Source organism: Micromonospora sp. NPDC047134 (genome assembly GCF_040643455.1).
Lineage (GTDB): Bacteria > Actinomycetota > Actinomycetes > Mycobacteriales > Micromonosporaceae > Micromonospora.
On the sequence record NZ_JBEYUI010000031.1, the window covers coordinates 1 to 57,671 of the forward strand.

Consider the following 57,671-nt stretch of genomic DNA (forward strand, 5'->3'; position numbering starts at 1 on the left):
AACGGCTCGGTCGCGGTCAACGCCGGAACGAACTGGTACCGCCACGCCGCCTTGAGATAGGTCGTATTGGTGAGAATCAACTTGGTGCCGGGGCTCACGGCACCGAACGGCAACAGTTCCGGGATCTTCGCGTTGGTCCGGTCGGAGACCCAGGTGTTGATCTCCTGGCGGGCCGCTTCCGGCGCGCCACCGAAGTCGACCGGGTGCGGCGCGGCACCGTAATAGCCGGCCAGGGTGTCCTGAAACCCGGGCCGCAGGCCCAGACCGAGCCGGGTCCACAGGGCGTTGGCCGTGGTCAGCAGCGGCCGGGCGACTCCGTCGCCGTCCTGGTAGCGGGTGGCCAGGGTCTGTTCGACCGTGTTGAGGCCGCTGTCGAGGGCCTGCGGTCGGGGATGCGGTGCGTGCAGCACGGCATCCATCTCCGCCGCCGTGGTGGACCCGGCACCCGCCCTGGCCATCGCCAGCGCGAGCCCGACCGAGTACGGCGAACACACCACGTTGCCGCCGGGACGGGTCGAGGCGAGCTCGCGGTAGAGGTCAGCGGAGAAGCCACGTACGGCGGTCGCGGCGGCGGCCATCGTGGCCGGATCGGGGGGTACGCGGATCGGATCGGTCGAGGTGGAGGAACGGGCGTGGGCTGGGGTGGCGGTGAGTGCGGCGGCCGCGAGCGGCACGGTCCGCAGTATCGATCGACGCGAGACCATATCCTGACGGTAGTTCAGCCCTTACGGAACAGGCCAGACCAAGACCCAAATTCATCGAAGTTTGGCAATGTTTACCGACCGTCATCCGCGGCGGCGAGACCTGGGGAACGGCTCACTCCGGCTGCATGCGAGTGCTCGATGTCGCGCTCTGGATGCACTCCATCAGCCTCGGTGAACAAGAGCGGTCGTTACCGGACGGTCGAGACAGATGACAGGAACGGGCTGGGTTGTCCGCTCCACGAGACGTGCAGGGCTTCGCGGGCTCGGGTGCTGGCCACGAAGAGGAGGCAGCGCTCGCGTAGCAGATCGTTGTCGTGCTGCACCGGGTCCACCTCGGGTGGCGTGACCTCCTTGGCGAAGGGGACCGCCTTCGCCGTGACACCGACGATCGCGACGCAGCGGAACTCCAGGCCCTTCATCGCGTGCATGGTGGCCAGCCGTACGCCGTCGACTTCCGCGCCGGGCTGGTCGCGTACCCGGATCGACGGAATTCCGGCAGCGTCCAGTTCGCTTTGCACGCTGCTCAGGGTGGTGTTGAACCGGGCGCACACGGCGATCTCGCTCGGCCCGATGCCCTGGTCGAGCCACTCCCCCACCCGCTTGATCAGCGCGGCGATCTCGGCCTGCGACGAGGGGTGACCCTGCGCGGTGGGTCGCTTGCCGTGCAGCAGCGACCGGTAGCCGGTAAGGCTGTCCTCGCCCTCGCCACCGAGGTCCTCGACCCGCGACCCGACGAGCACCGTTGTGGACCAGGAGAGGATCTCTTCGGTGCTGCGGTAGTTGATCCGCAGTCGGCTGCTGCGGCCGGTGACCGAGATGCCGAGGGCGGCGAGTGAGACCCGGGAGTCGTAGATCCGCTGATGTGGATCGCCGGTGATGAACAGGTCGTCCGGGCCGGGTGACACGACGGCACGCAGCACCCGCCACTGCGCCGGGTGCAGGTCCTGCGCCTCGTCGACCACCACATGCCGGTAGCCGTACTCGGTCAGGTCGGCCTCGCCGAGCAGATCCGCCGCCCGCGCGCAGACCTGCAGGTGGGTGGCGCTGCCGGCGGCCGACAGTTCCTTCTGGAACAGCTCCACCGCGTCCCACACCCGGTCGCGCTGCCGGGTGCCCAGCGCGGTCCCCCGGCCGCGCCGGCTGGCCGCCCGGTACGCCTCCCGGTCGCGTACGTCCTGGGCGAGGATGACGTGCCGGAACTCCTGGGCCAGGAACTGCTCGGTGAAGGGCAGCGTCAGCTTGCGGCACACCCGCCGCCAGACCTGCCGCTCGTCGAGATCGCCGATCGGCGTCGGCACCCGGCCGGCGAGGGCGCGTACGGTCCGGTTGGCGACGGCGTTGACCGTGGTCACCTCCACCCGCGACAGCTGCTGCTCGTCGCCGAGCAGCAACGCCAGGTTCTCCCGCAGGTTCGCCGCCAGAGCATTGGTATAGGTGGTGAGCAGCACCCGCCCTTCGGGCGTACGGGAGAGCAGATGCTTGACCCGGTGCAGCGCCGCCACCGTCTTCCCGGTGCCCGGCCCCCCGGTCACCTGCGCCGGCCCGGTGTACGAGACCCGGTAGGCGACCCGCCGCTGCGAGGGGTGCAGGAACACCCGCCAGGCGGCGAACGGCTTGTCGAGGATCTCGGCGAGTTCGTCCGGGCTGGTGACCAGGGTGATCCGGCTGGCGGTGTTCGCGATCGCGAGTTCCAGGCTCTCGCTCGGCTCCGGCGTTGCGTCGGCCGGCCGGCGCGCGGTCACCAGGTCGCGGTAGACCTCGTCCGGGCTGAACCCCTCGGCGAGGTACTGCAACACCTCGAACTGGTCCTCCGGCAGCAGCGTGCCGAACGCCTCCAGTTGCGACTTGTCGACGATCGTGCGTACCGCCCGCAGCACCTGATCGTCGATGCCGAGATCACGCAACACCGTGTCGGAGTGCTTGGCGAACAACAGGCGCGGCGCCTGCGCGGCGGCCTGCTCCAACGCCGGGGTGAGCTGCTCGATGGCCACGACGTTGCGGACCTCCAACGCCCGCGTAGCGCTGTTGACCGTGTAGAGCCGCTTCGCGGCCCAGGTGTACGCGTCGTCGTGCGGCACCACCTTGATCAGCAGGAAGGTGTCGCTGCCGTCATCGGGCGCGAGCACCACCCCGCGCCAGAAGTCGGTGATCCGGATGGTCCGCATCCGTGGGTCGCGGGCATTGTTCACCGACTCCAGGTGCAGTCCCTTGTCGGCGTGCAACCCGGCGACGGTGAGCTGCTGGAACTTCTCCATCGCCTTGCGTACGCCGGCCTTGACCGGCTTCTCCAGCACGTCATAGCTCTGCCAGAAACTGTTGGCGAAGGCGAGCTGCGGCACGAACGAGACCTCCGGGGCAGTTGATCGAGAAAGGCGGATCGGCTAAACCAGGGCTGCATCGTCGGAGGTGCTGATCTGCGCCTGGTCGTAGAACCAGCGCAGGTGATCGAGCAGTGCGTACCGGGCCTCGGCGTCGGCGAGGACCGTCATCGGGAAACTTGGCCGCAAGGCAAGCCTGGCAGCGGCGATCTGGACATCCGGCAACTGGTTCAACCGCTGCCGCAATTCCTCCCGCAGGGCCAGGTCGTCGAACGGCGTACGGATACTGAGGTGCTGGAAAACGACCTCGCACTTCCCACTGGGGTAGAACGTCACCGGCCAGATGTTGCCGTACTCGTGATCCTTGCTTCGGGCCATGAGGAAGCAGGAGGTCTCGTTGCCGATCCCGTAGGAAAGGGTGCCGCCCATCGTGGTCCACGCGTCGAGCACGACGGCGGTGGCCGTGGCGACCGCCGCCCCCTGGGACGCGGTGAGCTGCTCGATGAACCGCGAGGCGTAGTCGACGTCGCCGTGAGAGCGGGCTCGCGGCTCGGGCAGATCGGGTGGCGTCACCCCGGCGAGCTGCGCCAACTCCTCGACTGTGATGCGCTGGGCCGGGTCGGCGCGGCCGTGCTGGTCGAACGTCACGCCCTCGACGCGCAACACGTCACGAGGGTCGTCGTTACGGCCGGGTTCGAGCCACCGGAAGTTACCCGCGACGATTCCGCCGGCCTGGAGCACCCGATGGGCGTTGAGGGTCGGATGGTTTGCCAGCCGGTTCCCCACCGGTTGCGGCGCCGTACCAATCAGGGCCGCCAGATCGCCGTAGGTGGTCCACGATCCGGCCGGCAGCTCGGCGAGTGCCTTCGCCAGAACATCCCAGGGCACGTCGGACTGGTTGCCAGTCTCGCCGGAGGGACCCGGCCAGATGGCAATGATCCGTTCGGCGAGGGCGTCGGCCCGTGCCAGGATTTCCGAACGGCCCCACCGCTGCCGGTCGGCGACGTCCCGGCTCAGCTGAACACCGCTCTTGGCCAGAGCGATCCGCTTGGCGGCGAACGGCTTGTTGCTCAGCTCCGAGTTGTAGCCGGTGAGGGTCAGGTTCCCCAGGGTGTGCACGAGCGCCTCGTGCGCCTCGTCGGTGGTCTCGTCGGTGTCGAGGTCAGCGCCGAGCATCTGCGCCCACTCCTCGCTGAGGGTCTGCGGCAGCACGTGTTCGATGGTCAGCTTCTCCAGCGCCACCGGTTCCTTGCTGCCGTAGGATTCCTCCAGCCAGCGCAGCACCAAGCTGCGCTGGCTGGCCCGACCGTTGAGGTAGAACGGGATGGTCCGCACCATGGCTCGCAGGCTCGCGTCGGCAGCCCAGTGTTTGCGGCCCGTCGAGAGGTACCTGCGCACTGCCTCGTCGACCGGCAGTTCCCGGTCCATCTCGGTGACCACGGCGAGCAGAATGCGATTGATGTTCATAGTGCTGCGGCCGATCAGCAGCCGCCGGACGAAGAAGCTCTCCAGGTACAACATCGCGGAGGCGATCTGCTCGGAGGTCGCCGTGCCCCGGTCCCGACGGTCGAGCAGGTGCAGCAGCACCGGGTAGACGGTGGTGGTGCCCCACGCGCTGAGACGCCCCAGCCGCTGCCGTACGCCCGAGTCCTGTTCCTCAGCCGGGTGCAGGATCACCCGCAGCAGCGCACCGAGCCGGCTGAACCGCTTCACCTCCGCTTCGACGTCCGCTTCGGTGCGCAGCTTGTCGAGGCGGGCCTGCTGGATCGCGTACGTGTCGGTCTGCTTGACCTTCGGGTCGCGGTGGACCAAGTCGAGCCAGAAGAGCAGGACCAGCTCGGTCGGGGTGAACCGCTGCTGCAGTGGCCGCCAGAGTGAGTCGTAGACGGCCTGCCCCCGGTTGGGCAGCCGCATGAAGATGTAGTTGCGCAGCAGGTCGGCCTGGGTGAGCGCCAGCCCGGTGTTGTTCAGCGACTCGAAGATCCGGTAGACGTTGTCACCGGGCTTGGCGGTGATCGCGACCAACGCCAGTCCGGTGATCACGGCACTCTCGACCTGCTCGACGGTGATCGGCTCCTCGCCGTCACCGAGGGTCTTCAAGGCGTTGGCAAAGAACCGGTACGCCCGGCCCACCGCGTTGTCCGGGCCGTTAGACGGCGTCGACCTCACGCAGGCCACGTACGCGTCCCGGTCGGCCTGGGTGGGGACCAGCTTCAACCAGCGCTGCTCCTCGAACGGGTTGGTCAGATACTGCTGATCGAGCCGGAGCCGGTGTTTCGGGCTCTCGTGCTCGGCCCGGTGGTCGCGGATGGCGCAGAGCAGGATGGTCAGCGTGGTGAGCCGCTGCTGACCGTCCACGACCAGGTACTCGGCGACGCCGACCGCGCCTGTGGCCGGGCTGGGCGCGAGCACCAGCGAGCCGATGAAGTGGGTGGCGGCTGGATGGTCGGCCCGGTCCCGGGCGAGTTGGCAGACGTCGTCCCAGATCCGCTTCAGTTGAAGCTCGGTCCACGAATAGGTCCGTTGATAGAGCGGCACCAGGTACTGCCTGGTGCCTTCCAGCAGACCCTGCAGCGTGGTCTCCGCAGCCGCGACCATCCCCGCCTCCGTCCTTTATGGTCCTGCCCGTTGAGTCCGACAAGCCAAACAAATCTTGGTACGCCGGGCAACACACGAACAGTGAGCATCAGTCCGCAAACCGGTTGAAAGTGTCGATCCCAGCGGATCGAACTCGCGTCGGCTTCCCGACATCGCTCCTGCGGTTCGGCGCCGACTCTTCGCATCGTCCGGCGTGACTTGTTCGAGGGGACGTCCTACCATCCTGGTCGTCTGGGCCGATCTCGATGCCTTCGAGCCACACCCACTGCCCGTCGTACCACTGGCTGATGTCCAACCGGACCCGGACCACCCGCAACCGCAACGGACCAACCCCGTACCGATAATCGGATTCGGCGAGCCGGACCACGTCGGCGACGCGGATGGCAGGCCGGCGGCCCGCGCGGCCTGCCGCACCCGCTACGCCAGCCGGTTACGGATCTGCGCGGGCGACAGGTCAAAGACGTTCCTCGCCGGTACGCCCGCAGACACCGCGCAATGATCGAATCGGCCCAGGTCGCCCGCGGACAGGTGCCGTCACCCCGACAGTCCGGGCACTTCCTGGTACGCGGATCCGCACATCCAGGGAGCAGGTACGAAGATCTCCGCCCCGATCAGCGCACAGCCGAACACGACTGCCACTGCCCAGGTGGAGGCGCTTACGGTTCCGGAAAGCGGCGAGGCAGCGCGCAGACCCGGGCCAGCACCGGCCGCCACGCGCCGTCCTGGCCATCCGGCGTGATCTCGACGCCTTCGAGCCACACCCACTGCCCCTCGTACCACTGGCTGATGTCCAGCCGGACCCGGACGATCCGCAACCGCAACGGTCCCGTGGGGTACCGGTAGTCGGAGCTGCGCAGCCGGACCACGTCGCCGGGCGCGACGCAGACCTGCGGCACCACCGGTACGCGGACCGCCGCCACCCCGACCGGGCACCCCTCGGCGCACGGCAGCCCGCTGCGGGCGGCCAGCGCCGCCTGCCGGGCCCGCAGGATCAGCCGGTTGCGGATCTGCGCGGGCGACAGGTCAAAGGCGTTCACGGCAGGTATGTCCGCAGAATGCGGGTGACGGTCGCCTCGGCCCAGGCCGCCCGGGGACACGTACCGTCCGCGCGACAGTCCGCGCACTTTCGGGTACGCGGATCCTCGCCCGGCCGCCGCCAGTGCTGATTCACCACCCGGTTCGCCCGCGCCAACTGACCCGAGGTGACCTCGTCGCCCGACTGCACCCGATCGGGCTCGGTCGAGGGTCGTCCCGCGCATTTCAGCGTCGGGAAGCTCCCCCGGTTGCGCCGCCCGGCCTCGGGGTGGCCTACCCGCCGGTTTCGCGACCCCGCCGGACGCTCCTCGGGCCGCTCGTAGACCTCCGCGCCGTCGCAGCGCGAGGTCACCCGCAGCTCCGGTACGACATGCTCCACCGATAGTCGCCGGAACCGCCCCGGCACATCCCCGTCCGGCACAGCCTGCCCGGTCAGGTCCAAGGCGACCGGCCCCGCCCGCAAAAACCACTTCCACCGCCTACCCATGTTCCCTCCCCTTGGAGCTATAGCTGCTGCTCCGAGCCACTTTACAACTAAAGAAGTCAAAGACGCTATAGGTTGTAACGATGGCATAGGTTGCAAGATCAAACGCTGGTCGTGATGGACTCCGCCCATGGCAACCTACGAGCCGCTGTGGCGAAGGATCCGGCGGGAGATCCAAGCCAAGATCGCCGCCGGGATCCTCAAGCCTGGCGACAAGTTGCCTACGACCAAAGAACTTGCCGAAGAGTACGAGACGTCCGGCGTGACAGTTCGTAAGGCTGTTGAACTGCTGATCGAGGCAGGCGTCCTGGAAGGCCGACAGGGCGTAGGCGTCTTCGTCGCCGACACCTCCGAGCAGGATTCCTGACCGCCGATGACCGCGTACCTGGTGATCCTGGGCGACCGTGACGCCATCTCGTGGGTACTGCACGAAGAGCGCATGGCGTTCCCGGCGACACCGCGCGCGGAGGTGGCGACACTCGCCGCCGACGACCGCCTGTTCCTCTACGCCACCCGAGGTGCGTGGCGAAACCCCACCCGCGACCGTGGCCGGATCATCGGTACGGCAGTGGCCCGCTCCTCCGTCCGGAAGCTGGACGAGCCGGTCGAGATCGCCGGCCGCACCTTCGTCTCCGGCTGCGACCTGCGGATCGACGGCCTGGTGCCGCACCCGGGCGGGCTGGAGTTGCAGCCGCTCGTGAAGCAGTTGGCCGCCTTCCCCAAGCCGCAGACGTGGAGCATCTACCTGCGCCGGGCGTTGCTGACCCTGCCAGCCCAGGACGCACAGCTTCTTGACTCGCTCCTGACGCCCATGACCATGGCCAGGACCCAGGCGCTGGGAACCTACAAGCCACCGGCGACGGCGAGTAAGTAGCAACAAGCACGCGGAGCGGCCGATCGTCATGTCGCTGCCCTTCGATGCTGGACGCAGAGATTCGATCGGAACGCGGCGGCCGTCCGGGGGGAATCGGCCAGCCGCCGCGCTGTGAGCATCCTGGAACACTCCGCAGTGGAGTTGCAACGTTCCAGGCCCGAATTTCGCGGATATGCATTGACTTTCTTTCCTGTAACGGCTAGGTGTTACAACGACAGGTCACGCAGCGTTGCGTGTTGGAACCAGGGAGTGTGCCAATGGCCGAGGACATCGGATCGACAGTGCCCCGCCGACAGCTCGGTCGGCTGCTACGCCAGTTCCGCAACGAGGCCGGGGTGACGCTCGATGCCGCCGCCGAAGCCTTGGAATACAGCCGCCAGAAGATCTGGCGCCTCGAATGCGGCATGGGCTCCGTCCGGGTGCTCGACGTCAAGGCCATGTGCGAGTTGTACGGCGTGTCGCCTGAGATGACCGAGGCGATGCGCGGCCTGGCCGCCGCGACCAAGTCCAAAGGCTGGTGGCACGCCTACGGCGACGCCGTACCAAGCTGGTTCGAGCTGTACGTAGGCCTAGAATCCGCCGCCGCACACCTGCGCCGCTACGACGAATCGTTGATACCCGGCATCCTGCAAACCAAGGAGTACGCGCACGCCCTCTACCGTCTCGGCGGACGACTGAACGACGAGGAACGCGAGCGAGCCGTCCAAGTTCGACTCCAACGGCAAGCCCTACTGGTCCGACGACTGCCAACCGCTCCCAAGCTCGATGCCGTGCTGTCCGAAGCGGTGCTCCGGCGTGGGGTCGGCGGCCCAGCGGTCATGGGCGATCAGCTCAACCAGCTTCTCAAGCTCTCCGACCTGCCGAACGTGTCAGTCCGGGTGCTGCCACTGGCCGCCGGACCGCAGCCCGGCGCGGTCGCCGGATCATTCGTCATCCTTGACTTCCCGCCGACCAAAGGCGGCCGGGCCGCACCGGAGCCCTCGGTCGTCTACAGCGAGTCACTCACCGGAGCGCTCTACCTGGACAAGCCCGATGAACTTGCCGCCTACGAACGGGTCTGGCGGGGACTGGATGCGCTCGCCCTCGGCGAGGCAGAATCAAATGACATGATCAAAAGGCTCATCGGGGAGATGCGGCATGACTGACCTGACCGGTGCTATCTGGCGCAAGAGCACCCGCAGCGGCGACAACGGCGGCGACTGCGTCGAAGTTGCCGCGAACATCCCCGGCCTCGTCGCCGTACGCGACTCCAAAGACCCGACCGGACCGGCTCTCACCTTCTCGCCTACGGCTTGGACCGGCTTCGTCAGGGCAGTCCAACCGGCTGATTGAGTGCCGAACGGCGGCGCGACGGCTATTTGATCTGCCACTGTCCCACAGCCGCTCCTCTACACCTCCGCGCCTACGGCTGGGTGGCGCGGACCGCGCCCCGGCGCTGGACTGAGGGTCGAGGTGTAGTTTTCGCCATCAACCAGCGGAGTGGTCAGGCTGACGCCAGCAGCTCTCATTCGGTCATACTCGGCGAGGATTAAGTCCTTGGTTCGGTACGTACCGCACTTCGCCTCATCCTTGCGCTTGATGATTGGGAACGTCTCCATGATGTAGCCGACATCGTCACGCGAAATACCATAGAGAAGAAAGAAGAGCGCATCCAGTTCGGCCCGCATAATCTCACGGCGTTCCTCGTTCCAACGAAATGGAGCGCCCGTGTCACCAAGGTCACGAGCAAAGGGAGCCATGCCGTGGGCAGTATAGATAAGTTCTAGGACTCTCGGTTTAATGAATGATGCAAAGGGGGCAAGTTGACCAGGCGTCAGGACGGGCAATTGATAAACAGTGAAATACTTTAGATGCGTTCCTGCAATCTTCTGACGCGTCACAAAGTCGAGAATGAATGATGAAATGCAAGCTATAAGACTGCCGAAGTTCGGACCCGCAGGAAGCATTAGCAGGGTTCCGTCTGGCGCGGCAAAGCAAGGAAACGCCGCCCCAATCATGGTGCGCTCATTAGCGCTATTGGTAATATCGCGCCATCCAAAAAGCCAGTCACGGCTCCACGCCTTGCTCGACAGCTTTGCCTGCACTTGTTCCTCTGCAACCCAGTAGCGAGGCATCGACCCAAGCGAAGGGTCTTCCTGCTGCTCCAGCGTCAGCCGAGGCAACGTTCCCATGTTTAATTGCTCTGGCGTAGCTCCTTCATACGTCGAGAACCGGTGATTGTAATGGTGGAGCAACTTGGCCTCTTGTAGCGGCAGCATGCGGGCGTGCCCATGTTCGAAAATGTTGCCGCGAAGGATCCACCCCTCCCGTTCGAGGCTCTCACGATTACGAAATATGCGCGAATCGTTTGACATATGAAACATGGCCATGAATGACAGCTCCCACGGATTTCCTCTCGGGTCACCCTCCTTTACAAGGACAGGAACGCGGTTGTAGATCCCGAGCGTGATTCGAGCATCTCGAGGGGATCGAAAAAGCGGACACGTCCCCGTGTTTGGGTTGACCCTTAAAAGATCCGACGCACTGAGGCGAATCCTGGAGGAATCAAGTTCGTCCATGCGCCTCACGTAGAAGCAAAAGTCCGCCTCAGGCACCCTTACCTCGCACCCAGCTATCGTTAACAGACTAAAGTCGGTATCATGGTGAACCTCTCTGCTGAGAAGATACGCCTCGTTCTCGAAGTTCAAGAAGGATACCAGTGATCCATTACTAACAATGTCCGAGAAGTACTTGGCCGTAGTTGCAGAGGTGCCTATTTGTGTAGGCAGGACGAATCCGTTTCGACCAGTGGACGAAATTACGCTCCGCCCCATCTCCGAGAAGACGGAAAAGGTGTTGATGTCACCTCGCCCAGTAAGCGGATACCGCTGCGAGGAGCGCAGGAACTGACTCTCCGCCTCGGCGCTTCGCTTGGCCGACATGAACTTCGAATGAAGATCGGGTTGGTCATTTGCTAGCTTAGCGATCAGCTTCTTGCGGGCGTCCGCGTTCGCAGCCTTGGCGATGCTCTCGTCGCGCTGCGCGAAGAACTCTTGCTCCTGAAGTTTGATCCGTTCCCAGGGGGGGTTCCCCAGGGCGCAGTCAAAGCCACCCGCCCAGCCTGTCGCTGGGTCGATACCCGTGCCGATTGCAGGCACCTTGAAAACCTCAGGGAACTCAAGGTGCCAGTGGAAGTACCGGTATTGCTGACGCAGCCTGATGATCTCGTCATGGGTAGCCTGCGGCGCTGCCAAGGCGTCGGGATCACCGAGTGCACGGAAGACCTCGTGGGTGACAGCGGGCGGTGCGTCCGTCGTCTTCACCCACTGGAACGCGGCGCACCAAGCGTCCGCGATGTGCAGCGCGCGGGCGTAATCTGTGGATGTCTGCCAGCTCTGATAGGCGGAAGCCTGCTTGCGCACGTCGCGGACGTCGTTGGCGGGGGCCGCCGTGATCAGGTGCAGGCCATGGGCGAAGACGGTGTTGGCGACCTTCACCCCCTCGTCCAAGTCGAATAGGCTGCCCTGTCCCGTTCGTTCCTTGGCGTTTTGCTTTTCCAGGGACTTGGCGTACTTCTTGTCGTCGCCCTCGATGGGTTTGAATGCCTCATCGGGGATGCCCTTCTTGAGTAGGGCGGGGGTGGCGCCGATCAGGGCGTTGCCGCATTTGATGTGGGCGTCGAGGAAGCTGAGGGGCTTGCCGGGTTCCAGGGCTTCCAGCCAGAGGGAGACCTTGGCGAGTTCGACGGCCATCGGGTTGATGTCTACGCCGTAGATGCAGCGGGCGACGACCTCGTGTAGGGCGGTGCGTACGGCGTCGCTGGTGGGCTCGGGGTTGCGTTCGCGGACGGCGGCTACCCGCTTGGCGATGCGGCGGGCGGCGGCGACCAGGAAGTGGCCGGAGCCGCAGGCCGGGTCGCAGACGGTAAGCGACAGCAGCTCGTTGACGATGTGGTCGCTCGGGTCGGGTTGGCCGGCGGCGGTGGCGGCCTGCTCGGCGCGCTTGACCGCGTCGTCGATGACCGGGTCGAGGGCCGAGTCGAGCAGGCAGTCGATCAGGGAGGATGGGGTGTAGTAGGAGCCGGTGGTTTTGCGGGTGTTGCCCTTCATCTCGACAAGCTCGAAGGTGCGTTCTGCCAAGCAGGGGTTCGGCACTAGTTCCAGCAATGACTCGTAGATCGAGCCCAGCTCCTCGGCATCCAGGTTCCGATAGTCGACTGACCGCCACCGCCGCGAGCCGGGGTCCCGCACCTGCGACAAGTGCCGAACAGCGGTCAGCAGGTACTCGTTAGACAGCGACAAGTCGTCCAACGGCTTGTCCGCAACCGGGTCTCGGTCGAAGAGGCCACCGAGACCGGGCAGGCCCAGTTCGGGGCGGCCGTTCTCGTCACCTAGGGCGTTTAGGACGAGGCGTAGCGCCTGGTAGAGGTCGCTGTGGGTAGTGCCTCGGCGGCGGCGTGCCTGGGCGCGCAGCCGGGCCGAGGAGAAGTAGGTGGCGTAGCGTTCGCGGGCCTGGTCGTCGGCGTCGGGGTGGTGCAAGACGTCGCGGTCCTCGGCAACGAAGAGAAATAGCAGTCGGTATACAAGGCGCAGCAGCGCGTTATGGAACGCATCGCGGTCGAAGGCTTCTCGCAGCACGACGTTGTCGGGATGACGGAGGAATCCGGTGCCGAGGGCATGAATGGCTGCTTGAACATTCTTGCGCAATTCCTTGACGGCACGAACGCCAGACTCGATCGCCTCGGTGCGCCACTTCTCCAGCCAGCAGGTCGACGGGGCGCTGCCTTCCGCGATCTCGAAGCGGGAGACGTGCAGGAGGCGGTAGAGCAGGACGAATTCGCTGAACAGTTCGCCGTCGAAGATGGCTTCCAGGTCGAATTCGACGTAGGCGGCGGTGGCCAGGGCGCTGGAGTCGCGCAGCAGGCGCAGTTGTCGGCCGTTGGTGAGCACCCCCCACAGGTGGGCCTCGGAGCGGTTCAGCAGCTCCTGCACCAGCGACTGCGGGGGCACGCTGCCCGCACCGGCGGGGCGCTTGTCGAGGGCGGCGTTCCACGGCACCAGGTGGATCGGGACGTGGTTCCAGCGGTGGCTGATCGGGAAGGTCTTGTTGCCGTCGTCGGAGCTGATGCCGGTGTCGCCGAGCGCGGTCAGCGGGCCGAAGCCGAGTCCTTCGCCGAAGAGCGGTAGCAGCCACTCGGCGACGGCCAGGCCGGTCGGGTCCGCCGGGGCCTCGGCGGCCGGGGCGACGGGCAGCCGGTTGCGTAGTTCCTTCCACACCGACTTGAGGTAGTCCCAGTGGCGTTCGGCGTCGTCGCGTACCGAGCGGGAGCCGATCACCTTGTAGTCGGCGGGTTTGGCGCCGCTGACGTCGCGGCCCTCGGAGATGCGGACCAGCATGTCGGCGGGGATCAGGCCGCCGATGGTGTGTACGGCGGAGAAGACCTGGTTGCGGGCGGTCGCGGACATCAGGCGTTGCCTCCGGCGGCGGGGGTGGACGCGGGCAGGTAGACGTAGGCGCCGAGGACGTCGGGACGGTCCTGCGCGGTGACGGTGAGGCCGCGGACGATCTCACCGGCGACGCTGCGTACCCGGCGGTGCGAGGCGAGCAGTTCGGCGGCCAACTCCTCGCCGTAGGCGGTCAGGCGGTCGGTGACCTCGGGCAGGCCGTCGAGGATGCGGCGCATGGTGCGTTCGGCGAAGTCCCGGTCGGTGTTCTCGTCGGCGCCTGCGTCGAGCAGCCGCAGTGCCTCGGCGGTGGGCAGCCAGGTGGCGTTGGCGGGTGCGCCGGAGAAGGCCAGCAGTCGGGCGTCCTCGGCGACGAGATGCCGGGTGCCGGAGCGCGACGGCAGGGTGAGGTGGAAGCGGTAGCGGACCAGCAGCAGGGTGGTGCGGGTGGTCACCGCGCGGGTGCGGATGACGCCGCAGCGGCGGGCCGGGCGGGCGCCGGTGACCTGGGTGTCCAGGGCGGCGTTGAGGACGTACCCGGCCAGGGCCACCACCGCCGGGTCGGTGCGGACCAGGGCCGCCTCGCCGCGCGCCACGGCGGCGGTGCTCCGGAACAGCACCGGTTTGCCCGTCTCGACGGCGTCGCCGCCGAGCACCGGGGCGAGGGTGTCGCGTAGGCCGGCGGGGGTGCCGCTGACGTCGGCGGTGAAGTCACCGGAGCCGTCCGGCGCGTTCCGCAGCACCCCGTCGAGGGCGCGCAGCGACTGGCGTACGAAGTCGCGGATCTCGGCGGCCCGGCCGAGGGTGTCGCGGATCGCGGCGACCTCGCGGGCCACCTCGTCGGGGCGGATGGTCTGCTGGGCGAAGCGGGACCGGGACGCCTTCTCCTTCTCGGCGGCGGACTGCCACTCGCTTTCCAGGGTGGCGGCCTTCTTGTCGATGGCGCGGTACTCCTCGGCGTCGAAGAGGCTGCCCTGCTCGCCGTCGCGGTCGCGCAGCAGCAGCCACTCCACGATGGCGTCGGTGACGCCCTGGGAGGCGGCGTCCGGGACGGAGACGGAGATGCCGAGGTCCTTGCGGATCTGCCGGTGCTTGCGGATCAGCACGTCGAGGACCTTGCCGTCGATGCCGTTGTCGCTGCCCCACAGGGTGATCACGCGTACCTTGTCGCGTTGCTGGCCGTACCGGTCGACGCGGCCCTCCCGCTGGTCGTGCCTCGTGGGGTTCCAGGCCAGGTCGTAGTGGACGACGGCGTCGAAGTGGTGTTGCAGGTTCACACCCTCGGAGAGGCAGTCCGTGGCGACCAGCACCCGGCGGGCGGCCGGGTCGTCACCGGCCTCCCGGGCCAGGTCCTCGATGCGTTGGAGGCGCTGCTGCGGCGACAGGGTGCCGGTGACCGCGCGGACCACGGTCTTCCTGCCGAGCGCGTCGGCCAGGTGCTCGGCGACGTATTCGGCGGTGGGGATGTAGCGGCAGAAGACGATCGGGTGGTAGCCCTCCTTGAGCAGGGCCTTGAGGTGTCTGGTCAGGGCGGCGAGCTTGGTGTCGCCGGTCGGGCCTTCCAGCTCGGCGGCGCGGTCGGCCAGCTCGGCGAGGCGACGACCGGCGTCGGTCTCCACGCCGCCGGTTTCCGCGCCGGGGGCCACGTCCAGCCCTTCCAGCACGTCGGAGTCGACGGAGTCGCTGGTCAGCGGGGCACCGAGCCGGTCGGCTTCCTCCGGGGTGTCGGCGCTCGCAGTGGCCGAGCGGGTCCGCAGGGTCTGCGCGGCAGCGCGGGGTGAGGAGACCAGGGAACGCAGCAGGGCGATCGCGGACCACCAGGCGATCCGGGCCTCCCGTCGGCCCCGGCTGTCCGCGGCGGTCACCCGCTCACTGGCGTACGCGATGGCGTCGTCCAGCAGCGCCCGGTAGCCCGCCGACAGCTTGTAGGTCTCGTCCTTGAACTCCCGGTCGGTGGGGAAGCTGGTCTTCTCGGCGAGGCTGTCGTCGGCCAGGCCGTCGCTGCGGGTGAGGTACTGCCGCACGTCGGCGCGCTTGCGGTGCACGAAATGCTGGGCGAGCAGCCGACGGCCCGCCTCCGAACCCAGGTCGACCGTGGCCAGTTCGGGCCGCACCAGGCCGAGCAGGTTACGGAAGGCGCTCTCCTTGCCGCTGTGCGGGGTAGCGGTCACCAGCAGCAGATGCCGCTCGGGATCGGCGGCTACCCGGTGCAGCAGCTCGTAGCGGAGCTGGTTCTGGGTGTTGCTGCCCTCGTCGGCGGCCACACAGGTATGTGCCTCGTCGACGATCACCAGGTCCGGGCAGTGTCGGACGAAGTCGTCGCGGTGCCGGGTGGACTTGATGAAGTCGGTGGAGACGATGACGTGCGGGTGCCGGTCGAACAGCGACTGCCCCAGGTCCAGGCCGCGCTCCAGCCTCGACACCGTGGAGGCCAACACCAGCTCGGCGTCCAGGCCGAACTTGGTCCGCAGCTCGGCCTGCCACTGCTCGGCCAGGGCCGGTGAGCAGAGCACCGCCAGCCGGGTGGCGCTGCCCTGCGCCAGCAGCTCGGTGGCGATCAGGCCCGCCTCGACGGTCTTCCCGATACCCACATCGTCGGAGATCAACATCCGTACGGTCTTCTGCCGCAACGCCATCAGCAGCGGCACCAACTGGTAGGCGCGGGGTTCGACGGCGATGCCGGCCAGCGAGCGGAACGGGCCCGCGCCGGAACGGAACCCGATCCGCAGCGCCGAGCGCAGCAGGCCCGCCGCCTGGGCGTCCCCCAGATCGGTGGGGGACGGCGGGGCGAACTGGGCGTCGGTGACCGCCTCGATGTCCGGGAAGACGGCCGCGACATCGTCGTCGGCCCCGCCGAGCGGGCGCAGGACCAGCATGTCGGGGGCGCTCTCGGGCAGCACCACCCACTCACGGCCGCGCGCGGAGACGAGGGAACCAGGGGTGTACGAGGGGGGCATGGCGTCTTCCGGGTCGAGGGATGGCCGGGTTTCAGGGGTTGGCGCAGGTCAGGCGCCGAAGTAGCGCTTGTGTTCGTCGACGATGGCGGCCCAGTCGGCGTCGTGCGGGAACCGGACCACCTCCCAGGCGCTGTCGTAGAGGCGTTCCTCGGCGTCCCGGTCGCGTTGGGTGACGAACTCGTGTTCGTGCACCGGCCCGTCGATGAAGACGGCCACGTTGACCCCGGGCAGCCGGTAGACGAAGTCGGGACGGGCCAACGCCTCCGGGATGAGGGTCTGCGCCTCGTCGGGCAGCCGCAGCCCGCGCTCCTTCAACCAGGTGACGAACTTGCTCTCCAGGGCGGTGTCGGAGTTGTCGGCCAGCCGCCGCAGCTGCTCCGTGCGGGACTCCCCCTGCCCGGTAGAGGTGGCCGTGGCGGCGGCGAAGCGCAGCAGCAGATCCCGCACGCTGTGCCGGTCGATGAACCGGTGGTTGAGCTGGTTGCCATAGGTGAGCAGGCATTCGTAGCAGCCCAGGGCGCAGGGCCGCTTTTCGTCCGGGCCACCCAGGTCGGTGCCGTCGGGGGCGAAGTGGCAGATGGCCAGGGCTTCGGCGGCGGCCCGGGCCAGGGCCTGCGGGTCGGACTGCATCAGCCGCAGCACCCCGGCCCCGCCCTCGGCGGCCTCGGTGAAGAGAATCCGCTCCCGGGGGCCCTCGTCCGGTGGCAGGAGTTCGGTGGTCAGCTCCGAATCCTCCAGCTCGAAGGCGGCCTCGATGCCACGTTCCAGGGCGTACATCAGGGACAGGGCCACCGGTGGGTCCAGCGGTTCGTCGAGCTTGAGCACCAGGATGTTGCGCCGGTCCTCCACGTACGGGATGACGCGCTTCTTGCGGCGCTGCTCGTTGCCGTCGGCGTCCACCACCGGCATCTCCCGGGAGTCACCGGAGGCCTCCGCGGCGTCGCGTTCGTTCATCCAGCGCCCGTCGGCCGGGTCTAGCCAGAAACCGTCCGGCTCGTCGGGCTTGGCCCGCACCCGGCCCACGTTGGTGATCCGGACCGTCGCCGAATCCCCGTACGACAGGGTCGCCAACCCGCCGACCTGGTCGGCGACGAGAGCGTCGCGGCGGCCCGGCCGGGCCCCGTGGTCGTGGAAGCGGTACGAGGTGACCAGGCGGTACCCGGCGCGGCGACGCTCCTCCTCGTCGGAGGAGATCCGCTCCCGGCGCTTGGTGAAGACGGTGTGCAGGTGCAGCAGGCCGACGGTCTTCTCCCCCAGCGCCACCCCGCACATCTGGCAGCGGTCGGCGTTGGCCTGCACGTCGTGGTGGTAGCCGCACTGCCCGCACCGACGGGCCTCCCCGGTGACCACATCCCCGGCCGCGTCCGGCGGCAACTGGATGCGGGTCACCTGGTAGCGCGCCCCCTCGTGATAGATCAGCGCGCCCGGCCCGAACTCCCGAATGGCCAGGAAACGGGGCCGTTGCAGGTAGTCCCCCTCGCCGGAGCGTCGCCCGGTGGTCGGCACGTACGCGGCCAGGGGCAGCCGGGGGAAGGAGTAGCCGGGCAGGAAACCCTCACTGGCCAGGTAGCGGTACGGGTTGAAGTCCGACAGCACGGATTTGCTGTCCACACTCTCGTTCTTGAGCAGGGTCAGCTGCGTCTCGGCCTCCTTGCGGCGGCCCACCGCGATGCGGCGGTCCCGCTCGGAGAGGGTGTGATCCAACACCCGCCGGTTCTGTTCCGCCTGGTCGACCAGGGCTGCCTTGAACAGGCCACGCCACCGGTCGAAGGCCCGGTCGAAGCGTTCCGGGGTGGTGCGTACCGTGTCCTCGATCCACCGCTCGTCCCACCAGCTCGACTGCGCGTATTCGGGCAGGAGCCCGGCGAAGACGCGCCGGGCGGCGCGGGCCGCCCGCTCCTGGGAGGCGGCGTCGCGCAACGCGGCGGCCAGGTGGTCGTGCAGCGGCAAGGCCGGATTCGGCAGTCGGGAGTCCTCCGGGTAGCTGATGTCGATGCTCTCCGGAATGGTGCGGCCCAGCTTGATGCCCGCCTCTGCCAGCCAGATGGCCTGCACGTGGGAACGCACCAGGTCCTCGTTGGCCAGGTCGAGGCGGGGTGCGGCGACGGCACCGGCGACCATCCGGTCCGAACGGCGGAAGTAGTACTGGTCGTGGCTGTTGCCGGTGGCGCAGTAGGTGGTCACCAGGGCCGGTTGCCCGGAGCGGCCGGCCCGACCGCTGCGCTGGGCGTAGTTGGCCGGGGTGGGCGGGACGTTGCGCATCATGACGGCGTTGAGTTCGGAGATGTCGACACCCAACTCCATGGTCGGCGAGCAGTAGAGCAGCTTCAGCTCGGCCTTACGGAAGGCTTCCTCCCGCTTCTCCCGCTCCACCGGGTCGACCTGGGCGGTGTGTTCCCGGGCGGCCAGGCCGGCCAGGGCCCCGGCCGCGCTGCGGTAGAGGTCCCGGAAGAAGGTGTTCACCCGGGGGCCGTCGCCGCTGGCGTAGGTGCGGGTCAGCGGGTCGTGGCTGCCCGTCTCGCCCCGACCGGCCCGCCACAGCAGCGCGGCTGCGGAGACCCGGTAACCGGACAGTGGCGTCTCGGCGCGGCGGTAGCGGCCGGGGCGCTGGGGTGCCTCGGCAACCTCGGTGACCTGACCGCCGTCGCTGAGCACCTTGAGAAGATCCACGATCATCTGCTGGGCGTCGTCGAAGGACAGGCCGGTGCCGAAGTGCGCCCGGCGCAGATACTTGCCGAACTTGCCCCGCCCGGACAGGAACAGCCCCGAGCGGTCCAGGCCCGGCTTCGATGCCTGCGGGTAGGCGGTGCCGACCTTCGGCTGGTCGGTGGCCGCGAGCACCCACGGGTCGACCAGCAGTTCCTCGCTGGCCCGCTGGAGGGAGTCGAAGTCGCCCCGGAAGTACTGCACATCGATGGCCAGGGCGCGGCGCATCTCGTTGAGCAGCGCCCGGACGATCTCGGCGCGCTGGTCTGCCTCCGCGTCCTGCAGTCGGCGGTCGGTGCCGACCCAGCGTTCCTGCGACGTGGCGATCCATTCGGCGTCCGGATAGTCGATCACCAGCAGCCCGGTCTGTTCCAGGTTGGGCATGGTGATCCGCCAGCCCCGCTCAAGGTCGAGGTAGAGGCGGTAGGCGACCACGTCGCGCAGCGCCTTGGCGGCCCGCTTCATCATCATCGGCGGCAGGTCCTCGCCCCGGGCGTAGTCACCGGGTCGCAGTTGCAGCGCCTCGGTCACCTTGGCGGCGAGATCCTCGTGCACGATGCCGTCGGGTTCGGCGAGCACCGCCTGATAGAGGGCCCCCCGCAGTTGGGTGATCTGCACGAAGTCGTTGAAGTGACCGGCTTGCAGCGAGGCGTCCTGCCGGTTGTCGACGAAGGTCAGCAGCTTGCGGGCCTTGGCGTCCAGTGCTTCGGCGGGCGCGCTGAGCAGCGACCGCACGATCGAGGCCGAGACCAGTGAGGTGGCCGAGGAGCGTCCCTCCTGGTCGAGGGTGGCCAGCTTGGCGAAATCCTTACCCCGGGTCTGCTCGTAGCTGACCCCGCAGTGCAGGCAGAACAGGAACGGCGAGGGTACGAAGGCGGCCCGCAACTCGCCGCGCCCCTCGAAGCCCTGCGGGTCCACGGTCACGGCCTTCGGCACCCGGTCGCGGTAGGTGGCCCGGACGGTCTCCTGGCCGCTGGGGTCGGCCTCCAGCCACGACTCGGGCAGCCGGCGTTCCTCGATCGCCCGCTGCACACTGGTCGGCCAGGGCCGGTCGGAGTCGATGTAGAGGTACCCGTCGTCGGTACGACCCCCGGTGGCGGCGGTGTCCCGGCGCGGCTCGTAGAAGGCGTACCCGTCCCGTTCGACTCGGAAGACCGTCAGGTATTCCTGGCCGCACTCGCGGCAGAAGGCCAGCGGCAGCAGGATCTTGCGGTCCGAGCCGGGCAGGACGAGCTGGTACTCCCGGGTCAGGTGGCGGGTCAGCTCATCCTCGAGGGTCACGTAGACGGTGTCGCCCTTGGCCAGGAACTGATGCAGCCGGAACGCGAACAACGGCCGCTCGGTGACCGGATGTCGCGCTTCCGAACCGGCCTTGAGCACGTCCCGGATGGCCTTGCCGCACTCGGCGGCGGACAGGCCGCTGCGCTGCGCCAACTCCACGGCAGCCTGCTCGATCTTCGCCGGACGCTGCCGGACGAGTCGCCCGGTGGGGTCCTCGACCAGGCCGAACCGGGTCTCGATCCATCTGGCCAGCGGGTCGTTGACCAGATCGCCGTACGCCCGGGGTGCGCCGGGTGCGCGCAGCCGCTCGGCGGAGACGGCGTCCGGCGCGGGGCCGGTGGCGCGGACCAGGGTCTCCCCGATCACGTTGTCCGGGGTGACCTCGGTGCCGAACAGGGTGGTGGCCACCCGGGCCACCGCGGCCCGCTGGTCGTCCAGGCTGCCCTCGCTGGAGATGGTGGCGGAGGTGCCCACGCACTGGAGCTGTTCGGCGCGGCACGCCTCGCGTACCCGGCGGATGAGCAGGGCGACATCGGCGCCCTGCCGACCCCGGTAGGTGTGCAGCTCGTCGAAGACGAGGAACTCCAACCCCTCCGCCATTTTGATCAGCGATCGCCGGTCGTCCGGGCGGGTGAGCATCAACTCCAGCATCACGTAGTTGGTGAGCAGGATGTCCGGCTTGCGCTCCCGGATCTCCCGGCGGCGCTCGTCGCTCTCCTGGCCGGTGTACCGGGCGTAGGTGACCGGCTCACGACCGGGCCCGTACCCGTCCTGGAGATACTTGTCGAGTTCCTTGAGCTGGCTGTTGGCCAGCGCGTTCATCGGATAGACGATGATCGCCCGTACTCGCCTCTGGGGTTTGGGCCCTTCCTGCTGACGTGAGCGCAGCACCCGGTCCACGATCGGCACGATGTACGACAGCGACTTGCCGGAACCGGTGCCGGTGGTCAACACGTACGAGGCACCCGACTGCGCCTTCTCGATGGCCTCCCGCTGGTGCTGGTGCAGCGTCAGCGGACGCCCGTCACACTCCGTACCGCCCTCGGTCTTACGGGCCTGGAAGATCCGGGCGCACTCCTCGTGCAGGATGCCCTGGCTTACCAACTCCAGAATGGAGCCGCCGGAGGCGAAGAACGGGTTGAGCGACACCCACGGGTCGGGCCACTGCGACTTGTTGTTCAGGTCGTCCTCGACGAAGGCCGCGATCCGGTCGTTGCGGATGACGGTGCCGCCCTCGGTGAACGCCCGGTAGTCCTTGATGAGCTGCCGGTGCACACCGAAGACCTCCATCCCCGCCGGGCCGGCGGTGGCCAGCACCCCATCGGTGGAGGCCGCCGGCGGCACCGCAGGGGTGCTCTCCACCGCCTCCGCGGCCAGGGATCGCACGGGATCGAACTCATCCCAGCCCGGCACGGTGTCCGCGCCCTTGGCGTGCGGACGCAACGCCTCGCGCACACTTACCGCGTCGGCCGGGCGGTCGGCGGGGTCCTTGGCCAGCAGTTGCGTGAGCAGCCGGGCCATTCCGGCCGGCACGTCGGAGCGCATCAGGCCGATCGCGGGTACGGGTTCCTCACGGTGCTTCTGACTCAACTCGTACGCGGACTCGCTGAGGAAGGGCGGGACTCCGGTCAGCAGCTCGAACAGCACGCAACCCAGCGCGTACAGGTCGGCGGCCTGGGTGACGGCGGCGGCCTGGAACTGCTCCGGCGCCATGTAGCGGGCAGTGCCGACGGTCACTCCGGTGCTGGTCACCCGGCCGGTGGCCTCGTCGTCGAGGATCCGGCCCATGCCGAAGTCGAGGACCTTGACCACGCCGCCGCGCAGCAGCATGACGTTGGACGGCTTGAGATCCCGGTGCACGACGCCGACCCCGTGTGCGGCGGCCAACCCGTCGGCGATCTGCGCACCGATGCCGGCCACCCAGGAGATCGGCAGCTGCGGGTGCTCGGCGACGAGGTCCCGCAGGGTCTCTCCGTCGAGCAGTTCCATCGCGATGAAGGGCAGCTCGTCGGCCTGGGCCGCACCGGCGATGATCCGGGGCAGGTTGGGGTGGTCGAGCTTGCGCATGATGCGCACCTCACGCTCGAAGCGCTGCCGCGCCTTGCCGTCGCTCGCCGTGTCGATCATCGCGCCGGACCGGCTACGCAGGATCAGCTTCAGCGCCAGGATCCGATCAGGGGATCCCTCCGCAGCCGACATGTCCTCGGCCCGATGGACCTCGCCCATGTTGCCCTTGCCGATCGCGGCCAGGATGCGGAACCTGCCCGCCACCCAGTCGTTCGCCCCAGTCAATGCTCAACGCTCCCAGCTCGTCGTGCATCGCGAGCGTGGGGCGTTTCAGTTCTGCAGAACCAAGCACTCCGTCAGGCCGACGCCCCCTGCCGAAGGCCGTACTCCGACCCTTCAGCAGTTGAAGGCTGCTCGCGATAACGTCCGTGGAGTATGGATGGTTCGGCATGGCGCGCGGTACTCGTCCGGATAACGAAAATGCCCAGCCGAACGTCGATCTCTTGACAGAGTTCGACCCATGCCTTGGCCGATGACGGTCGCCAATGCCCACAGATGCCCTAAGGAGCGCCGCACCGCGCACACCCGCAGACCACGCGGGACCTGCGAGTATTCCTCACATCGAGGTGGGGCCACCCATCCGAGAAGTCGACACATCTCCATACCTCTGCCTAGCTGTCGGCACAGGATGTGGGCCTAGGAAGCGGGATCGCGAAGCCATGGAGCCAGCTGTCGGATTGCCGACTCAGGTGCCGCACCTCGGGCGAAAGCACGCACGGTCAGCGCCGCCGGCTCGCACGGTCAGCGCCGCCGGCTCGGTTGTCGCTCCCGCGCAATGCTGTGGTCGGCGACCTGTCGCCCCGCTCCCCTGTCGCAGGTCGGGCATCCATAGCCAACCGTCGGTAGGCCACACCGTCCCACCTCGAACCGCACCAACGTGCGCTCACACCGCCCACACTCGTCGCCAAGCTGGCCGCTGCCGGGGGCGGTGCCGGGGCGACGGCGTTGTGCCCGCCGCACCGCGTCCGCGAACGCCGGATGGCGAGTCCGCAGCACCACACCCGGGTCGGGACCGAGCAGTGAGCCGGTAGCCGTCCAGACCACATCGCCGATCACGGCGCTGGATTCGAGAATCGGCAGGCAGGGTCGGATGTTCAACCCTCTCCGTTTGGCCTCCAGCGCCTCGGCCGACAGGTAGCCATCCGGATCCGGCTCGACCCAGATGGTCACCGGCTCGGTCTGTACGTCCTGTTCGGCGATCAGCTTCAGCGACGCGATCAACGGATGTAGGCCCACCAGCGGCGCCCGGGGAAGCCACATCTCGACGGACCCGGCCTCGGCCAGGTCATCGCGCATCAGGGTGATGACGTCACCTGTCACCCGCTGGGTGACCTCGTTGTCGAGAGCCTCCTCCCACGGCACGACCCGACCTCGTTCCAGCAACGTCGCAAAGAACCGCCACACCGCGTCCCTGCTGGTGCGCTGCCGGTGCATCCGATCCAGCGCTGCGATGACCATCAGGTGGTCGCGGGCGCGGCTGGCAGCCACGTTCAGCAATCGAGCGCCGTCGCCGCCCGATTCGCCCTCGGTGAACCACCGGTGCAGGGGCCGCACCCCGATACCGCTGTCGACCGTGTCGTAGACGACGATGTCCCGCTCTCCACCTTGAAAGCGGTGCACCGTGGACGCCGCCCATGCCTCCTGCTCCGAGTCGGGAAGGAGTGACTCCAGCAGTCGGGCCTGTGCGGCGAAGGGCGAGATGATGCCCAGGCTGGTCAACTCACTGCCCGCCTGCGCGAGGAGCCCGGCGACAAGTTGTGCGTGCATCAGGTTGTACCGGGACGACATGCCCTGCTTGCGGGCAGTACGGGCACCGATGCGGGACGTGTCCAGCAACAGGAGTTCGCCATCGGCCCACGCTGCCCTGCTGCTCCGCGGCCTGGCAGAGATCGTCTCGGCGGAGATCAGCGGGTTTTCCGGATAGAACGCCGCGCTCACGACGGCGTTGATGTCCTGGCGCATACGGTGCTGCTTCGTCAGCGCGGTGAGCCGACCCGGCGCTACGCCCCTGCCCACTGCGGCATCGACGGCAGACTTCTCGAACGGGCTGTTTCGCAGCCACTGCCGTGCTTGCGCAGTCTCGGCAACCACGACCGGCGGCAGTTGCCGAAAGTCACCCGCGACGATGGTGTGCCCACTGCCCGCACCGGCGACCAACAGCGCCAGCGCCGTCGTGGTCATGCTCGCCTCATCGAGAATCACCACGTCGAAGGTGAGTTCACGCAGGGTCCCCAGCACAACCTGATGAGAGGTGGCAGCCACCACCTCCGCATCGCGGCACACCTGTCGGCGTACCAGTTGAAGAGATTCGTCGAGCTCTCGGAGCAGAGCGGTGGAGTCGGCCAGATCCCGCTCCCAGGCCAGCCGCAGTACCTGCTCCTCCTCGGTGAGGCTCGCGTGGCGCCGCCCCAAATCCTTGAGCCGATCCCGCAGGTCACGGTTCCGCCGGCCTTCGTCAACGCGCTTGCGGGCCAGGACCTCACCACGTTTCGCTGCGATCTCGTCGATCAGCACATGCCCCTCGCTGCGCCCGATGAGCGCAGTGTCCGAAGGCTGCCCGAGGCGCACCAGGCCACCCCCGGCAAGCTCAGGTATCACCTCCAGGACGGCACGGACCGCGACATCGACTGCGGCATTGGTAGGCGCGGTGAGCAAAACACGTGATCCACGTACGCAGAGCTGCGCGACGAGGGTGCCGATGGTGGTGGTCTTGCCGGTTCCGGGTGGGCCCCAGAGCCATGTGACACCGGGGGTGAGCCCAAGTTGGATGGCGTGCCGCTGGCCCTGATTGAGCCGATCAACAGCTATGTCCGGCAGCTCCTGCGGCGCGGGCTCATGTCCGGAGTCCAAGATGGCCACCGCTGCCTCGGCGTTGAAACCCGGGCCGCCCTGGACCAACTCGCGCAGACGCTTACTCTGCGCGGAAAGCAGCCACGACAGGTCGCAGCGCAGCAATGCCTCCGCCGGCACCGTCGCCGACGGAGGTATTGCCAGCGTGACGACGTTGCCGAAGACCGACACCACCTCGACGTCCAGCGGCACCCCGTCCACCACGAGCGTCGCCTGCGCGCCCTCCGCCACGCCAAGGTCACCTTCGGCCTCGAAGCGCATCAGCTTCCGGGTCGTCGTGTCGGCAACCACGAGGCCGCTGTTGAGCGGCACATCCTGAAGGGTGCGCTTGTCGGTGACGGCCCGAAGCTCCTCATGTAGCGCTCGGGCGGCCTGCTCGGCGATTCGCGGCCACGAGTCCGGCACTGGTCCGATCGGCGGAACCGGTTCCTCCATGGAGATGCCGATCGAGGCGGCGAGCCGACGCACCTCCGCGAGGGCCTTGCGGGTTGCCGCCGACTCGGCCGGGCGTTGCGCCGGCGGTGCGAGCGCCGTCTCGACCGCCGGGGCAGCCCAGTCACGGGGTATCCAGGTGTCGCCCTGAAGATCGGCGAGGCCGTGAGTGGCGCAGGCGATGTAGATGGCGCTGCTGTCGGTCCGTACGCCCGCTTGGGCCAGTGCCACAAGCAGGGCCTCCTGCGAAATCGGCCCGCGCGCCAGCGCGTGTTGTACGGCCTTGATGAGCCTGCGCTCGCTTCTCACTCCCACATCACCCCGACACCGCCCTACCCGTGAGCCGGCAAGGTAACCAGATCAATTGCAGGCGGGACAATCCACAGAGCAGGTTCTATCGTCGGACTTGGTGTCCGGATTCTGACAATCGCCTACTCCTGGTAGGACGGCAGCAGCGCGTTGTGGAGGTCAGCTGTTCCAGAACATCAGGTCGCGCGCCTGCCGTGAACACGCCGCCAGCTCCGGCACCGCGCGAGGCGGCACGATGTAGTCGCGTTCCCGGATGAGGGTCAGGAACTGCTCTGGCACCGCGACCCGATGGCGACGTACGTAGTGGGCGAAGTCCTTGCGCCACAGCCAGTCGCCGTCGGTGAGCACCGTCGCCCCGTTGATGACCTGCCGGCCGGAGTCGAACGGGTCCTCGGCGACATCCATCACATCGATGAGGACGTACCCGGAGTTCAGGTAACCAACCACCCGGGCCAGGTCGGGCAGCTCCGTGTCGGTGACGCAATCGAAGATGCTCTGCTGCGGCTCGGGGGAGCGCACCGGCCCGAACTCGACGAACATGCCCGCCGTGCGCAGCTGACCGCTCTCCATTACCGCCCACTCTTCGGATAGAAGGTCTTCCACTCACCATCGCCCCGGATCATCGGGGTCTGCCCAACCGGACCATACCGGTCCACGCCGACAGCGTCCGTAGGCGCGGTGACCGGTACGCCCAGGGCGTCGGCTACCTGCTGCGCCGCCGGTGGAACGCCCGCCTGGGGGTCCACGGTTCCGGTGTGGCAGGCCACCAGTCGGACCGGCCCGCCGTCGTAGTGTGGGTTGGCGCGAATCGCATCGGCGATCTGCTGTGGGTGGGTGTAACCGGAAGGATGGTCACCGCCGTCGGCACCCAGCAGGCCGGGGCGGAACATGCCGTTGCGTTCGCCGTGCACCACCACATCGTGGTGGCCGGGGATCGGGCCCACCATGTCGAAGTTGTTCATCGTGGCGCTGTCGTAGCCGATCGCGGTGCTGGTCGGCCTGTGATACACCGGATCACCCGCGAGCAGTTGTGCCTCCGACGGTGGCGGTGGCTGCGGATGCACAGTCGGATCGCTCCAGTCCGACCGGCGCCCCATCGGCTCCAGCCCTGGACTGCCGAACGGCGTGACGGTCCCGCCAGCTGTAGGGCTGTCGGCGGCGGTGGGATCGGTGCGGGCGGCGCGATGCAGCAGGCGGGTCAGTTCGTCCATCAGACCCTCCAGCCGCCCCAGCAGCGGCACCAGGTGGCGCAGGCTGTTGATCAGGGCGCTGACCAACCTGCCGATGCGTGCCGCCCACTTGGCGACCAGACTGCACACCTGGGAGATGACCAGCGGAGTAGCGGCGCCGAGCGTCACTCCGGTCTCGGCCAGCCACAGCGGCAACCTGACCGCCAGCACGGACACGAAGTCGGCGATCAGGTCCCGGACCATCTCGCGTGTCAGCGCCACCAGGAGGCCGGCACCTTCCACCAACGACGCGATGCCGGTGGCAGCCCGCGCAAGGCCGCCCATCGCCCGCATCTGGCCGGTCATATGTTCCTGGTACGCCCGCGCCGACGCGCCCTCCCAACCGACCAGTTGGGCGGTCATCGCCGTTTGCAGGTCGGCCACCGTCCCCGCGCTCTGTGCGGCCACATTGCGCCAGGTCTGTGCGTACGCGGTGATCTGGTCGGGATCTCCGGCCAGCCAGTCCAGCGTCTCCGACAGCGGCTTCACGTGCTCCAGCAGCCAGCCGACACCCCAACTGACCAATGAGCCGAGCGGATCGAGCACGGTCGCCAGCGCGTCCAGGGATGTGGCCACGCCGCCGATCGTGGTGTCGATCCAACTACCTGACTCGATGCCCGCCACCGTGCCGTTGATCTCCTCGACCAGCCCTAGCCCGGAATACCAGCGGGTCGATTCGATGCGGGGTGCCACCAGGGGATTGGCGGCCGCCTCGGTCACAGCGGCAGCTCCAGGTGGCCGGAGGCGCGGATGCGCCGCGCACTGCCGTGATCGGTAGCGGCCGTGGTGGTGGCGACTTGCCGGAGATTCGTCGCCGTCTCCCGAAGGGCCGCCGCTGTCTCGCCGAGGGCGGTGACCACCTGGTCTCCCAGCGGGTCGATCAGCCGGGGCAGGAAGGCCGCGATCTGCCCGTACGCCTCTGCACCCAGGTTTACCTGAGCCGCCGCGCCGCGGGCCGTCTCCATTCGGCCTGCGACCTCATCCACTGCTGCGGCGTGTCGGTGCACGTCGGCCACCGACATTCGCATCCCGGTGTCACCGGTCATTGCCGTTCTCCCGTCGCCGGTTCGTCCGCTCCCCCGGCGGCTCGGGGAACCGCCGCGCGAACGAATCGACCACGGCCCGGCCCGTCTCCGAGTCGGTGCCGACGGTGTCGTGGACCGCCGCTGCCACCTGCGTGGTGAGGCTGGCCTGCGCTCGGGCGATGGTCGTCATCACGATCTCGGCGAGGTCGGCGCCCCGCATCTGGCGTACCCGATCGTCGAATCTCAGCTCGGCCAGTGCGCCGGAGGCGGCTACCGTGACGCGCACCGCGCCGTCTGCCCCGGTAGCCGTGGCAGTGAGGCGCGCGACCCGGTCAGACAACTCGGCGGCTGCCTGTGCCTGAGCGGAGACCTGTGCCGTCCACGAATGCAACCACTCCTGCGCCTCGTCCGGGCTCCGACCGAGCATCACACTCCCGAGAATCCGTGGTCGCCGGTTGCCGTTCCTCCACAGTGCACCACAGTCGGAGACCGCCAGGTGCGCAAACGGTCGCTCCAGCGGATCTCCCGGGATGGAATCAGGCTGGTTCGTCCGCTGACCGGATCGTGCCTCGGGCAAGGCCGTCGGCCGTCAACTGGACGAGTTCCGCGCCGAGGGTCGCGGCCTGTCGGATCGCCGACTCGAAGGCGTTCAGCCGGCGGAAGGCCTCCCCCTGGGCGCGTTGCTCCTCCAGCGGCAGTCGGCGTACCTGGGCCCGCCGGATGTCGAAGCGCAGGGTGCCGGACAGGCTCGACGCCTGTCTCTCGTTGGTCGTGGTGCGTAGTTGACCGGCCAGGAACCAGGGGTCCAGGGCCGCCGGGTTGGGTCGCAGCAGGTACAGGTTGCGGCCCAGCAGTGCCCCTTCGGCGGTCACCACCCGGGCGGTGAGCTGCCGGGCCACCATCGGCACCACCACGTCACCGACGGCCAGCCGGATCTGCTGGCCCAGCCCACCGTCGTCGTGGCCGGAGGGGGGGTCACCGGCAAGCACATCCGACACGGTCAGCACCGGCAGCCCTTCCCCGGCCGGTTCGCCGGTCTCGGTCGAGGCCGCGCGGATCGGGCCGATCAGGTGCAGGGCACCGGAGCGGGCCAGCTCCGCCACGGTCAGGAACTCCCCCTCCGGCCCCGGCGGTGCGGGGGTCACCTGCGGCATCAGCGCCGACAGGTCGCCGACGAGGGCGGCCAGGCGGTCTCTCGTGCGTACCAGATGCTCTGCGGTCTTGCCCTCGACGGCGGGTTGGCGGCGGGCGGGGGTGAGGTCGACCTCCTCGTCGAGCAGTTCGATCACCGGTACCGCGCGGGCGAAGCCGGGTTCCTCGGCCTCGGGGTCGGTGTGGAAGGCCCGCCAGGCGGCGAGGATCTTCGGCGCGGTCGCGGCCAGGTCACCGTCGGCGGCGTCGACCAGCAGGGTCCGCGCCGGTGGTGGCGCGTCCGGTGCGGGGCGTCGCAGCACCCACAGATGCAGCGGTACGCCGTGCGGCGCGGCCACCCCGGGGGGCAGGGCGATGACGGCGCGCAGGGCGCCGCGGCGCAGTAGTTCGGCGCGGATGCGTCGCCCGGCCCGGCGGCTGGCCACCGTGGGTGGCATCAGCAGTACGGCGTGCCCGCCGACTCGCAGGCGGGCCAGGGCGTGTTGGGCCCAGGCCAGTTCGGGTTCGGTACGCGGGGTGGTGCCGACGATCCAACGGGGATCGTGCCCTAGTTCCTCGTCGCCCCAGTTGGTGGCGCCGAAGGGTGGGTGGCAGAGCACGGCGTCGAAGCTGTGCCCGGCGAAGGCGTCGGCGCGCAGTGAGTCACCGATCTGCACCTCCCCGGGTACCTCGCGCAGGGCCAGCCAGAGTCCGGCGAGCCGGGCCAGGTCCTCGTCGAGTTCCTGGCCGTAGGCGGTGGTGCAGCCGGCCCGGACGGCGGCGCGCAGCAGGGCCCCGGAGCCGGTGGTGGGGTCCAGGACGGTGCCGCCGCCGACCTCGGCCAGGGCGACCATCAGGTCGGCCAGATCGTCCGGGGTGGCGAAGGTCCGGGTGGGACCGGGTGCGCTGAAGCGCTGCCACAGCTCGTCGAAGGCACCTTGGGGGCCGTGTTCGTCGACCAGGGCGTCGAGGTCGGGCAGCAGCGGTTTCAGGTACGGCGCCAGGGCGCGGGGGCGTTGGCCTCGTTGTCGGGCCAGCAGGACGGCGCCGACGGCGGCCAGGGCGGCGGCCGGGGATTCACCGGCCGGGGCCAGGCGCCGCCAGAGCCGGTCGGCGGTGGACTGGTCGGCGAGCTTTCCCTGGTCGCGGAGCCACTGTTCGACCTGGATCAGGTCGAACTCGGGGCTGGCCGCCGTTCCGCCGACCGGCGCGGGGAAGTCGGGGTGCCGTTTGCGCCAGTTGCTGACGGCGGCGCGTCCCACCCCGGCAAGCCGGGCGATCTCGGCCGCCGTGATGGTCGGGTTCACCTGCACCTCCGTAGTGTGTCACGCCTGTCAACCATCATGCTTGTTGACACGGTTCACAGATGGTGCTCTCATTGACGTCGCCACACCGGAACCAGGAGGAAAACAATGCGCAAGACCACGCTGATCGCCCTGCTCGCCACCGCCCTGGTAGGGCTGGGTTGCGGTGCCGCCACCACCGAGGGAGCCGGTGACACCAGCGGCGGCGACGGCGAGGCGAAGGCCGACAAGCAGGCCGAGAAGGTGGCCAAGATCGGCGACCCGGCGCGCGACGGCAAGTTCGAGTTCACCGTCAAGTCGGCCAAGTGCGGCGTACGCAAGGTCGGCAGCGACCTGCTCGGCGCCACCGCCCAGGGTCAGTTCTGCCTGGTCACCCTCAAGGTCAAGAACATCGGCAAGGAGTCGCAGATGTTCGACGGCAGCAGCCAGAAGGCGTACTCGGCCGACGGCACGGAGTACTCCGCCGACGGGGCCGCCGGCCTGTACGCCAACGAGAACGCCGAGACCTTCCTCAACGACATCAACCCCGGCAACCAGGTGACCGGCGTGGTCGTCTTCGACATCCCCAAGAAGGTCAAGCTCACCAAGCTCGAGCTGCACGACTCGCCGTTCTCCGGCGGCGTCACCGTCGCCCTCGACTGACCGGCCGGGCCGTCACCGGCCCCGGCCCCGGCGAGCCGACCACCCCACCCCGTCCCGCACCGCATCGTCCTGCCCGCAGCATCGGAAGGAGCAACCGATGGAATCGCATCTGCCCGTCGTTCGTCAGCGTGGTGTCCGTGGCGGAGAGGGTGGCTGGGCCGGGCCCGGCTGGGCCCCGGACCGGACCGACGCCCACCGCATCAATGGCTGAGCGGGGTACGCCGTGTCGAAGCAGCGTGATCCGCAGCCACCGAAGGAGTTTCTCGGGGTCGGCGGGGACCAGCTCACGGCCCGCCGGTTCGTCGAGGAACGCCTCGCCGAACTACCGCACCGGCCCGAGGACGCCGAAGTCCGATTACGCGGCCTGCTGGCGACCTACGAGGACCTGAACGCGCGGGGCCACCCGGAGCCGATGGTCCTGCTGGCCGGGGTGCTGGGCATCCCGGTGGAGGTCCTGATCCGCCACCTGCGAGCCGCCCAGCGCTGACGGGCCGCACCGGTGGTCATCCGCAACTGCTTCGGCCGCCGTCCGATCGGGCGGCGGCCGAAGTTGCCGCTCTCAAAGCAGCAGGCTGGCCAGGTAGCCGCCGGGCTGGATGTTGGGGGCCTGGAAGGAGTAGGTGGTGGCGTTCCACGGCTCGGGGTGCGGGCCGGGCCAGGGAACCGGCCTCGGGATGCGGACCTGCCAGGCCAGGCTGTTGCCGCACCAGTCACCGTGCAGATGATCACCGTGCACGGTGAGCGCGATCGGCCTTCCGGGTATGGCGACTCCGGCGTTGGTGACCGGGGTCGGTTCGTGCCAGGTTCCGTTGACATTGGAGGTGGCCCGGATGGCGCCGTCCTCACCGGCGAACATGACGACGGCCAGGGAACCGGAGAACAGGCCCGTGGCGAGGTGGGCCCCGGGGGGTGCGGCCCCGACACCGGCGACTGCCACCGGTTGCCATGGGTCGGGTACCGGACCACCGGTCAGCCTGACCTGCCAGATCCGCCCGTCGGTGTCGGTGACCATCCCGGCCGCGTTGCCGATCACGGCGAGCCCGCCACCGGGTACGGCGAAGTTCGGTGGACTGGCCAGGGAGGTCATCCAGGTGCCGGCACTGTTCTGCCGGACCACCCGCACCGCCCCGTCGATGCCGACGAAGGCCACCCCGACGGTGCTTCCCGGGATCGCGGCGACAACCGCACCGGGTGCGGCGACACCGACCGCGGTGATCTGTCGGGGGCCGACCCGCGTACCGGCTCGGTATGACTTGTTGTAGATCGCCCCGTAGCGGCCGACGAAGAAGACCTCCGTTCCGGCCGCGGTGACCGACGTCCCCGGCAGGGCCTGGCCGCCGGGTCCTTCCACGCTCGTCTGCCCGCCCGCGCCGGTCGAAGTGCTCCACATGACGAGAGCGCCGCTCGCGTTGATCGCGAACACCCGAGGAACGGTGGATCCGGACCCGAGCAGGGCAATAGCGGCTCCGGGCAGCGCGGCCGGGTCGCGGTGCACCGCCACCGGCGCGCCCCAGGTCGACCTGTAGAGGGTCAAGTTCTTGCCGATGGTGTACGTCCCGACCTGGGCGTCGGCGTACGCCGGCCCGGTGGCGATCGGCGCGAGCGTGAGGATCAGCGCGGCTCCCACCGTGACTGCGAGACGCCGGCATCCCCCGCGAACCTTGATCATGCGTGCTCCCTTCGAGCGACGAGACCGGTAGGGACAGGATCGCCGCCGGAACACCGAATTGATAGGTGCCTGTCAATTAGTGCGGGCCCGGGCCCCGCCTGCCCCGCCACACTCCCCCGCCGAATCCCTGACATCGCATATTGTCGATCCGAAAAGTTCCACCCTGGCCGACCACCACCACCCAGGTCGTCCCGGGTGTCGGGCCGTACACCGATCAAGGTGCCGGCCGACCCGGACCGACCTCGGCCAGGTCCACGCACCACGAAGGGAGTGCCACATGTGTTACGGGTACGACGGCGATGCCGCGCTGCGACGATCCGGCATGAACCGGCGGGGTCTGTTGCGCGGTTCATTGGCGGTCGCCGCCGGTGTGGGGCTGGCCGCCTCCGGTGCGACCGCCGCGACCGCCGGCCCCGGACACGGGCATGGTCACGGTCACGGGCATGGACACGGGCCCAGTCACGGGCACGGGCCGGGGCACCCGGAGCGGCGTCCGGTGCCGCCGGGTCTGATCAGCATTCAACTGTGGACGGTGCGTGACGCGCTGAACGGCGCACCGGGCTACGACGCCACCCTCCGGCACCTGGCCCGCATCGGCTACCCCCGGGTGGAGCTGGCCCTGGGCTACTTCGGTCGCAGCGCCGGTCAGCTACGCCGGTTCCTCGACGGCATCGGCATCAAGGCCAGTTCCAGCCACGACGGAATCAGCGCCGACCCCGCCGCGCTGCGGCAGAAGATTCAGGACGCGGTCACCCTGGGCCAGAAGTACCTGGTGGTGCCGTACCTCTACTCCGAGAGCGCCGACGACTGGAAGCGCTGGGCGGAGCAGATGAATGTGGAGGCCGCGGCGGCGCGCAAGGCCGGTCTGCGGTACGGGTACCACAACCACGCCCACGAGTTCACCATCGACCTCGGTGGTGGGCGTACCCCCTGGGACATCCTGACCGCGGAGCTCGACCCGAAGCTGGTCCACCTGGAGATCGACATCTACTGGGCGGTCACCGGTGGCATCGAGTCCGGGGCCGGGGCGGCCGACCCGGAGGGCTTCACCCTGGAGGTGATCCGTCGCGCGCCGCAGCAGGTCCTCCAGTACCACGTCAAGGACCGGCACGCTGCTGACGGGGACATGGCCGACCTGGGCACCGGGATGATCGACTTCGCCCGGATCTTCCGGGGCCACCAGGTGCAGGAGTACATCGTGGAGAACGACACCCCCGACGTGACGCCCCAGCAGACCGCCGAGGTCGGCTACCGCTACCTGCGCAACCTGCGGTACTGACCTGCACCGACGGGCACCGGGCCGCGCGTCCGGCCCGGTGCCCGTCGACGGCGGGGGCCCCTGACACAATCGCCGCCATGGAGGCTGCCGAACTGGTGCTGGTGCTGCGCTACCGCAAGGCGGTGACGTACGGCTTCCATGTCCTGCTCGGGGCGTTGGAGACCCACCAGACCTCGACCCGGTACGAGGTGCGGTTCGGCGACACCCCGGCGACCACCGCCGCGCACATCCGGGACGCCGCCGCCACCGCCACCCGGGTGCTGGTGCTGTGGTCGTTCTACTCCCCCGACGCCCACGCCCTGGCCCAGGAACTGGCCGAGATCCGGGCCATGGCCGACGCCCCGAACGTCACCCACCTGGCTGGCGGGGTGCACGCCACCGCAGAGCCGGTGCAGACCCTGGACGCCGGGTGGGACATGGCGGCGGTCGGCGAGGGTGAGACCACCCTGCTGCACCTGGTGGACGCCGTCGGAGACCCGACCGGCATCACCGGGCTGGTGTACCGCGACCCCACCGGCGCGGTGGTACGCACCGGACGACCGCAACGACGACCCCTCGACGACTTCCGGGGTTTCTCGCTGCTGTGGGACCGCTTCAACGCCCTGGAGATCACCCGGGGCTGTGTCTTCTCCTGCCGCTTCTGCCAGACCCCCTTCATGTTCTCCGCCAAGTTCCGGCACCGCAGCGTGTCGAACGTGCGGTGGCATGTCGACCAGATGCGGGCCCGTGGGCTGCGCGACGTCCGGTTCATCACCCCGACCGCGTTGAGCTATGGCAGTCAGGACGAGGAACCGAACCTCGACGCGGTCGAGGAACTGCTGGCCACCTGCAAGGAGGGCATCGGGCCCAACGGTCGGGTCTTCTTCGGCTCCTTCCCCAGCGAGATCCGACCCGAGCATGTCAGCCGGGCCGCCCTGCGGCTGGTCAAGAAGTACTGCGCCAACAACAACATCATCGTCGGCGCCCAGTCCGGCTCCGACCGGGTGCTCGACGCCGCGAAACGCGGCCACGGGGTCGAGGAGGTCGTACGGGCGGCCCGTCTCGGCATCGAGGAAGGCTTCCGGATCAACGTCGACATGATCTTCGGGATGCCCGGCGAGAGCGAACAGGACGTCGCCGACTCGCTGCGCCTGGCCGGCGAACTCGCCGAGGTCGGGGCCCGCATCCACGCCCACACCTTCATGCCCCTGCCCGGCACTCCCTGGCGGGACGCCCCACCCGGCGATGTGGACCCCGACACCATCCGCCAGGTCGACCGCCTCTCCCAACGCGGCGCGCTCTACGGCCACTGGCAGAAGCAACGCGAACACGCCGCCCGACTGGCCGCCGCCGCCGAGGCGTACCCCCGCCCCGGACGCAGCCGCACCATCCTGCCCCAGGTCCGGAGAAACGAAGCACCGTAGTACCCGGGCGGCGAGCGACGCTTGATTGATGCGTCACCATGTGGTGATGCCGCATCGCCTGTCCTATGCCGACGCCGTGAAGATTCTGGGTGGCTCCGGCCCGATGGCGAAGGCCGTCGACAACCTGCTCGGCGGTGCGCTCGCCGTCGCCACCGCTGGGGGCAGCGACCTCGCCAGCAGCTTCTTCGATATCAAACCCGAGGTGAGCCGGCTTTTCAGCCTGATCAGTGAATCGGTACGCGGGTTGGGACGCCACGAGCGCAGCGAGTTGCTTCAGGCCGCCCACACCGTTCTGGTGATCACCGCTTTCTTCGAGGAGCTCGACAAATGCCTGACCACGGCGGGTGTTGGCAGGCCGGAGTTCACCCGGGAGCACCAGCTAGACTTCGCCGCCGGTCAGGGCGAGGGCACCCTGGTCGACAATGTCCTGCGTACCCCTCTCCCGTTGCCGGCGCCTGATCTTTCGTACCGGGGTCTGCTGACCGCCCTAGAGGACTGGTTTGTCGCGCAGGCTGCGCGGATGAGTCGTCACCTCACCGGGCTGGCCGCCTGGGACGCCGCCGACGAGCGTACGCGCCGAGCGGCGGTGGATCTGCTCGACCAGCGGCTGCCCGCTGCGGCGGTGGACCGCTACGACGAGATCCACAGGAGTCTCGCCGAGGAGATTCCCGAGTTCGCCCTCTGGGCCGATCGGCTTGAGGCGCGGGCTACCGCCCGGGGCCTGGAACGTCTGGAGGCGTTGCTGCTGCGGGTCGGCACCGGACGGGCTCCGGGCCTGCACCGGGCCGCCCTGTCCCGCGCCTATCGTGCCGAGTTGGACCGTCCGATTCTCGGCGGTGACGCCGGGGAACTGCCCGTGCCGACCCTCGGGGCGGCGTACGTTGATCCGCGCTTTCGGGTTCGGACGGCCGACTCGGGGGCCCGTCCTGCGGACGAACAGTGGTGGGCCGGCGTCGAGGACCGCGACGACTTCGCCGGATTCCTCGCCGCCCATCTGACCACCACGCAGGCCACCGAGGCACCGATGCTGCTGCTGGGTCAACCGGGCGCCGGGAAGACCTCACTGACCCGCATCCTCGCCGCCCGGCTGCCCGCAGGCGACTTCTTCGTCTGCCGGGTGCCGCTACGCGAGGTGTCCGCCGAGGCCGAGATCCAGGACCAGGTTGAACAGGCTCTGCGCCGGGCGATCGGCGAGACGGTCTCCTGGGCGGAGCTTTCCCGTGACGCCGCCGGTGCCCTGCCGGTCATTCTGCTCGACGGCTTCGACGAACTCCTCCAGGCCACCGGCCTCCACCAGTCCGACTACCTGCATCGGGTCGCGAAGTTCCAGCAGCGGGAAGCAGCGTTGGGCCGCCCGGTGGCGGTCATGGTCACCACCCGCATCGCGGTGGCGGGCCGGGCCCGTCTGCCCGTGGGCGCACTGGCCGTACGCCTGGAGCCCTTCGACGAGGCGCAGATCAGACGCTGGCTGGAGGTCTGGAACGACACCGCGCGACCCGCCGAACCGTTGCCGCCGCAGGTGGTGCTCCGCTTCCGCCACCTGGCCGAACAGCCGCTGCTGCTGCTCATGCTCGCCCTCTACGACGCCACCGGCAACGCGCTGCGCGACGATGCCGCCGCCCTCGACGACGGCCAACTCTACGAACGGTTGCTGACCTCCTTCGCCGAGCGTGAGGTGCGCCGGGTACACGCGGGACAGCCCGACTCGGCCCTGCCGGGGCTGGTGGAGCAGGAGTTGCTGCGCCTGTCGGTGGTGGCCTTCGCCATGTTCCACCGCCTGCGGCTGTGGGCCACCGAGAGTGAACTCGACGAGGACCTGACCGGCCTCGGAATCTCCCCCTCACACCCAGGCCGCACCGAGACCTTCCACCGCCCGGTCACGGTCGGTCAGGAGATGATCGGGCGCTTCTTCTTCATCCAGCGCGCCCAGGCCGTCCAGGAGGAGCAGACCCGGCAGACGTACGAGTTCCTGCACGCCACCTTCGGCGAGTATCTCGTGGCCCGGCTGGTCGTGCAGGCCGTCCGGGACACCGAGGCGCGGGAGGCGGCGAGCACCCTGGCCCTGCGCCTGGGCCCCTCGCACGACGACGACCTGCTGGGATCCCTGCTCGGTTTCACCCCCCTGACTGCCCGCGCCACCGTACTGCCGTTCATCGCCGGCCTGCTCGGCTCCCCCGACCGCGACCGCATCCGCGCCTGGTTGGCGGGCCGGGCCTCAGCGGCCATGACCCGGCCGCAGTATGTCGAGAGCCGCTACCGCCCGGTCGACAAGCGCATCGACCACTGGCTGGCCACCTACTCGTTCAACCTGTTCCTGCTGACCCTGGCCTGCGGTGATGCGGTGCGAGCCTCGGAGCTGTTCACCCGCACCAAAGACCCGGCGAGCTGGCTACGCAACTCGGCCTTGCAGTGGCAGGCCGCCGTTCCCGGGGGCATATGGCTGGAAACCATGCAGGCTCTCAGGATCACCCGCACCTGGCAGGAGGATCGCCGCGACATCGTCGTCGAGCACACTCGTGAGCGGACGGCGGAGTTCCCGGAGGCGACCGATGTCTACTGGATCAACGGGCTGAATCCTAACGCGGGCCGGGAGTGGTCTTTCCGGGCCGCCTTCGAGCTCACGCCCGCGCTGCGGTCCATGCACCTGAGCAACCACGTGAGCGGTGATGTTCTGCTGCACGCCTTGGAGCCACTGATCCATCGGATACCTGCGGCGTTTACCGAGTTCGGGGAGCGGCCCTCAGGCCGCCATCTGTCGGTCGCGCACACCCTCATTCGGATGTGGCTGGCGGTCTCGTTGCATGCTCCCTCGCAAGAACTGATCGCCGCTATCGACGACGCCTGCGACGCCGTGGCAGACCTGTCCCGGATCGACGATCGAAAAACTCGGGCCGTCGGGGACGCCACAGAGATGGTGCTGAGCACCATGCGCGGCGAGGCGCGCCGACTGCCACCGGCCAGGGTGTGCGAGCTGGTTCATCAGCTAATCGACGAGGGGTTGATGACCGCACGCGCGGCCGTCTCCGCGATTCAGTGCTTGACAGAGTCCACGGCCGTCGATGACTGGTACGGAGCCTCACTGGCCTCAGACCTGATCGCAAAGCACGCAGGAAGCATCGACCACGACGTGCTTGTCTCAGCGTCGCGTGCATTGGTCGATAGTAGGGGAGCCAATCCTAGGGACCTTCAATACTTGGCCACTGTTCTGAGCGCGGACGGACGCCGAGCGGAACTGGAGCGGGCGGTCCCGGAAATCGCCGACATCCTGTTCGGCCATACCGGGGACAATGGTGCGGGCAGCGGCGAGTCCGGCTGACGCGGGGCGTACGCCGGGACCGGCTGCCTGGGCCTGGGCCGCCACCGTAGTCGGCCACCCACCACCACCTCACCTGGTCCCAGAACCGTCCGGTGGAACCGCCGGGCGGGCATCGCATCCTCCATGTGAAGGAGCGCCATGAAACCGTCCCTCCGGGCCGTCCTGGCGGTGGTCGTCCTCGCGGCCCCGCTGGCCCTGACCGCCCCCGCGCAGGCGGCCAACACCCTCACCATGCGCGGCGCGGACGTCTCCTCCCTGCAACGCAGTCTGGATCTCGGGGCCCGCTACTACGACGCCTCGGGCGCGCAGGCCGACCCCTACGACATCCTCGCCGCCAAGGGGGTCAACTACCTGCGGCTGCGGATCTGGAACAACCCGGTCAGCGGCTACAACAACAAGGCCAAGGTGCTTCAGCAGGCCAGGACGATCAAGGCCAAGGGCTTCAAGCTGCTGATCGACTTCCACTACTCGGACACCTGGGCCGACCCGGGCAAGCAGTATCCGCCCGCGGCCTGGGCCCACCACTCGTTGAGCCAGTTGCAGAACGACGTCTACAGCTACACCCACGAGGTGTGTACCGCCCTGAAGGCGCAGGGCACCACCCCGGACGCGGTGCAGATCGGCAACGAGATCAACGTGGGCATGTTGTGGCCGGCCGGGCGGGTGGTCAACAACAACTTCGCCCCGCTGGCGAGCCTGCTCAAGCAGGGCTACCGGGCCACGAAGGACTGCAACAGCGGTACCCAGGTGTGGATCCACACCGCGAACGCGGACAGCATGGCCAATGCCCGCTGGTTCTACGACGGCATCCGCGCCCAGGGGGTGATCTGGGATGTCACCGCCCTGTCCTACTACTGCATGTGGCACGGTTCCCTGGCGAACCTGTACAACGTGGTCGCCGACCTGCGATCCCGCTACGGCAAGCCGGTCGTGCTCGCCGAGACCGCGTACCAGTTCACCAGCGCCAACGCCGACCATCAGGGCAACGCGATCCCCGGCACGGTGCTGTGTGACAACATCCCGGCCACCTGGGCCGGGCAGGCGCAACAGTTCAGTTGGGTGCAGAACACCGTACGCAACGCCGGTGGGGTCGGGGTCTTCTACTGGGAACCCACCTGGTACGCGATCCGGGGCAACGGCTGGGATCCGGCGGACATCAACGGCACCGGCAACGGCTGGGACAACATGGCCGTCTTCAACTGGACCGGGCAGGTGAACCCGCACGTGGTCTGGAGTCCCTGACCCGCCCGGTGGGCCCGGCGGGTGACACCGCCGGGCCCACCGGGTAGGACGGCAGCGGCGGTCAGTTGACGCCGAGGAGTTCGGTGATCTGGGTGTAGAAGGGGGCGGGGTCTCCCGACAGGGAGGACTTCACCATCGCGGTCCAGTCGTCGACGATCACCTCGATCGAACCGGCTTCCAGGCCGTCCAGGGACAGTCGGGGGACCTCCCGGGCCTCGATCTTGGGTCCGTCGTAACCGGCCGACATGGTCGTGTCGGCGGCACCGAGCAGGACCCCCTGGACCAGGGTGCCCTGCGGGGCCAGTTCCAGGCGTACCGCGTTGGTCATGTTCCACTCGGCGGCCTTGGCTGCCGAGTAGGAGCCGGTGCCCGGGGCGGCGAACCAGGACAGCGCGGACAGCACGTTCACGATCGCGCCTCCGCCGCCTGCGGCGAGCACCGGGGTGAACTGCCGGATCATCTCAAGGGTGCCCCAGAAGTGGGTGTCCATTTCCCGGCGTACCTCGGTCAGGTCGCCGGTGACCAGCTGGGCGCCGGTGGCGATGCCGGCGTTGTTGACCAGGACAGTGACATCGGTCGCGGTGGCCGCGGCCGCGCGGATGGTGTCGTGGTCGAGCAGGTCGAGTCGCAGCGGCACCACCCGGGGGTCGTCGAAGCTCAGGGTCTCCGGGCGACGGGCGGTGGCGTACACCTTGCGCGCCCCACGCGCCAGCAGTTCGAGTACGAACTGGCGGCCGATGCCCCGGTTGGCGCCGGTGACTAGGGCGATCTGGTCGGCGATGTTCATCGGGATCATTGCTCCCTGCATGGGTCTGCTCCGGTTTCGCGGGGCCGGGTCCGGCCCTGCGTCGACTACCGTAGGAGTTGACGTTGACGTCAAGGGCAAGTCGAAAGGAGACCCGGATGCGCATCGGCGACCTGGCGCGACAGGCGGGGGTCAGCACCCGGGCCCTGCGGTACTACGAGGAGCAGGGCCTGCTGACCTCGGAACGCACCCTCAGTGGCCAGCGCGTCTACCCCGAGTCGGCGGTGGAACGGGTCCGGCTGATCCAGCAGTTCTTCACCGCCGGTCTGCCCAGCCGGACCATCCTGCAACTGATGCCCTACGTCGACACCGGGCAGGGTTCTCCCGAGGTCTTCGAGCTGATGGCCACCGAACGCCAACGCATCACGGCCGCCATCGCCGCCCTGACCGCCGCCCGCGACGCCCTAGACCACATGATCCACATCGCCAACCATCCGACCCCGGAACACTGCCCCGCCCTGCGCGAACCCCCCTGGACCCCGTACAACGCCGAGGCCGAGGCCGTGCCGGTCAGCGGCTGACCCGGGTACGCCCCACGTACCCGGCAGCGTCAGCCACGCTCCGGAACCGGAGTGCGCCCTTCGTCCGTCACCGGCAACTCGCGCGTCGCCCGCAGCGGCGACAGCAGTGCGGGCAGGAAGGCGGCGGTCATCCCGGCCGCCCCGATCCAGAGCACTGCCGGTGCGCCGAGCAGACCACCTAGCAGGCCACCGAGCAGGCCCGCGATCGGCATGCTGCCCCACTGGACGAAGCGGACGGTGGCGCTCATCCGGCCGAGCAGCCGGTCCGGCGTGACGTGTTGCTGCAAACCCACCTGCGCGATCAGTCGGATCACGCCGCCCAGGGAGAGCAGGGCCAGCCCGGCCACGGCTAGCCAGAGCGGCCAGCCGGGCCGGGCCGCCGGCAGCAGGGCGGCGGCCGGTGCCGTACACAGCGGGGCCAGCCAGACGGCCGGGCCGGGACCGATCCGGACGACCACCCGGCGGGCCAGCAGTGCCCCGGCGAACCCGCCGCAGGCCATCACGGACAGCACCAGCCCGATGCCGAAGGACCCCAGACCCAGGTGCCGGGACAGGAACACCAGCAGCATCGTCTGGTAGGTGACGAGGAAGAGGCTGAAGATGCCGTCGGTGAACAGCGTCGGTCGCAGCAGCGGATGACCGAGCACGAACCGCAGCCCTTCCGCGATCTCACGCGCCAGGTGCCGGTCGGCGGCGGCCGGTGGCTTCGGCTCCGGCGTACGGATGCGCAGCAGTCCCAGCGCGGACAGCAGCATTCCGGCGGAACTCGCGACCAAGGTCAGCGGTGCGCCCAGTCCGGCGACCAGCGGCCCGGCCAGGCCGGGGCCGCTGATGCTCACGGCGGAACGGGCTGCGGCGATCTTCGCGTTGCCCTCGACGAGGTGCTCACGGCCGACCAGCGCCGGCAGGTAGCTGGTGTAGCCGACTTCGAACAGCACGGTCAGCAGGCCGTGGGCGAGCGCGACCGCGAACAGCAGCCAGATGGTCAGGGTGTCCGTCCACCAGGCCAGCGGTACGAGCAGCAGCAGCGCCGCTCGCACCAGATCCGTGTTGACCATGACCGGGCGCTTGCGCCAGCGGTCGATCCAGGCCCCGGCCGGCAGCCCGATCAGCAGCGATCCTGCCGTCGTCATCGCGGTCAGGACCCCGACCTCGAACTCGTTCGCGTCGAGCCAGAGGATCGCCACCAGCGGCAGGGCGAGATACACGAACCGGTCGGCGAGTTGCCCGGCCACGGTCGCGCCGAAGAAGCGGCGGAAGTCGGGCTCGCGGAGCAGACCGAGACGAGGCGATCGAGACACGTCCCTCCCCTGTCATCTGGGGGCATTGTCTCGGCTCGATCACCACAGCCCCGACGCCAGATCCTATGCCTTACGCCGGGAGTGTGAATCCCACGGAGATTCCCAGGGCGTCGGTCGCCGTTGGCGTCGGGAGATCCGACGATGCCCGGCAACCGACGCCCTGGGTGTGGTCCTCCGATCAGTAGCTGATCGTCTCCTCGTTGGCCGAGTCGGTCACGATCGCGATTCCGGCGCTGGTGCCGAGCAGTTCGGCGCCGGCACGCAGGAGTCCGACGGCCTGCGGGTAGGACTTGATGCTGCCGGACGCCTTGACCTTGGTCCGGCCGGCGGCACGGTCCACCAGGTAGCCGATGCTGGTCGGGTTGGCGACCTCGATCGCCCCGCTGCTGGCGTTCTTCAGGTACGCGGCACCGGCCTCGATGGACAGTTCGATCGCGGTCTCCCGCTCCGCCTCGGTCAGCAGCGGCAGTTCCAGCATCACCTTGATCGGGACCCCGGAGGCCCGGACCACACCGGCGATGTCCTCACGGAACTCGTCGTACATGCCGCTCTTCAGCCAGCCGATCTGGACTCCGATGTCGATCTGCTGGGCACCGGCGCGCACCAGGCTCTCCGCCTCGAATGCCTTGCCGGCGCTGGTGGTGACCCCGACGGTCGGGAAGTCGAGCGCGGAGGCGACCTGGACGGCGCTGCCGCGCAGCACCTCGGCGACCACCGGCACCCAGGAGCCGGGCACCATCGCGGCGTTGAAGCCGTACTTCAGGGCCTCTTCGGCGTGCTCGATCATGCGGTCCCGGGTGGTGCCCACCTCGATCAGGGTGTGCTGGATGTACGGCGCCAGGGTGGCGGGAGTCAGGTCGGCCGGCAGGTTTGTGGGGGCGGAAGTCATTGCGGGGTCTCCTTCTGCGGACGTGCGGCACCCTGCGGTGGGCGGGTACGCCGACAAACCGCACGGATGGGGTCGAACCGGGAGGGTGGAAGAGGGATGGCCGGAGCGGCAGGTACGCCTGGTCGGGTCAGGACCAGTCGATGAGCACCTTGCCGATGTGCCCGGCGTCCGCCGCGGCCAGCGCTTCGGGGGCCCGCTGGGCGGGGAAGGGATCGGTGATCAGGTGCTGGAGGGCGGGGAGGCTGCGGGCGGCTCGCAGGACCGCCGGGAACTCGGGCTGGGTGAAGACCCAACTGCCGATGACCCGCAGTTCCTTGCGGATCACGTCGACCCCGGGGTCGATCTCCATGCTGTTGTTGGCGCCGAGCAGCACGACCGTGCCGTGCGGCCGGGCCAGCTTCATCACCTGGGTCTGTGCGGCCGGGTTGGCGGAGCATTCGAAGGCGACCTCGGGTCCACGCCCCTCGGTCACGGCCGCGACGGCGGCTACCGGGTCCTGCCCGATCGGGTCGATGAGGGTGGCGGCCCCGAGGGTCTTGGCCAGGTCCCGCCGCCCCTCGATCGGGTCGACGGCGAAGACCTCTGCTCCGGCGGCCGCCGCCAGGGCCACCACGCAGCAGCCCACCGGCCCGAGGCCGAACACGGCCACCCGGTCACCCACCGCTACCCCGGACTTGCGGAAGGCCGAGTAGGCGGTGCCGAAGTTGCAGGCGATCAGGGCCGCCATGGCGTCGCTGACATCCTCGGGTACGGGCAGGACTCCGGTGGCCGGTGCGGTGAGGTATTCCGCGTCCGCTCCGCTGCGGTGGTTGCCCAGGGTGCGCCGGTCGGCGCAGAACATCGGCTCACCGCTGCGGCAGAAGGTGCAGTCGCCGCAGCCCGAGTGCTGGTAGACGATGACCCGGGCGCCTTCGGCCGGTCCGTCGCCACTGGCGGCGGCCCGGGCGATCACTCCCACCGCCTCGTGGCCGGGGACGGTGTGCAGCCGGTGGCCTAGGTCCTGCGCCGACTTGCGGTAGTGCGGCAGGTCGCTGCCGCACACCGCGGACACGGTCACCCGGACCAGCACCTCGTCATCGGCCGGCACCGGGCGCGGCACCTGGCGTACGACCGATTGGCGGTCACCGGTCAGCAGCAACGCCCGCATCGACTGTTCGTCGGCAGGGTGGGCTTCCATTCTCGTGTTCTCCTTGCTTGTGCTCGTCACGCCGCTGCCAGGCCCGACAGGTCGAGGTACCGGCCGTACAGCGCGTCGTAGACAGGGGCGGTGGTGGGGTCGGGCCGGTGGCGTCGACCAGCGGCTAGCAGTGGGCCGGCGGCCTGCGGGAGGTTGTCGTACCGGCCTAGTCCCACCCAGGCCGACATGGCCGCGCCGCGCAGCGGGGCCGCCTGCGGATCACCCGCCGGCACCTCGACGGCCCGGCCGGTGACGTCGGCCAGGATCTGGCAGAACACGGCCGATCGGGCACCGCCGCCGATCGCGGTCAAGGTCGACCCGGCCAGGGCCGGTGGCAGGTGGTGCAGCACGTCCCGGACCTGGAGGGCGATGCCCTCCATGGCGGCCCGGACGACGGCGCCCGGTCCGTGGGCGAAGTCCAGGCCGCTCATCCGGCCGCTCGCCGCCGTCCAGTGCGGGGTACCGACCCCCGCCATGGTCGGTGCGAACAGCAGGCCCCGCGCGCCGGGTTCAACCGCGTCGGCGTCGGCGGACATGCGTTCGTACGCCGCCTCGTCGTCGCCGTAGCGCAGCAGGGTTCGCAGCCAGCGGAGCACCGATCCGCAGGCGGGGATGGTGCCCTCGACGGACACGTGGTCCTCGACGACGTGCGCGGCGCGGACGAAACCCGCGACCTCGGGGGCGTCGCCGACGGCGGCCGGGAAGACCATCGTCGCCGAGGTGCCCAGGTTGACCGTGGCGGCACCGGCCCGCACCCCACCGCCTCCGGCCGCCGAGCACTGCTGGTCGCCGCCGCCGACGTGCACGGGCAGCCGGCGGGGCAGGCCGGTGGTGTCGGCCACCTCGTCGAGAAGTCGACCGGCGACGTCGGTGGCGGCGCGCAGCGCGGGCAGCCGGTCCGCGTCGAGGTCGAAGGCGTCCAGCAGGTCGGTGCTCCAGCGTCCGTCGCTCAGGTCGAGCAGTCCGAACCAGGACGCGCAGCTGCGGTCGACCTGCGGTGGGCCGCCGGCCAGCCGGTGCAGCAGCCACTCCTGGACCCCGACGAAGTACGCGCAGTCCGCGTACGCCTGCGGGGTGTGGTGACGCAGCCAGGCCAGGGTGGCCAGGGCCGGCATGGTGCTCAGCGGCATGCCGGAGATCCGGCTGTAGGTCTGCGCGTCCACCGACCGGCCCATGGCCTCCAGTTCGCTCGCGCCGCGCTGGTCCATCCAGAGCACCAGCGGGGTGACCGGTCGCAGGTCCCGGTCTAGGCCGGCGACGGAGGCCCGCTGGGTGGCCAGGGTGAGCGCGACGATGCGATGCCCGGCCTGTGCGGCGAGGGCCTGGATGTCCCGGAGCAGCCGTACGGTCACCTCCCACATCGCCGGCAGGGACTGCTCGGCGTGGCCCGGCTGGGGGTGGTCGATGACCAGTTCGTGGCTGCGCTGCGCGTGCACCTCGCCCTGATCGTCGACCAGGGCGCAGCGGATGCCGGTGGTGCCGGCGTCCACGACGCACACCAGGTCGGTCATCCCTTCACCGCCCCGAAGCTCATGCCGGTTACCAGCTGCTTCTGGGCTAGGAACAGCACGACGGCGACCGGGAGCACGGCCAGGGTTCCGGCGGCCATCATCGGGCCGACGGCCACCGACTGGAACTGCATGAACCCCAGCATCGCCACCGAGACGGTCTTCGCCTCGCCGCTGGCCAGGGTCAGGGCGAAGACGAACTCGTTCCAGGAGAAGATGAAGTTCAGTACGGCCGCGGCGGCCACCCCGTTGCGGACCATCGGCCAGGCCACGCTCAGGAACTTCCTGGTCTCGGAGCAGCCGTCCAGGTCGGCGGCCTCGAAGACCGCGGCCGGCAGGTCCGCGAAGAAGCTGCGCAGCAGGAAGAAGGTCACCGCCAGGTTGACCACGGTGTGCATGACGGTCAGCGCCCATACGGTGTCGATGCCGCCGAGTTCGCGGAACAGCACGAAGTACGGGATGACCACGACGACCGCCGGGAGCATCCGGGTGGACAGCACCCAGAACTCGAAGTCGGACCGGCCCTTGAACTGCATGCGGGCGCAGGCGTAGGCGGCCGGGGTGGCGGCGGCGATGGCGATCGCGGAGGACACCACCGCGACGAGCACCGACCGCCCGATCGCCCCCATGAACTCGGCGTCGCCGAACAGGTCGGCGAAGTTGAACACGTACAGCGGGGCCAGCCAGTCCGGCGCACCCCCGTGGATGTCGCTGGGGGCGGCGAAGCCGACCCGGATCATGAAGGCGAACGGCAGGATCGACCAGAGGATGAGGGCCCAGATCGCCGCGGTCCGCAGCACCCGGCCTTTTCGTGACTCGTGCACTAGTGCTCCAACCGTTGCAGCGCGGGTGCGGCGAACCGTTTCCCGACGATGAACAGGACGACGAGCAGCAGCAGGCCCAGCGCGGAGGCCTCACCGATGTGCAGGTCGTTGAAGGCGGTCCGGTAGATGCGTACGACAAGGGTCTCCGTCGCCGCTCCCGGCCCTCCCCCGGTGATGATCCAGATGGAGTCGAAGGTGCGGACCGCGTCGATCGCCCGGATCGTGACGACGAAGGCCACCAGTGGTTTGAGCATCGGCAGCGCGATGCGGACCAGCCGTTGCAGGGCGCTGGCGCCGTCGAGGGCGGCGGCTTCGAAGGTCTCGTCCGGCAGGGATTTCAGGCCGGCGAGCATGACCAGGGTGATGAACGGCGCCCACTGCCAGATGTCGACCACCACGAGGGCGAGCACGGCCAGCATGGGTTCCGAGGTCCAGCCCGGGGTGGGTAGCCCGACGGCTGCCAGGGTGGCGTTGATCTGTCCGCCGTCCGGGTTGAGCATCAGCCGCCAGGACAGGTACGCCGCGACCGGGGTGGCGCCGAACGGCAACACCAGCAGGGCCAGGTAGAGGCGGCTGCCGCGCAGGGGTCGCCACAGCAGCGAGGCCGCGAGGGTACCCAGGAGGAACTCGGCTACCACGGCGACCAGGACCATGCCGACGGTGAGCAGCAGTGCCCGGAGCAGGCCCGGTTCCTGGAGGGTGTTGGTGAAGTTGGTCAGCCCGGCGAAGCCCTGCTCGTCGGGGCGGGTCAGGTTGTTGTGCCGCAGCGAGTTGACCAGCACCGACACGAAGGGGTAGACCGTGAACGCCAGCAGCAGCACGGTCATCGGGGCGAGCATGCCGATGAGGAACAGTCTTCTGCTGCGCCTGTCGTCCGGTCTCGGCGTACCACCGGGGGTGCCCGGCGGTGCCGCCGGCGGGGAGCCGGCGGCCTGCCGCGACAGCACAGCTGTTCGGTCTGGGGACATCACAACCTCGTTCGGCGTGGGCGACGCCGGCGGGTAGGGCCGGCGGGACGGCGACTCATCGGCCCGCTCGGGCCATCGCGGCAGCCGCGTCGGCCATGGCACGCTTCGGGTCCTTGCCGTCCACCAGCACCTTGATCAGTTCGAGGGAGAGGGCGTCGGCCTCGGCCGGGAAGGTGGGCCGGGCGTACGGGACCCGGTCCGGCTGCACGGCCTGGAGGTTGGCGACGATCTCGGTCGACATGTCGCCGGGGTAGAAGGAGAGGAAGTCCTCGTTCGACCACACGGACTCGCGGGCCGAGGGGCTGCCCGACTCGGAGCTGACCGCGGTGGCGGTCTCCTTGCTCATCGCCCAGGCGTAGAAGAGGGCGGCCTGCTCCTTCTTGCGGGAGGCCTTGGGGATGCCGGCCATCCAGTACCAGTAGTTCGGGGCGGCCTTGGCGGCGGCGCTGCCGGGCCACCGGGACACCGCGATCTGGTCGGTGTGCTTGCTGCTGTTCTTGTCGAGCACGACCGACAGCAGGCCGCTGGCGTCGGTGTAGAGGGCCGCCCGGCCCTCGTTGACCGTGCCGGTGGCCTCCAGCCAGCTCATGTTGGAGGCACCCTTGGGGCCGTACTTGGTGAGCAGCTGCTGCACGTACAGCTCGGTGGCCGCGACCGCCTCGGGGCTGTCGACCGTCGGGGTGTTGCCGTTGTAGAACTCCCCGCCCTGGGTGAGGAAGAAGTTCGTCCAGGTCCAGACGATGTCCAGACCACGGCGGCCTCGGCCGGCGAAGGGGCGCTCCATGGCGGCGGAGAGTTTGGCGCTCGCGTCGACCAGGCTCTCCTGGGTGGGGAATCCGTTGATGCCGGCCTGGGTCGCGAGGTCCTTGCGGTAGATGACCACCCCGGCCTCGGCGGACAGCGGCAGGGCCATCAGCTCCCCGTTGAGGCTGCTGGCCTTGCGGGCCGGTGCGAAGAAGTCGTTGGTGTCGAACCAGTCGGCGTTGACCAGACCACCGCCGCCGAAGTAGGTGTCCAGCGGCTCCAGCCACCCGGCGTTCATGTACTGCCCGGCCTGCAGGTTGCCCACCATCAGCGCGTCGTACGTGGTGGCGCCGGAGGAGAGGGCCACCAGGGCCTGCTGGTAGTAGCTGTCCTCGGACAGGGTGTTGGCCTTGATCTTCATCCCGGTCAGGGCCTCGAACTCGGAGAACCGCTTGCTGACCGCGGAGGTCCACCAGTGTTCGCAGAGCAGGAGGTTGAGGGTCTCGCCCTTGAAGCGGTCCCATTCCATGCCGGAGGCGCCGAGTGTCTGGGCGCCTGTCGTGGCGCCAGGGGTGCCTGTGTCGCCTTCGCGGGAGGCGCAGGCACCGAGGGCCAGCGCGCCGGTGAAGCCCAGGGCGCCGGTCAGCAAACCCCGGCGGGACAACCTGAAGGAAGCCTCGTTTCGCATGATGTCTCCTGTTGGCAGCACGCATCGACGGCGGTGGAGGACCACCGTCGGGGCGCGTGGGGGTGGGGGATGTGGTGCAGAGTGGGGGCGGTGGGCGGATGCCTACCGTTTGATCCAGGAGGAGATCCGGACGCGGTCTCCGCGTACCCAGACATCGGAGTACTCGACGGCGTCTCCGTTGGACTGGTAGGAAATCTGTTCGAGGTAGAGGACGGGCACGCCCGGGCGCAGCGTCATAGCGTCACTGACCTCGTCGCCGGGGAGAATTGCGGAGAAGGTACGCCGTACGGAGTCGACGGTCACGCCGTAGTCGTGTTCGAGCACTCCGAACAACGACCGGTCCTGCAGGACCTGCGGGGACAGATCCGGGCACAGGACGGTCGGCAGGTAGTTGTCCAGCAGGTAGACCACCTCACCGGCGACCGATCGGGTACGCCGGATGGCCAGCACGCTGAGGTCGTCAGCGGGCAGACCGAGGTGGGCGGCGATGTGGCTCGGTGCCTGGATGACCCGGGCGGACAGCACCTGGGTCTGGTACTCCACGCCCTCCCGGTCCAGGCTCTGCGCCGTGGAGATCAGCTCCTGGGCGAACTCCTGCTCCAGCATCTGCCCCCGTACGAAGGTGCCCTTGCCACGGGTCTGCTTGAGCAGGCCGGCCTCGATCAGGGTCCGGATCGCCCGCCGGACGGTGCCCCGCGAGACGTTCAGCGCGCCCGCCAGCTCCGGCTCCGCCGGCAACTTCAGGTGCTCCGGCCACTCACCCGACTCGATGCGCTGCCGCATCAGCTGCGAGATCTGCTCGTGCAGAGCCTCGGCTTCAGCCGGCGAGACCTCTCGGGTGAGAGCCCTGATCGCTGCGGGGGTGAGTTCCTGAGCCGTGGCCACGCCGCTCCCATCGCTTGTTCACTGATGTCCGCGTTGGTCTGTAGACATCACTGAACATAGGCGGGCGGTCTGGTGATGGTCAAGGGGCTGACCTGGTGAAACTTGGCGCGGCGGTCGGCGGGCATAGGCAAATGCGACCGAACAGGGGCAACGGCCACGGACCACGATCACGCGGTGACGCTGAGTCATGCGCCCCGGGGTGACGGGCCGGGCATCCAGTGCGGCAGGGCGGCCAGCCGGGCGGCCACCAGCTGCGCGAGCTGATGGTGGCCGGGCAGCGCCGCCTCCCGGGCCTGCTCCGCGCGCAGCGCCGTGTGCTCCGGGCCGCCCGGACGGCCACGCTTACGCAGCATCGCCTCCACCATGCTCTGGAGCAGGCCGTGCTCGCGCGGAGTCAGCTCTGCTCCGGCCACCCGTCGCTCCAGCGCGGTGCGCAGCACACCGATGCTGCCCTTGCGGTGGCGATGCTTGCGGCAGCGCGGATACGCGGCGGCGAGGTGCCGGTAGCGGGCCAGCAGCTGGGCGGCTCGCGGCAGCCAACCCTCCGGCGTCACCGCGCCGACCCGGCCGTCGACGACGGTCTCGCACCACAACGTCGACAACTCGTCCCGGCAGGCCCCACCGCCGCGCCCGGTCGGCCTCGTCCGGGCGCAGCGCGCCGCCGGCGGCCGGCATTCCGGTCGCGAAGCCGCCGTGGAGCAGCTCCGGCGTCACCCACACCGGCAGGCCCCGCATCGGGGTACGCGGACCGATGTCCAGCGTTCCTGCAGCCATCCCGTCCACGACCTGCTGCCAGCGGCGTACCCGCTGCTCCGCCCGCTGCCGGGCGGCCGGATCCTCATGCGTCCCGGCGGTGGTCAGGGCACGCGCCAACTGGCCCAGGGGAAAGCTCACGCCGACGCAGAACGCCATAATTGTTGCCTCGCCCCCTGGCCGCCATGTCCATGGAAGACGCCGCGCCCACGATGACCACGCAGCACTCCTGCGGCGTACCGGAAGCTGATCCCCATCGAGTGGGATTTTGCACTCCCAGTGCACTTGTCTCACGGCCGGTGTCTGCCTAGCGTCACCTCATGGCTGACTCGTGGACCTTCGCCGTGGCCCGTGCCGACCTCGCTGACACCACTCTCGTCGACAACTCCGTGCCCGCGCTGGCCGACGGGGAGGCGCTGCTGCGGGTGGACCGGGTAGGGCTGACCGCCAACAACGTGACCTACGCGGTGCTCGGCGAGGCGATGCGCTACTGGGAGTTCTTCCCACCCGAGGCCCGAGGGCTGGACCGTCGGTGGGGGCTGCCGCCGTTGTGGGGCTTCGCCGAGGTGACCGCCTCCACCGTGGCCGGGGTCGAGCCGGGCCAACGGGTCTACGGCTACCTCCCGCCCGCCGGCCATCTGGTGGTACGCCCGCAGCGGGTGGACGCCACCGGGTTCCGGGACGCCAGCGGCCACCGGGCCGACCTGCCCTCGCCGTACAACGCGTACCGGTCGACCACCGGGGACCCCGCCTACCGGGCCGAGCAGGAAGACCTGCTGATCCTGTTCCGGCCGCTGTTCTTCACCTCCTTCATGCTCGCCGACCAGATCATCGACAACGACCACTACGGCGCGCAGTCGCTGGTGCTGTCCTCGGCGTCGAGCAAGACGGCGTACGCTGCCGCCTTCGAACTGCACGGTCGCGGACCGCGCCTGATCGGCCTGACCTCGCCGGGCAATGTCGCCTTCACCCGGTCACTCGGCTGCTACGACACCGTGCTCAGCTACGACGACATCGACACCCTCGACCCGGTGACCACCGTCTACCTGGACCTGTCCGGTTCACCCGCCACCCGGGCCGCCCTGCGCAGCCATCTCGGCGACCGGCTGATCCGGGACATCGCCGTCGGGCTCACCCAACAGACCCCCAACGCCGACGCGGCCGGGGAGGTCTTCTTCGCCCCGGTGCAGATGCGCAAACGCAGCCGCGACTGGGGGCGCGACGGCCTGGACGCACGGTTCACCGATGCCTGGCAGCGCTTCGTCCCGGTGCTCAACGATCGGCTCGACGTGCAGGTCGGCAACGGTCCCGAGGCGCTGCGGCACGCCTGGCTGGACGTCCTCGCAGGCCGCACGCCGCCACGGGTGGGTCACGTCGTCCAACTCTGACCAGCTGTCCGGCGGCCCGGACCTCGTCCAGCCAGCCGCCAGGCGGTGAGGCGACCACCCCGACACCACCCGCGACTGCCGATGACGAATGATCATCAGCGTGTCGCATCGGTCACGGTAGGTAGGGTGTGGTGGTGGCTGGCAATCGGGTCGGGGGCCGAGGGCGGCGCATTGCCTGGGGTGCAGGGCTTCTGATCCTGGGTGTGGTGCTTTACCTGCTGGCCCGATCCTTGCACGACAATGACGTGCTGGAGGGGCTCGACAAGGTCTTCAGCATCATCGGAGGCATGTCCGGCCTCCTCGGGCTGGCCTTGACGGTCCGGGCGGTGCGGTCCGCCGATGGCCCTGCCGGCACTCGTGACGGGCAGGCGGATTCGTCGGGGTTGGACGGACTCGCCACCGCAGTGGAGCAGGTGTGGCGTCCAGAGCTGCACCGTCGCCGGCTGGCCAATCCGCATCCCCTGCCCGTCGCCTGGACCACGATCGGCCCGCCGATCGCCGACCACTGGAGCAACATTCGCAGTGACGGCGACCCCACGCCGCTGAACCTTGACGATTGCCTCGATCTGCGTAGCCCCGACGCTCTGCACCAGGTCCTGACGGACGAGCAGCTGCGCGGCCGGGTCATCCTGCTCGGTGAACCAGGCGCGGGCAAGACCACCCTGTTGTTGCGCGAGGCCCTGCGCCTCCTTCGGGCCCGCACCCCGGAAGACCGGGTGCCGGTGTTGTTGCGCCTGCCCACCTGGAACCCGGACGAGCAGACCCTCGAACAGTGGATCACCGCCCAACTTGCGACCGAGTACGGCCACCGCAGCCCCATCACCACCAGCCAACTACTGCCGCTGCTCGACGGCCTCGACGAAATGCCCGCTCCGCGCCGAGCACGCGCCGTCCAAGCCATCAACAACACATTCGACCCCGACCAACCACTCGTGCTGACCAGCCGCACCACCGAGTACCTCGACACCCTCACCGGACTGCCCGGCACCACGATGGCCGCCGCCGCGGTACTGGAACTCACCACCATCGCCGCGGACGTGGCGTGTGCATACCTGCAGCGGACCACCAACCGCCCCGGCGACTGGGAAGCAGCATTCGACCGCGACACCGACGGACGGCTGGCCTCGGCCCTCAATGCACCCCTGTGGGTCGACCTCGCCCGCCTCACCCACACCGACCCCCACCAGCCCGACAATCAGCCCGGCAGACTCCTCGACCTGCCCGACACCACCACCATCCGCACCCATCTCCTCGACCGGCTGATTCCTGCCGCCTACCCCGATCCTCCCGAGCCAGACCCCACAGGCCACACCTGGCACCGTGCAGACGCCGACCGGTACCTCCGCAACCTCGCCCACCACATGCACCGCCGCAACACTCACGACCTAGCCTGGTGGGAACTCGTCCACACCCTTCCCCGCCCCATACGGCTCGCGTTCGGGCCCGCGTTCGGGCTCACACTCGGATCGGCGATCGGGCTCGCATTCGGGCTCCCGCTCGGGGTCGCGCTCGGGCACCGGCTCGGGCTCCTGCTCGGGCTGATACTTGGACTCGCGAGCGGGATCGCGTTCCTCGCCGAAGGCGGGTTCACATTCGGGCTTGCGTTCGGGAACATGACTCCATCTCGACGGCAGATAATCTGGCGATGGTCGAGCCGGTCGTTCCTGCGTCGGAACGGATCCGGGCTCGTGGCCATACCCGTGGTGGGGCTGGTGGGCTGGCTCGTGGTAGGGCTCTCGGGCGCATTCGTGGCGGCGCTCGTGTTAGTACTCATAGTTCTGCTCGCCCACGAAGCCAGTACGTCTCTCAACGGCGGCGACGCCGAAATCACCGCCTCTGATCCGCTCACACTCCTGCGCAACGACCGGCGTCGAGCGCTGGCAAACGCGCTCGCGTACGGGCTGGCGTGCGGGCTCACCTTCGGGATCGCGTTCGGGATCGCCGTGGGGCTCCTGGTGGGGCTCACGCTTGGGCTCACCGTCGGGCTCATGCTCGGGCTCACCGTCGGGCTCACCTTCGGCCTCTCGGTCGGGTTCGTGACGGCCTCATGGGGGCCGTTTCAATACGCGCGGCTGTGGTGGTGCATGCGGAAAGAGCTGCCCTGGCCGCTCATGGCATTCCTTGCCGATGCCCATCGGCGAGGAGTGCTGCGCCAGGCCGGCGGCGTCTACCAGTTCAGACACAGCCTGCTGCGCGACCGGCTCATCTGACACGACCACAGGACGCGCGGATCTACTGCCGCCTATCGCGCGCTATCAACTGTCACGACAGTCGGATGGAGCGGGTGCCGATTTCGTCGACCTGCTCTGGCGTGGTCAGGTCCAGGCCTGTTCGAGGGCCAGGGCCAGTCGCCTGGTCCACTGCTCGGCGGTGCCCGGGATACCGGGGTACTCGTCGGTGAAGTTGGTCCAGCGAGGCGGGTGCGGCCAGCATCGGCTCGTCGACACCGGGCAGGGTCAGCATCTCCGGTGGGAGCGGAAGTCGTTCGCCGGCCGCCAGATCGGCGACCGCTGTGCTGGGCAGCAGCAGTTTGACGTGATGCTCGAAGTACCGGCCACTCGGCTCGGCTGTCGCCTGCTCGTCCGACTGCGGTACGCCGACGCACCATGGCGCCGCCTCGATCTTCGAGCGGCATGGGTGAACGCCCGCCGCGCGCAGTTCGCGTTCCCAACGCTGCACCGCGGCCTGCTGCTCGGTCAGGGTGCCTGCGGGAGTTGGACAGTTCGCCGGGCGCGGAGTCTGGCGGCTGGCGGGTCGCGTCAGGCGGAAACGGTCCGTGCGGTTGAATTCAGGGCGTCGCCGTGTGTCCTGGGAGCGCCGTCGTGAGTCCATATGATCAGCTTGCTGGCCTTGACCTGCCGACCCTTCAGGTGTTGGAGGCGGCTCTGGCGCTGGGTGGCCTGGTCACCGAGGCGGAGGTGTCGGCGTTGGTCGGCGCCGACGCGACGCCGTACCTGCAGCGTGCCGCCGATGCGGGGCTTGTCGCGCGGCTACGGGGCCGGCTCACGGTGAACGGCGTACTGCGAGAGGTCTTCGCCCGTCCGCTGGGTGTCGGCCCGGCCGCTGGTCAGCTCGCCACTATGTTGAACGCCGAGGATCTGAAGGTCGTGGCACGCAACCTGGGGCTGCCGACGAAGGGCCGCAAGGCGGACCTGCTGGAGGCGGTGGCGGAGTTCTTCCTCGACACGGACAACGTGCACGCTCTGGTCAAGCGGATGCCCGGCGCGACGCGGACGGTGTTGGAGGAGGCTGACCGGGACGGTGGGCAGATCCGCCGCTACGGCGGCAGCAGCATCGCACACCGGAGTCGGTATCAGAACCGCTATCGGCAGGTGCATCCGCTGGACTGGGCCGAGGAGCACGGGCTGGTCTACCGCGTGACCTGGGAGGAGTATCAGCTGGCGGGGCAGGTCGCGCTCGCGGTGCGCGGAGTGGACTATCGGGCTCCGTTCCAGCCGCAGGAGCCGCCGGTTGCCTGGCACACGCCGGATGCCCCGGCAGTACGCCGCGACGCACAGGCCCAGGGCATTGCCGTGGTCGGGCTGTTGTCGACGCTGTTGGACGGGGCTGGACGTGAGCCGCTGGCTACGGTCAAGGCCGGCGGCGTGGGCGCGCGCGAGCTGACCCGGACGGCGAAGACCCTGGGCGTGACGGTGCCGACCGTGCGGCTGCTCCTGGCCGTCGCCCATGAGGCCAGGCTGGCCGACCTCGACGATCGCGTGATCCCGACGGCCGCGTACGACCGTTGGCTCAAGCTCGGCCTGAACCAACGGCTCGCGGTGATGCTGAAGGCATGGCGCGAGCTGGACTATCTGCCGTCGTCGCAGACTGGCCCGTGGGTTCCGGAGCACCGCCACAGCTGGTCTGCGCAAGCCCGGATGGCCGCGCTGCGGGCGTTGGGTGACCGGGCCACGACGGACCTCGAGCAGACGACGCAATGGATGTGGTGGCGGCAGCCGCTGACCTTCGGCGGCACCGCGACCGTACGCGGCCTGCTGGACGAGGCCGCAACCCTGGGTATCCTCGGTGCGGGCGCGATCAGCCCGGCCGGGCAGGCACTGCTGGCCGACACGGACATTGCCAAGGCAGTCGGCGACCTGGGTGAGGTCGTTCGTACCGCCCGGTTGCAGGCCGACCTGACCGCGGTCGTGGCGGGAACACCGAGCCCAGAGCTAGCAGAACTCCTCGGTGCGACCGCCGTCGTCGAGTCCCGCGGCGTAGCCACGACCTGGCGCTTCAGCCCGGCTACGGTACGCGGCGCGTACGACGCAGGCTGGACCGAGCAGCGTCTGACCAGAGCCCTGACGAAGATCGCCGAAGGCGGACTGCCGCAGCCGCTGGTCTACCTGCTCGCCGATGTCGCCCGCCAACACGGGTCGGTACGGGTCGCGCCCGCCGCCAGCACCCTGGTCAGCGACGACACCGCGCTGCTGGCCCAGATCTGCGCCGACAAACGGCTGGACAAGCTCAACCTGCGTCTGCTCGCCCCCACCGTGCTGGCCAGCCAAGCCACCACAGCCGACACGATGGCCGCCCTACGCAAAGCCGGCTACGCGCCCCGCCAGCAGAACGCCGACGGCCGCGACGTCATCGAGAAGACCCGCCGCCACCGCGCCTGACGAGCTGGTCAGCGCAGGTGGCTTGCCACCTTTTCCCGGAGTGCGGGCAGCTTCGGGTAGAAGGCGTTGCCGGGGCATTCGGTGGCCATCCAGTCCCGGTGTCCGGAGATGGTGTTGACCGCCAGTTGGGTGCCGCTGACCGGGTTGACGAAGGTGGTCGCGGCCAGTGGGTCGAGCCGCTGTACGGCGGTGTTCCCACTGCTTGACGAAGCCAAGCCGCTCGTACCAGCGGGCGGAGGCGTCGGCATCGGCGACCCGCAAGACAGGCGCGAGATGTTCATCCATCGGTTCAGTATCGATGCCCGCCCACCAGGATCGCCGCA

At 69.1% G+C, this 57,671-nt stretch carries 41 protein-coding genes; 14 read left to right on the forward strand and 27 right to left on the reverse strand.

The window, feature by feature from the left end; all coding sequences use genetic code 11:
• The 5 genes from ABZ795_RS25815 to ABZ795_RS25835 all read right to left on the reverse strand — a co-directional run.
• The coding region (locus tag ABZ795_RS25815) for a serpin family protein (RefSeq protein WP_357532220.1) at nucleotides 1–674 on the reverse strand (674 nt) is incomplete at its 3' end.
• Nucleotides 675–892: 218 nt separating this feature from the next.
• Nucleotides 893–3,043, reverse strand: a complete 2,151-nt coding sequence (locus ABZ795_RS25820) for a UvrD-helicase domain-containing protein (protein ID WP_357532221.1) — start codon at nucleotides 3,041–3,043, stop codon at nucleotides 893–895.
• A gap of 42 nt (nucleotides 3,044–3,085) precedes the next feature.
• On the reverse strand, nucleotides 3,086–5,620 hold the full coding sequence (locus tag ABZ795_RS25825; RefSeq protein WP_357532222.1) for a DUF262 domain-containing protein: 2,535 nt from the start codon (nucleotides 5,618–5,620) through the stop codon (nucleotides 3,086–3,088).
• Nucleotides 5,621–6,276: 656 nt separating this feature from the next.
• Nucleotides 6,277–6,657 (reverse strand): hypothetical protein, encoded by a 381-nt coding sequence (locus tag ABZ795_RS25830; protein WP_357532223.1) that lies wholly within the window; start codon nucleotides 6,655–6,657, stop codon nucleotides 6,277–6,279.
• Complete coding sequence (locus tag ABZ795_RS25835) at nucleotides 6,654–7,142, reverse strand: hypothetical protein (protein WP_357532224.1); 489 nt, start codon at nucleotides 7,140–7,142, stop codon at nucleotides 6,654–6,656. The genes ABZ795_RS25830 and ABZ795_RS25835 overlap by 4 nt, the downstream gene beginning before the upstream one ends.
• A 127-nt stretch (nucleotides 7,143–7,269) precedes the next feature.
• On the opposite strand from ABZ795_RS25835, the gene ABZ795_RS25840 reads away from it, so the two are divergent.
• The 4 genes from ABZ795_RS25840 (at nucleotide 7,270) to ABZ795_RS25855 (ending at nucleotide 9,345) form a co-directional block, all read left to right on the forward strand.
• Nucleotides 7,270–7,506 (forward strand): GntR family transcriptional regulator, encoded by a 237-nt coding sequence (locus ABZ795_RS25840; RefSeq protein WP_357532225.1) that lies wholly within the window; start codon nucleotides 7,270–7,272, stop codon nucleotides 7,504–7,506.
• Nucleotides 7,507–7,512: 6 nt separating this feature from the next.
• Nucleotides 7,513–8,013: a hypothetical protein gene (locus ABZ795_RS25845; protein ID WP_357532226.1), complete on the forward strand. Its 501-nt coding sequence runs from the start codon at nucleotides 7,513–7,515 to the stop codon at nucleotides 8,011–8,013.
• A gap of 257 nt (nucleotides 8,014–8,270) precedes the next feature.
• Complete coding sequence (locus ABZ795_RS25850) at nucleotides 8,271–9,158, forward strand: helix-turn-helix transcriptional regulator (RefSeq protein WP_357532227.1); 888 nt, start codon at nucleotides 8,271–8,273, stop codon at nucleotides 9,156–9,158.
• Entirely contained in the window at nucleotides 9,151–9,345 is a 195-nt protein-coding gene (locus tag ABZ795_RS25855; RefSeq protein WP_357532228.1) for a DUF397 domain-containing protein, read from the forward strand. Before ABZ795_RS25850 ends, ABZ795_RS25855 begins: the two co-directional genes overlap by 8 nt.
• A gap of 56 nt (nucleotides 9,346–9,401) precedes the next feature.
• On the opposite strand, the gene ABZ795_RS25860 is transcribed toward ABZ795_RS25855, so the two are convergent.
• The 9 genes from ABZ795_RS25860 to ABZ795_RS25900 all read right to left on the reverse strand — a co-directional run bounded on the left by ABZ795_RS25860 (nucleotide 9,402) and on the right by ABZ795_RS25900 (nucleotide 30,730).
• Nucleotides 9,402–13,457, reverse strand: a complete 4,056-nt coding sequence (locus ABZ795_RS25860; protein WP_357532229.1) for a DNA methyltransferase — start codon at nucleotides 13,455–13,457, stop codon at nucleotides 9,402–9,404.
• Nucleotides 13,457–16,393 carry a DEAD/DEAH box helicase gene (locus ABZ795_RS25865; protein WP_357532230.1) on the reverse strand — a complete coding sequence of 979 codons (2,937 nt, stop codon included), beginning with the start codon at nucleotides 16,391–16,393 and terminating at the stop codon, nucleotides 13,457–13,459. Before ABZ795_RS25865 ends, ABZ795_RS25860 begins: the two co-directional genes overlap by 1 nt.
• 48 nt (nucleotides 16,394–16,441) lie before the next feature.
• On the reverse strand, nucleotides 16,442–22,672 hold the full coding sequence (locus ABZ795_RS25870; RefSeq protein WP_357532231.1) for a protein kinase: 6,231 nt from the start codon (nucleotides 22,670–22,672) through the stop codon (nucleotides 16,442–16,444).
• Nucleotides 22,673–23,188: 516 nt separating this feature from the next.
• Nucleotides 23,189–26,038 carry an AAA domain-containing protein gene (locus ABZ795_RS25875; protein WP_357532232.1) on the reverse strand — a complete coding sequence of 950 codons (2,850 nt, stop codon included), beginning with the start codon at nucleotides 26,036–26,038 and terminating at the stop codon, nucleotides 23,189–23,191.
• A gap of 159 nt (nucleotides 26,039–26,197) precedes the next feature.
• Nucleotides 26,198–26,608, reverse strand: coding sequence for a hypothetical protein (locus tag ABZ795_RS25880; RefSeq protein ID WP_357532233.1), 411 nt, complete (start codon nucleotides 26,606–26,608; stop codon nucleotides 26,198–26,200).
• On the reverse strand, nucleotides 26,608–27,987 hold the full coding sequence (locus ABZ795_RS25885; RefSeq protein WP_357532234.1) for a WXG100 family type VII secretion target: 1,380 nt from the start codon (nucleotides 27,985–27,987) through the stop codon (nucleotides 26,608–26,610). The genes ABZ795_RS25880 and ABZ795_RS25885 overlap by 1 nt, the downstream gene beginning before the upstream one ends.
• Nucleotides 27,984–28,313, reverse strand: coding sequence for a type VII secretion target (locus tag ABZ795_RS25890; protein ID WP_357532235.1), 330 nt, complete (start codon nucleotides 28,311–28,313; stop codon nucleotides 27,984–27,986). The genes ABZ795_RS25885 and ABZ795_RS25890 overlap by 4 nt, the downstream gene beginning before the upstream one ends.
• On the reverse strand, nucleotides 28,303–28,719 hold the full coding sequence (locus ABZ795_RS25895) for a YbaB/EbfC family nucleoid-associated protein (RefSeq protein ID WP_357532236.1): 417 nt from the start codon (nucleotides 28,717–28,719) through the stop codon (nucleotides 28,303–28,305). The genes ABZ795_RS25890 and ABZ795_RS25895 overlap by 11 nt, the downstream gene beginning before the upstream one ends.
• Nucleotides 28,720–28,828: 109 nt before the next feature.
• A complete protein-coding gene (locus tag ABZ795_RS25900; protein WP_357532237.1) occupies nucleotides 28,829–30,730 on the reverse strand; it encodes an N-6 DNA methylase in 1,902 nt (633 codons plus the stop codon).
• A 105-nt stretch (nucleotides 30,731–30,835) separates the two neighbouring features.
• Between ABZ795_RS25900 and ABZ795_RS25905 the strand changes: the two genes are divergently transcribed.
• Nucleotides 30,836–31,369 carry a DUF4352 domain-containing protein gene (locus tag ABZ795_RS25905; RefSeq protein ID WP_327025744.1) on the forward strand — a complete coding sequence of 178 codons (534 nt, stop codon included), beginning with the start codon at nucleotides 30,836–30,838 and terminating at the stop codon, nucleotides 31,367–31,369.
• 223 nt (nucleotides 31,370–31,592) lie between these two features.
• Nucleotides 31,593–31,856 carry a hypothetical protein gene (locus ABZ795_RS25910; protein ID WP_357532238.1) on the forward strand — a complete coding sequence of 88 codons (264 nt, stop codon included), beginning with the start codon at nucleotides 31,593–31,595 and terminating at the stop codon, nucleotides 31,854–31,856.
• A 72-nt stretch (nucleotides 31,857–31,928) separates the two neighbouring features.
• On the opposite strand, the gene ABZ795_RS25915 is transcribed toward ABZ795_RS25910, so the two are convergent.
• The gene (locus ABZ795_RS25915) at nucleotides 31,929–33,038 is read right to left on the reverse strand and encodes a hypothetical protein (protein WP_357532239.1); all 1,110 of its coding nucleotides are present in this window, start codon (nucleotides 33,036–33,038) and stop codon (nucleotides 31,929–31,931) included.
• Nucleotides 33,039–33,315: 277 nt separating this feature from the next.
• On the opposite strand from ABZ795_RS25915, the gene ABZ795_RS25920 reads away from it, so the two are divergent.
• The 4 genes from ABZ795_RS25920 (at nucleotide 33,316) to ABZ795_RS25935 (ending at nucleotide 40,278) form a co-directional block, all read left to right on the forward strand.
• Nucleotides 33,316–34,317 (forward strand): sugar phosphate isomerase/epimerase, encoded by a 1,002-nt coding sequence (locus tag ABZ795_RS25920; protein ID WP_357532240.1) that lies wholly within the window; start codon nucleotides 33,316–33,318, stop codon nucleotides 34,315–34,317.
• A 77-nt stretch (nucleotides 34,318–34,394) separates the two neighbouring features.
• On the forward strand, nucleotides 34,395–35,720 hold the full coding sequence (locus ABZ795_RS25925; RefSeq protein WP_357532241.1) for a TIGR04013 family B12-binding domain/radical SAM domain-containing protein: 1,326 nt from the start codon (nucleotides 34,395–34,397) through the stop codon (nucleotides 35,718–35,720).
• A gap of 46 nt (nucleotides 35,721–35,766) precedes the next feature.
• Entirely contained in the window at nucleotides 35,767–39,036 is a 3,270-nt protein-coding gene (locus ABZ795_RS25930; protein WP_357532242.1) for an ATP-binding protein, read from the forward strand.
• Between the two features lie 138 nt (nucleotides 39,037–39,174).
• Nucleotides 39,175–40,278 (forward strand): glycosyl hydrolase 53 family protein, encoded by a 1,104-nt coding sequence (locus tag ABZ795_RS25935; RefSeq protein ID WP_357532243.1) that lies wholly within the window; start codon nucleotides 39,175–39,177, stop codon nucleotides 40,276–40,278.
• Nucleotides 40,279–40,339: 61 nt separating this feature from the next.
• On the opposite strand, the gene ABZ795_RS25940 is transcribed toward ABZ795_RS25935, so the two are convergent.
• Entirely contained in the window at nucleotides 40,340–41,065 is a 726-nt protein-coding gene (locus tag ABZ795_RS25940; protein ID WP_357532244.1) for an SDR family oxidoreductase, read from the reverse strand.
• A gap of 116 nt (nucleotides 41,066–41,181) precedes the next feature.
• Here ABZ795_RS25940 and ABZ795_RS25945 point away from each other — a divergent pair, with 116 nt between their 5' ends.
• Nucleotides 41,182–41,604 (forward strand): MerR family transcriptional regulator, encoded by a 423-nt coding sequence (locus ABZ795_RS25945; protein WP_357532245.1) that lies wholly within the window; start codon nucleotides 41,182–41,184, stop codon nucleotides 41,602–41,604.
• Between the two features lie 29 nt (nucleotides 41,605–41,633).
• Here the strand turns inward: ABZ795_RS25945 and ABZ795_RS25950 are convergent, their stop codons facing one another.
• From ABZ795_RS25950 to ABZ795_RS25990, 9 genes are all read right to left on the reverse strand, one after another.
• Complete coding sequence (locus ABZ795_RS25950; RefSeq protein ID WP_357532246.1) at nucleotides 41,634–42,905, reverse strand: MFS transporter; 1,272 nt, start codon at nucleotides 42,903–42,905, stop codon at nucleotides 41,634–41,636.
• Nucleotides 42,906–43,083: 178 nt separating this feature from the next.
• Nucleotides 43,084–43,794, reverse strand: coding sequence for a deoxyribose-phosphate aldolase (deoC, locus tag ABZ795_RS25955; protein WP_357532247.1), 711 nt, complete (start codon nucleotides 43,792–43,794; stop codon nucleotides 43,084–43,086).
• 127 nt (nucleotides 43,795–43,921) lie between these two features.
• Nucleotides 43,922–44,971 (reverse strand): zinc-binding dehydrogenase, encoded by a 1,050-nt coding sequence (locus ABZ795_RS25960; protein WP_357532248.1) that lies wholly within the window; start codon nucleotides 44,969–44,971, stop codon nucleotides 43,922–43,924.
• Between the two features lie 26 nt (nucleotides 44,972–44,997).
• Nucleotides 44,998–46,482 (reverse strand): FGGY family carbohydrate kinase, encoded by a 1,485-nt coding sequence (locus ABZ795_RS25965; RefSeq protein WP_357532249.1) that lies wholly within the window; start codon nucleotides 46,480–46,482, stop codon nucleotides 44,998–45,000.
• Nucleotides 46,479–47,279 carry a carbohydrate ABC transporter permease gene (locus ABZ795_RS25970; RefSeq protein ID WP_357532250.1) on the reverse strand — a complete coding sequence of 267 codons (801 nt, stop codon included), beginning with the start codon at nucleotides 47,277–47,279 and terminating at the stop codon, nucleotides 46,479–46,481. Before ABZ795_RS25970 ends, ABZ795_RS25965 begins: the two co-directional genes overlap by 4 nt.
• A 23-nt stretch (nucleotides 47,280–47,302) precedes the next feature.
• Nucleotides 47,303–48,271, reverse strand: coding sequence for a sugar ABC transporter permease (locus tag ABZ795_RS25975; protein ID WP_357532251.1), 969 nt, complete (start codon nucleotides 48,269–48,271; stop codon nucleotides 47,303–47,305).
• A 55-nt stretch (nucleotides 48,272–48,326) separates the two neighbouring features.
• Complete coding sequence (locus ABZ795_RS25980) at nucleotides 48,327–49,703, reverse strand: extracellular solute-binding protein (protein ID WP_357532252.1); 1,377 nt, start codon at nucleotides 49,701–49,703, stop codon at nucleotides 48,327–48,329.
• Nucleotides 49,704–49,805: 102 nt separating this feature from the next.
• Complete coding sequence (locus tag ABZ795_RS25985; protein ID WP_357532253.1) at nucleotides 49,806–50,588, reverse strand: GntR family transcriptional regulator; 783 nt, start codon at nucleotides 50,586–50,588, stop codon at nucleotides 49,806–49,808.
• A 185-nt stretch (nucleotides 50,589–50,773) separates the two neighbouring features.
• The gene (locus ABZ795_RS25990) at nucleotides 50,774–51,190 is read right to left on the reverse strand and encodes a hypothetical protein (protein ID WP_357532254.1); all 417 of its coding nucleotides are present in this window, start codon (nucleotides 51,188–51,190) and stop codon (nucleotides 50,774–50,776) included.
• A gap of 471 nt (nucleotides 51,191–51,661) precedes the next feature.
• On the opposite strand from ABZ795_RS25990, the gene ABZ795_RS25995 reads away from it, so the two are divergent.
• Both ABZ795_RS25995 and ABZ795_RS26000 read left to right on the forward strand, forming a co-directional pair.
• Nucleotides 51,662–52,729, forward strand: a complete 1,068-nt coding sequence (locus ABZ795_RS25995; protein WP_357532255.1) for a DUF2855 family protein — start codon at nucleotides 51,662–51,664, stop codon at nucleotides 52,727–52,729.
• A 206-nt stretch (nucleotides 52,730–52,935) separates the two neighbouring features.
• Nucleotides 52,936–54,939: an NACHT domain-containing protein gene (locus ABZ795_RS26000; protein WP_357532256.1), complete on the forward strand. Its 2,004-nt coding sequence runs from the start codon at nucleotides 52,936–52,938 to the stop codon at nucleotides 54,937–54,939.
• A gap of 52 nt (nucleotides 54,940–54,991) precedes the next feature.
• On the opposite strand, the gene ABZ795_RS26005 is transcribed toward ABZ795_RS26000, so the two are convergent.
• Complete coding sequence (locus ABZ795_RS26005) at nucleotides 54,992–55,408, reverse strand: hypothetical protein (protein ID WP_357532257.1); 417 nt, start codon at nucleotides 55,406–55,408, stop codon at nucleotides 54,992–54,994.
• Nucleotides 55,409–55,647: 239 nt separating this feature from the next.
• Here ABZ795_RS26005 and ABZ795_RS26010 point away from each other — a divergent pair, with 239 nt between their 5' ends.
• Nucleotides 55,648–57,348 (forward strand): helicase-associated domain-containing protein, encoded by a 1,701-nt coding sequence (locus ABZ795_RS26010; protein WP_357532260.1) that lies wholly within the window; start codon nucleotides 55,648–55,650, stop codon nucleotides 57,346–57,348.
• A gap of 8 nt (nucleotides 57,349–57,356) precedes the next feature.
• Here the strand turns inward: ABZ795_RS26010 and ABZ795_RS26015 are convergent, their stop codons facing one another.
• Nucleotides 57,357–57,563, reverse strand: coding sequence for a hypothetical protein (locus ABZ795_RS26015; protein WP_357532258.1), 207 nt, complete (start codon nucleotides 57,561–57,563; stop codon nucleotides 57,357–57,359).
• Nucleotides 57,564–57,671 lie beyond the last annotated feature (108 nt).

What these genes read in the sequence shown, in the direction of transcription:
- ABZ795_RS25825 (WP_357532222.1), bottom strand. Translation starts at nt 5,620, where the DNA reads ATGGTCGCGGCTGCGGAGACCACGCTGCAGGGTCTGCTGGAAGGCACC.
- ABZ795_RS25835 (WP_357532224.1), bottom strand. Translation starts at nt 7,142, where the DNA reads ATGGGTAGGCGGTGGAAGTGGTTTTTGCGGGCGGGGCCGGTCGCCTTG.
- ABZ795_RS25840 (WP_357532225.1), top strand. Translation starts at nt 7,270, where the DNA reads ATGGCAACCTACGAGCCGCTGTGGCGAAGGATCCGGCGGGAGATCCAA.
- ABZ795_RS25845 (WP_357532226.1), top strand. Translation starts at nt 7,513, where the DNA reads ATGACCGCGTACCTGGTGATCCTGGGCGACCGTGACGCCATCTCGTGG.
- ABZ795_RS25850 (WP_357532227.1), top strand. Translation starts at nt 8,271, where the DNA reads ATGGCCGAGGACATCGGATCGACAGTGCCCCGCCGACAGCTCGGTCGG.
- ABZ795_RS25855 (WP_357532228.1), top strand. Translation starts at nt 9,151, where the DNA reads ATGACTGACCTGACCGGTGCTATCTGGCGCAAGAGCACCCGCAGCGGC.
- ABZ795_RS25860 (WP_357532229.1), bottom strand. Translation starts at nt 13,457, where the DNA reads ATGTCCGCGACCGCCCGCAACCAGGTCTTCTCCGCCGTACACACCATC.
- ABZ795_RS25865 (WP_357532230.1), bottom strand. Translation starts at nt 16,393, where the DNA reads ATGCCCCCCTCGTACACCCCTGGTTCCCTCGTCTCCGCGCGCGGCCGT.
- ABZ795_RS25880 (WP_357532233.1), bottom strand. Translation starts at nt 26,608, where the DNA reads ATGGAGAGCGGTCAGCTGCGCACGGCGGGCATGTTCGTCGAGTTCGGG.
- ABZ795_RS25890 (WP_357532235.1), bottom strand. Translation starts at nt 28,313, where the DNA reads ATGACCGGTGACACCGGGATGCGAATGTCGGTGGCCGACGTGCACCGA.
- ABZ795_RS25895 (WP_357532236.1), bottom strand. Translation starts at nt 28,719, where the DNA reads ATGCTCGGTCGGAGCCCGGACGAGGCGCAGGAGTGGTTGCATTCGTGG.
- ABZ795_RS25905 (WP_327025744.1), top strand. Translation starts at nt 30,836, where the DNA reads ATGCGCAAGACCACGCTGATCGCCCTGCTCGCCACCGCCCTGGTAGGG.
- ABZ795_RS25915 (WP_357532239.1), bottom strand. Translation starts at nt 33,038, where the DNA reads ATGATCAAGGTTCGCGGGGGATGCCGGCGTCTCGCAGTCACGGTGGGA.
- ABZ795_RS25920 (WP_357532240.1), top strand. Translation starts at nt 33,316, where the DNA reads ATGTGTTACGGGTACGACGGCGATGCCGCGCTGCGACGATCCGGCATG.
- ABZ795_RS25925 (WP_357532241.1), top strand. Translation starts at nt 34,395, where the DNA reads ATGGAGGCTGCCGAACTGGTGCTGGTGCTGCGCTACCGCAAGGCGGTG.
- ABZ795_RS25930 (WP_357532242.1), top strand. Translation starts at nt 35,767, where the DNA reads ATGCCGCATCGCCTGTCCTATGCCGACGCCGTGAAGATTCTGGGTGGC.
- ABZ795_RS25935 (WP_357532243.1), top strand. Translation starts at nt 39,175, where the DNA reads ATGAAACCGTCCCTCCGGGCCGTCCTGGCGGTGGTCGTCCTCGCGGCC.
- ABZ795_RS25940 (WP_357532244.1), bottom strand. Translation starts at nt 41,065, where the DNA reads ATGAACATCGCCGACCAGATCGCCCTAGTCACCGGCGCCAACCGGGGC.
- ABZ795_RS25945 (WP_357532245.1), top strand. Translation starts at nt 41,182, where the DNA reads ATGCGCATCGGCGACCTGGCGCGACAGGCGGGGGTCAGCACCCGGGCC.
- deoC (WP_357532247.1), bottom strand. Translation starts at nt 43,794, where the DNA reads ATGACTTCCGCCCCCACAAACCTGCCGGCCGACCTGACTCCCGCCACC.
- ABZ795_RS25960 (WP_357532248.1), bottom strand. Translation starts at nt 44,971, where the DNA reads ATGGAAGCCCACCCTGCCGACGAACAGTCGATGCGGGCGTTGCTGCTG.
- ABZ795_RS25965 (WP_357532249.1), bottom strand. Translation starts at nt 46,482, where the DNA reads ATGACCGACCTGGTGTGCGTCGTGGACGCCGGCACCACCGGCATCCGC.
- ABZ795_RS25975 (WP_357532251.1), bottom strand. Translation starts at nt 48,271, where the DNA reads ATGTCCCCAGACCGAACAGCTGTGCTGTCGCGGCAGGCCGCCGGCTCC.
- ABZ795_RS25980 (WP_357532252.1), bottom strand. Translation starts at nt 49,703, where the DNA reads ATGCGAAACGAGGCTTCCTTCAGGTTGTCCCGCCGGGGTTTGCTGACC.
- ABZ795_RS25995 (WP_357532255.1), top strand. Translation starts at nt 51,662, where the DNA reads ATGGCTGACTCGTGGACCTTCGCCGTGGCCCGTGCCGACCTCGCTGAC.